Below are 55,780 nucleotides of genomic sequence, written 5' to 3'. Positions count from 1 at the left end.
TGAGAAGGTGCGTCAGGAAACCTGGCAGGTGATCGACAGCATCATCGAGCCCTATCAGATGGGTCTGCAGATCGTGGACGTCAACTTCCTGCCGGCGCGTCCGCCGGAAGAGGTGAAGGATGCGTTTGATGACGCCATCTCCGCCCAGGAAGATGAGCAGCGTTTTATCCGTGAAGCGGAAGCCTATGCCCGTGAAGTGGAGCCCAAGGCTCGTGGCCAGGTCAAACGTCTGGAGCAGGAGGCCGAAGCCTACAAGTCCCAGATCGTGTTGAAGGCCAAGGGTGAAGTCGCTCGCTTCAACGAGCTGCTGCCCCAGTATCAGGCCGCGCCCGAGCTGACCCGTGATCGTATCTACCTGGAAACCATGGAAGAGCTCTATCAGCAGGCCAACAAGGTGGTGGTCGACATGCCGGCTGGCAACAACAGCATGATCTATCTGCCGCTCGACAAGCTCTCTGGCAAGGCGAATGCCGTGCAACCGGCACGTCCTGCGGGCACCCCGGCAGTCGAGGCGGCCCAGCCGTCCAACGAAGGGGCCAACTCCACTCCGACCCCGCTGCGTGGCGGTGATCGTTTCAGCACAGGGAGAAACTGATAGATGAAAAAGCTAGCTATTGGTGTCATCGCTGTGGCCGCCATGGTCTGCTTCTCTTCCATCTTCATCGTCGATGAAGGACAGAAGGGGATCGTGGTGCAGTTTGGCAAGGTGAAACGGGTCGACTCCGGTGAACCGCGCCTGTACGAGCCGGGTCTGCACTTCAAGGTGCCGCTCATCGACCAGGTACGCAAGATGGATGCCCGCATCCAGACCCTGGAAGGCCAGGCGGATCGCTTCGTTACGTCCGAGAAGAAGGACCTCATCATCGACTCCTACGTGAAGTGGAAGATCGAGGACTTCTCCAAGTACTACCTGGCGACCGGTGGTGGCAACAAGATCCAGGCTGAAGACCTGCTCAAGCGCAAGATCAACAACGGCCTGCGTTCCGAGATCGGTAACCGCACCATCAAGGACATCGTCTCCGGCGAGCGCAGTACCGTGATGGAAGATGCCCTGATGAAGATGGCGCGCTCCTCCGAGCTCGGCATCAAGGTGGTGGATGTGCGCATCAAGCAGATCAACCTGCCGGTGGAAGTTTCCAGCTCCATCTATCAGCGGATGCGTGCCGAGCGGACCGCGGTTGCCCGTGAACACCGTTCACAGGGCCGCGAGCAGGCCGAGATCCTGCGTGCCGACATCGACCGCAAGGTGACCGTGATGATCGCCGACGCCGAGAGTAATGCCCGTCAACTGCGTGGTGAAGGGGATGCCGAAGCCGCCAGGATCTATGCCGACAGCTACAAGAAGGACCCGGAGTTCTTCAGTTTCGTGCGCAGCATGGAGGCCTATCGCAAGAGCTTCGCCGGTGGCAACGACCTCATGGTCCTGAAACCGGACAGCGAGTTCTTCCGCTACCTCAAGTCGCCGCACGGCAACAAGCAGTAAACATGTGTTGATATGACCCAAGGGCCTGATGATTCAGGCCCTTTTGTTTGCCGGCCACAGACCGGCAGGGGAACAGGGATAGGGAGAGGTGATGCTGACATCCATGTTGATGGGGCTGGGGTTGCTGCTGCTCTTCGAAGGATTGGGGCCCTTGCTCGCTCCCAGGGCATGGCAGCAGATGCTGCGCCTGCTCGGGGAGTTGCCGCCGGAACAGCTGCGCCGCATCGGCGGCTGTCTGGTGGTGGCAGGTGGCGTCATCTTGTGGGCGTTGGCCTGTTAGAACCTGTGTTGATACGACAGTGGCACGGCGAATTCAGACAATAAAAAAGAGGCCAGAGGGCCTCTTTTTTATTGTCCGCCGGCTGGCATCAGGCGCTGCGCTGCACCGCCATGTGGGCCAGGGTCTCCAGCGCTTGCTTGTGCCGGGAGTCAGGCAGGATGGCGAGGGCGGCGATGGCCTTGTCAGCCTCTTCCCGAGCTCGCTGGCGGGAGTATTCGAGAGCTCCGGTGCGATCCAGGATGCCCAGAATACGCTCCAGATGATCCATACCGTTGCGGTGCTCGATGGCATCGCGCACCAGTTGACGCTCTTCCGGGGTACCCACTTCCATGGCGCGCAACAGCGGCAGGGTCGGCTTGCCTTCGGCCAGATCGTCACCCACGTTCTTGCCCATCTCCTCGCTCTGGGAGCAGTAGTCCATCACGTCGTCGATGATCTGGAACGCGGTACCCAGGTACTTGCCGTAGTCGGTCATGGCCTGCTCGACGGGCTCGGGCTGATGGGTTAGCACGGCGGCGAGTCGGGTCGCGGCTTCAAACAGCTTGGCGGTCTTGCAGTAGATGACCGTCATGTAGCTCTCTTCCGTGGTATCCGGATCGTTGCAGTTCATCAGCTGCAGCACTTCGCCTTCGGCGATGGTGTTGGTGGCATCGGAGAGGATCTCCATCACCTTCAGGTTGGAGAGTTCGCTCATCATCTGGAAGGAGCGGCTATAGAGGTAGTCACCCACCAGAACGCTGGCGGCGTTGCCAAACAGGGCGTTGGCGGTTTCCCGGCCGCGGCGCAGGTCGGATTCGTCGACCACGTCGTCGTGCAGCAGGGTGGAGGTGTGAATGAACTCGATGATGGCGGCCAGTTTCAGGTGATCTTCACCCTCATAGCCCAGTGCGCGTGCGGCCATCACGGTCAGCATGGGGCGCATCCGTTTTCCGCCTGCACTGACAATATAGAAACCCAGCTTGTTGATCAGGCTGACATCGGACTGGAGTCTCGTCAGGATCAGTTCATTGACCGCCGTCATGTCGGCGGCACAGAGCGCACGGATAGTCTGTTGGTCCATAAGTCTCGTAACGTGACGGCAGCATTTACTGCGTTTTTAGCAATGGCGGGGATTCTACACGATTTCACAATGGGTTACAGTTAGGCGTTTATTCACGGGGGCAGATATGCGCACAAAATAAACTTTTTGCTAAATTGGCCTTGCCTCGGCAAATCGTTCTGCGTAGAATGCCCGCCCATTGTTATAGGTTTTTGTGCGTGTCTGGCCTTGAGCAAAAGACACGCCTTTACGGAGTTAATCAAATGTACGCGGTATTCCAAAGCGGCGGAAAACAACACCGTGTGGCCGAAGGTCAAATCGTTCGTCTGGAAAAGCTGAACGTTGAGACTGGCGCTACCATCGACTTCAACGAAGTGCTGATGGTTGCTGCAGGCGACACTTTCAAAGTAGGTGCTCCTTTCGTTGAAGGTGGCAAGGTTGTGGCTGAAGTTGTGGCTCACGGCCGTGGCGAGAAAGTGACTATCGTCAAGTTCCGTCGTCGTAAGCACCACCGTAAGCAAGCGGGCCACCGTCAGTGGTTCACTGAAGTCAAAATCACTGGCATCAGCGCTTAATTAGAGGAGTCCGATAGATGGCACACAAAAAAGCTGGCGGTTCATCCCGCAACGGTCGCGATTCTGAAGCTAAACGCCTGGGCGTGAAGCGTTTCGGTGGCGAAACAGTTCTGGCTGGCAGCATCATCGTTCGTCAGCGCGGCACCAAGTTCCACGCTGGTGAGAACGTTGGTCTGGGCAAGGACCACACTCTGTTCGCTACCGCGAACGGTAAAGTGCAGTTCGAAGTTAAAGGTCCGCAGAATCGTAAGTACGTCAGCATCGTTGCTGAGTAATTACGGACCGCAAGGATCCGAAGCCCCGCCAACCTGGCGGGGCTTTTGTTTTTCTGATGAGTTTGACGAAAAAACGGCACGCGGATGAGCCGGCGCTGACAGCCCTCATCGGCCAGATGCGCCTCGCCCGAAGGGGCCCGTATCACTATAATTGCGTATCGGTTTTTCGAATTAAGGTGACGGTTACCTATGAAGTTTGTTGATGAAGTCCAGATTCGAGTCGATGCCGGTGACGGTGGTAACGGTTGTGTGAGCTTCCGCCGCGAGAAGTACATCCCGAACGGCGGCCCGGACGGCGGTGACGGCGGTGATGGTGGCGACGTGTATCTGGTGGCCGATGAAAACCTGAACACCCTGATCGACTACCGTTTCGAGCGCTTCCACGCCGCCGAGCGTGGCGAGAACGGCCAGAGTGCCAACTGTACCGGTCGTCGCGGCAAGGACAAGATCCTGCGAGTACCGGTCGGCACCCGCGCCACCGATGAAGACACCGGCGAACTGCTGGGGGATTTGACCAGTCACGATCAGAAGCTGCTGGTTGCCAAGGGCGGCTTCCACGGCCTTGGCAACACCCGCTTCAAGAGCTCGGTCAACCGGGCGCCGCGCCAGAAGAGCAACGGCACCCCGGGTGAAGTGCGTACCCTGAGGCTGGAGCTGCTGCTGCTGGCGGATGTCGGCATGCTGGGTCTGCCCAACGCAGGCAAGTCCACCTTCATTCGCGCCGTTTCTGCGGCCCGTCCGAAAGTGGCAGACTACCCCTTCACCACCCTGGTACCGAACCTGGGTGTGGTACGCGGTGAAAACTCCCGCTCCTTCGTCATTGCCGACATTCCCGGCCTCATCGAAGGGGCTGCCGAGGGAGCAGGCCTGGGTATCCGCTTCCTCAAGCACCTGGAGCGTTGCCGCGTCCTGATCCACCTGGTGGACATCTGCCCGGTGGATGGTTCCGATCCTGCCGAGAACGCCGTGACCATCGTCCGGGAGCTGGAAAAATACAGTCCCGAGCTGGCGGGCAAGCCGCGCTGGCTGGTGTTCAACAAGATGGACCTGATCCTGGAAGAAGAGGCTCAGGAAGTGATGGACAGAGTCAAGGCAGCCCTCAACCACGAAGGTCCGGTCTACGCCATTACCGCCATCAGCAAGGAAGGCACCAAGAAGGTGTGCTACGACATCCTGGATCTGCTGGATACCATGCCTCGTCAGTTGGCGGAAGATGCCAGAGACGCCATCGAGAAGGTGGAGTTCAAGTGGGATGACTATCACAAGAACCAGCTGGCCAAGGCGGAAGCCGATGCCCTGGCGGCGTCCAAGGCCTTCGATGATGGCTTGGACGATGACGACTGGGACGATGAGGACGACGACGGCGTCGAAGTCATTTACGTTCGCGATTGAGCATCATGTTCGTGACAAGACCGGAGCCAGACAGGCTCCGGTTTTTTTATGGGAGGATCGACGGGGTCACCCTATAGATATATTTTTCATGTCTCTTATTGCCTGACAGTGGCTGCGGATTATACTGCGCACCTGAATGTAACCTGTATGAAACATTATGCTAACCATTCAAATTGAATCGATATGCATGACTGTTTTGGTTTGTTCTTATGGATGGTTCGCCTGATAAAATATTTATGCTTGAAATGATCAATTAACGGCTTGTTTGTGCAGTTTTTTGGGTTATTCTTGCGCCCGTTTTCCGGGCGAGGGCATGAGTATGCAGGCGGCCCGGCTGAAGGAAAAGTCACATTTAAGGCTGTTTATATGTTGGAAAAGACCCTGGAAGCACCGGCAATCCGTACTCGCCGCAACGTGCTGATGTTTTTGATCCCGTCACTGATCGGGATCCTGCTGTTCATGACCCCGGTCATCTATGACGGCAATGTCACCATTCCCGTCGCCGTGTTGGCGAAGCTGGTTCAAACGGTGTTTGCCGATCATCTGGTGGCCATGGTCAGCGCCATCATCACCACCACCATGCTGATGACCCTGATCGCCTGGCTGTTCAAACCGGCGATCCTGGTAAAACGCCCCTTCCTCAACAGCCTGTTCAACGTCTCCCCCTTCTGGGCGTGCGTGCGGGTGCTGGGCGGGGTCTTCGTGCTGTTGACCTTCTTTGAAGCCGGTCCCGAGGTGCTGCGCTCAGGGGCGACCGGTGGCCTGGTGCTGCATGATCTGCTGCCGGTACTGTTCTCCGTCTTCATCTTTGCGGGCCTGCTGCTGCCCTTGCTGCTGGATTTTGGTCTGCTGGAGTTTGTCGGTACCATGATGACCCGGATCATGCGTCCGGTGTTCCGTCTGCCGGGTCGTTCTGCGGTGGATTGCTTCGCCTCCTGGCTCGGTGATGGCAGCGTCGGGATCCTGCTGACCAGCAAGCAGTATGAAGGCAAGTTCTACACCCAGCGGGAAGCAGCCGTCATCGGTACCACCTTCTCCGCCGTCTCCATCACCTTCTGTCTGGTGGTGATCTCCCAGGTGAAGCTGGAGCATATGTTCGTCCCCTTCTACCTGACCGTCTGCCTGGCCGGTGTGGTGGCCGCCATCGTGGTACCGCGCCTGCCGCCGCTCTCCTGGAAGAAGGATGTCTACAGCGACGGTACTCCCCTGTGCCGCAAGCAGGAGGCCATCCCCCATCAGCACAGCGTGCTGAGCTACGGCTACCATCGTGCCCTGACCAAGGCCGACAGCATGACGGATCTCGGCGCCGTGGCTCGTGAAGGGGTGAAAAACGCCCTGGACATGGTATTTGGCGTGCTGCCGGTGGTGATGGCCGTCGGGACCTGTGCCCTGATGCTGGCGGAGCACACCCCGGTGTTCAACTGGCTGGGGGCGCCCTTCGTGCCTTTGCTCGAGCTGCTGCAACTACCGGAGGCGGAAGCCGCTTCCAAGACCATCATGGTGGGCTTCGCTGACATGTTCATCCCGGCGGTGCTGGCCTCCACCATCGAGAGCGACATCACCCGCTTCGTGATCGCCGCCATGTCGGTCACCCAGCTCATCTACATGTCGGAAGTGGGCGCTCTGTTGCTGGGCAGCAAGATCCCGGTCAAGTTGTGGGAGCTGTTCGTCATCTTCCTGCTGCGCACCCTGGTCACCCTGCCGGTGATTGCCGGTGTGGCGCACCTGCTGTTCTAAGGGACGAAGTGGAACGAAAAACGGTCAACCCGGGTTGACCGTTTTTTTATGGGCGAGTGTCGGCGGAAGGTCAGTGTGATCCTGCCAGCAGGGCCTGGCATTCGACCTCGTCCAGCTGCTCGGGGGCGAGGAAGCGTCTGGCGTAGTCCCGCCAGATGCCGCTCTCGATGAAGAGGGCAAACAGGGCCGGGTCTATGTGCTGTTCCTGCACCATCTTCACCATGATGGCCAGGGACTGGGAGACCGTTTTGCCAGACTTGTAGGGGCGATCGCTCGCCGTCAGCGCCTCGAAGATGTCTGCAATGGCCATGATGCGGGCGGGAATGCTCATCTGCCCCCCTTGCAACTGGCGCGGATAGCCCGTGCCGTCCATCCGCTCGTGATGGCCCCCCGCAATCTCCGGCACCTTGCGCAAATGGCGGGGGAAGGGGAGCTTCTCCAGCATGCGTATGGTCTGGATGATGTGATCGTTGATCTTGTAGCGCTCCTCTTCGGTGAGGGTGCCACGGCCGATGGCGAGGTTGTAGCGTTCCCCCCGGTTGTAGAGGTGGGTGGGCACCCGCACCTTGAAGCCCCATGGGTTGTGTCGGGCGAGATTGTCGTGCTCGGGGCGAGGGATGAGATGGACCGCCTTGTCGGCGAGCAGCGACTCTCGGCAGGGGAGGGGAGAGGGGGCCTCCTGGTGGCGCTTGCGTTCCTCCTGACTGATACCGAGCCGATCGTCCAGAGTGCGCAACCAGGTGCGGCTGGCAATGGCATCCAGCCTGGCTAGCTTCTCCGGCGCCATCCACTCGCCCCCCAGATTGCACTCGGCCACGAAGGCAAACTCCTGATCCAGGGTGTGCCAGAGGGGGAGCAGGGCCTCGAGGGCGGCCTGCTGCCCGGATGGGGGCAGCAGGGCGCAGAGTGCCTCGATGTGGGCATCCCGCTTGAGCACCTCGAAGCGGGTGCGGATCTCGTGGATCCTGCCGTAGATGGTCTCGAGCTTGGTCGCCTTGTCCACCACGAACTCCGGGGTGGTGACCTTGCCGCAGTCGTGCAGCCAGCTCGCAATATGGATGGCCTCCCACTCCTCTTCGTTGAGCCGGAAATCGGCAAAGGGCCCCGTCTGCTGTGAGCAGGCAGCCTGGGTCAGCATCCTGGCCAGTTCCGGCACCCGCTGGCAGTGGCCGCCGGTGTAGGGGCTCTTGGCATCGATGGCACCGGCGATGAGCTCGATGAAGGCTTCCAGCAGTTGCTTCTGCTCCTCCAGCAGGCGCTGGTTTTCGATGGCGGAGGAGGAAGTGCCCGCCAGCGCCTCGATGAGGCTGATGCGCGAGGCCAGTTCGCGGGCCGAGCAGTCTGGCAGGATCAGCAGCAGGCAGCCGATCAGCTCCTGACGGTGGTTGTGAAGGGGCTCGACCAGCAGTTGGCAGGCACCAGGGAAGGGGCCCCAGTCGGTGAGGTAGCGGGCCCACTGTGCCTCGTCGAGGGGCAGGCAGAGGCGCTCCGTGTGGTAGAGACCGCCGAGCAGCGCCGCCTGCCACTGTACCTGTTCGCACGCCAGCGGCTGCCCCTGCCAGATGGCGTGAACGGCCTGCATCTCGCTCTCCTGGGCCAGGAAGAGGCAGCCGCCCTCGGCCTGGGCAGCCGCCACCGTCTCGTGCAGGATACGGCTGAGCAATGAATCGAAGCGATGCTCTGCCGCCAGTGCCCTGCCCATGTTCATGAAATTGCCGAGGGTCAGGCGCATGCTGGACATGGCGCGGGCGAGGTCGTCAATTTCGCGGATTGCCGAATCCGGCCCCGGGCTTTCGCCAAAGTCGAAGTGCTGGATCCGCTCAGCCTCCCCGGTCAATACCAGCAAGGGGGCGGCAGTGCGCCGGGCAGCCAGCCAGATGACGGGCAGCAGGAGCAGCAGACCGGCAAGGGCCCAGGCGAGATTGTGCAGCGCATCCTGGCGCGCCGGGGCGGTGAGCACCTCGGTGGGCACCAGGAGGGCGAGATAAAACGGGGACTCTTCCCCGAGGGAGGAGAGATTGACCAGCCACTCCTGACCCTGAACCGTTGCCAGGGTCAGCTCGGCGGGGTGATGCAGCAGGGCAGGCCGCGCAGCCATCTCCTGTTGCAGCCTGGTGAGAATGGGGTGATTGAGGGCCGACAGCATGGGCAGGCGGCTCAGTTGCTCGAAGCTTGGGAGGCGCTCGGGATCCGTGGCCAGCAGGGTCCCGACCTCGTCAAACAGCACCAGCTGGCTGTGACCGGGCAGGGGCAACTCGCCGATGAGGGAAGAGAGCCCCTCCACGCCCGCATCGAGCCCGATCACCGCCCGGCGATTGTCGCTCTCCACCGCCAGTGTCATACCTGGCTCCCGGGTAGTGAAGAAGAGGTAGGGGTGGGTCACTATGATGCCCGTGCTCCAGCGCGCCTCCTTGTACCAGCCCCGATCTCGCGGATCGAAACGGTAGTCCGGCATGGGGCGCCGCTCCAGCAGCCGCAGCCGCTGGTCGAAATAGAGGAACTCTCCCTGTCCCTGATGCAGGCTCTGGACCAGCAGGCGGCTCTCGGGCGGAGGCGCCTCCAGCGCCCCTCTCGCCCGTTCGGTCAGCTTGCGTACAAGAAAGAAATCGCCGTCCTCGTAACCGGCATAGATGGCGCCGTAACTGGTGCTGTTGGCCAGTACTTCCGCCAGCTGGGGCAGGAAGGCGAGCCGCGTCTCGAGGTCTGTCATGGCGGACAGCTGGCCGCTGCGCAGCAGATTCAGGGTCATGCGGGCCGGTCGCTGGTTCAGCTTGATGGCGAGGGCAAGCTGCTCCCGGTATTGCTGGAAGCTCTGACGTTCGTGCTCCAGCCCCTGCTGCATGCCCTGCTGGAACTGCAGCACGATGAGGGCGCCCCCCAGCAAGGAGAAGAGCAGGATGAAAAGGGTGGCAATGTGTACGTAAAAGGGTCTGCGACTGAGACTTGCGTTTGTCATGGACGGATCCTTGTCCCCTGGCGATCGCCGTATTGGCCACCTAACAGTGTGCTTGCTGGATGACAAAAAGCCTAGGACTCGATCTTGCGCTTTTCGGCCCGAAATCAACAGTCGGCCTTCGTGCTGCCCCCTTGCCCTGTGGTGAGATGATTCGTTCCGATATCTCGTGCTACATTGCTCCCCTGATAAACGCCCTGTGAACCAATGGAGTGTCCCATGTCTGTCGTCCCCTATTCCGTGCTGGATCTGGTGCCCGTTCCCGAAGGTGGTCTACCGGCCGAGTCGTTTCGCCACTCGCTGGATCTGGCTCGCCATGCGGAGCGCTGGGGCTACCACCGCTACTGGCTGGCGGAGCACCACAACATGCCGGGCATTGCCAGCGCCGCCACAGCGGTGCTGATTGGCCACTTGGCCGGGGGCACCACGACGTTGCGGCTCGGGGCTGGCGGCATCATGTTGCCGAACCACTCCCCCCTGGTCATTGCGGAGCAGTTCGGCACGCTGAGTTCCCTCTATCCGGATCGCATCGATCTCGGTCTGGGCCGCGCCCCTGGCAGCGATCAGCGCACCATGCAGGCGCTGCGCCGCCAGCGCAGCGGCGAGGTGGATGACTTCCCGGCGGATGTGCGCGAACTGATGAGTTATTTTGGCGACGAGGTCGGTGCCGTGCAGGCGGTGCCGGGTCAGGGACTCCATGTGCCCATCTGGCTGCTGGGATCCAGCCTCTACAGTGCCCAACTGGCAGCGGCCATGGGGTTGCCGTTCGGCTTTGCTTCCCACTTCGCTCCCGCCATGTTGCTGCAGGCGCTGGAGATCTACCGTACCCAATACCGTCCCTCTGCCCGCTGGCCCAAACCCCATGCGGTGGTGTGCGTCAATCTGATCGCCGCCGACACCGATCGTGAGGCCCGCTTCCTGTTCACCACCCTGCAGCAGCAGTTCCTGCGTCTCTACCGGGGGGATGCCGGCAAGCTGCCACTGCCGGTGCAGACGCTGGGGGATGAGTGGTCTCCCCGCGAATTGATGGCGATGGAGCAGACCCTGGCTCGCTCCCTGGTGGGGGAGCCGGATCGGGTACGCCACGGCCTCAAGGCTCTGCTGGCAGAGACCGGAGCGGACGAGCTGATGTTCAACGGCCCCATCGTCGATCATCAGGCGCGCCTGCGCTCCTTCGAGATTGGTGCCGAGCTGATGCAGGGGTTGTAAGCCCCCGCGACGCCTGGCCGCCAGCGGCACGCCAAGCCTGGTTGCTCGGGGCGCAAGAGCCACGATTGCGTGGTAGTAAGCTTATGATTTTTAAAGGAAGTCAGGTGAGTGTCGGCCATCTGTCGTGTCGCCTCTCATCCCCTTTCCCTATGCTGGCCCTGTCAATCACCACAAGGAGCGCAAGATGATCGTCAGGAAGTTGAGATTGCAACGGGGATGGTCCCAGGAACAGCTGGCGACCCTCACAGGCCTGAGCGTTCGCACCATTCAGCGAATAGAGCAGGGACAACAACCCGGACTGGAATCCCTCAAGGCCCTGGCCGCCGTCTTCGAGCTCGATGTGACCCAACTGCAGGAGAGCGAGATGAAAGGGAATGAGGGCGAAGATCGGGGACGCGTGCAGGTGGCGCGAGATGAGCGGGAGGCGATGAAGTTCGTGGAGGGGCTCAGGGGCTTCTATGGCCACCTCATGAGCTATGTGCTGGTGATAGGGGGGCTGTTTGTGATCAACTACCTGAGCAACCCGGACTATATCTGGGCCTGGTGGCCCATGATGGGCTGGGGGTTGGGGCTGGCTTCTCACGCCATCAACCTGTTCCAGCCCTTCAAGCTGTTTGGCCCGGAATGGGAGCGGCGCCAGGTCGAGAAACGGCTGGGGCGCAGGCTCTGATCCGCTCATCATGAAAAAACGGGCCCGGCATTGCCGGGCCCGTTCTGTTTTCAGCTCCATTTCGCAGGAGAGGGCATTGCTCTCCTCTCAACGGCGGATCATTCCCTTGTTCCGCAAAGAGCCGCTCTACTTGGCATAGGCCGGGCAGGGGGTGGCGATCAGGGCGTCGTCCTCGTAGCGCCACAGGGTGAGGCTGTTGCCCCAGACGCACCCGGTGTCGAGTCCCTTGATATCGGATTTGCCGGTGTTGCCCATCAGGGCCGCCCAGTGGCCGAAGACCAGGATGGGGTCATCCACATGGTGCTCGCGCTGCTCGAACCAGGGGCGCAGGCCCGGGGTCGATTCGGTGGGGCCCTTCTTGCATTTGAAGTCGAGGCGCCCGTCGAAGTAGCAAAAGCGCATCCGGGTGAAGCTGTTGATGATGTAGCGGTAACGTTCTATGCCCAGCAGGTTGTCGTTCCAGCTGTCGGGCTGATCGCCATACATGTTGTGCAGCAGCCAGCTGTACTGATCCCCGCGCAGCAGGCTCTCCACCTCCCGGGCACAACTGCGGGCGGTGTGGGCGTCCCAGGCGGGGGAGAGGCCCGCATGCACCATCATGATGGGCAGGTCGGGGTGTTCTGCCAGCAGGGGACGGTGACGCAGCCACTCCAGCAGCTCGTCCCGATCCGGCGCCTCCATCAGCGCCTGCAGCTTGTCTTTCTTCTTGAGCGGGGCGACTCCGTGGGCCACCGCCAGCAGGTGCAGGTCGTGGTTGCCGAGCACGGTGACGGCCTGCTGCCCCAGTGATTTGACGAAACGCAGGGTGTTGAGGGAGTCCGGCCCCCGGGCGACGAGATCGCCGCACAGCCAGAGCGTGTCGTTATCGAAGTCGAACTCGGCAAGATCCAGCAGACGGCGCAAATCGTCGTAGCAGCCCTGGATATCACCGACGAAACAGTTCGCCATGAAACCTCAGTTGATTATGTTGGGGACGGCCAGCGTGAAGGGGGCGATGGGGGCTTCGAATTGTTGCCCCGATTCATCCTGCAGGATGTAGCTGCCTTCCATCACGCCAAGCGGTGTGGCGAGGGGAACGCCACTCTGGTAGGAAAAGGTCTCGCCGGGGGCGATCAGGGGTTGTTCACCGACCACGCCGGGACCTTCCACTTCCAGCATCTTGCCATTGGCATCCGTAATGAGCCAGCGTCGATGCAGCAGTTGCACCGTGCCCGGACCCAGGTTCTCAATCTCGATGCGATAGAGAAAATGGTAGGGATCTGCGGTTCCCGCCACATAGCTTGGGTGGGGGCGGACCACTATCCGGGCTTGGGTCATGGGATCAGGCCTGTTGCTGGTCGGCCAGCCAGTTGGCGATCGTGACGAACTGCTCGAGGGAGAGATTCTCCGGGCGCAGGTTGCCATCGATGCCAAGCTCGGTCAGCTGGGCGTCGGTGATGAAGTTGGAGAAGCTGTTGCGAATGGTCTTGCGACGCTGGCCGAAGCCTTCGGTGCAGACCCGGTTCAGGCAACGAATGTCTTTCGCGACGATAGTCGGGTTCTTGTGCGGGATCAGACGCACCACGGCGGAATCCACCTTCGGCGCCGGCTTGAAGGCGCCCGGGCCCACTTCCAGCACCGGCACTACCTGACAGTAGTACTGGGTCATCACGCTCAGACGGCCATAGGCCTTGCTGCCCGGGCCGGCGGCCAGACGCAGTACCACTTCCTTTTGCAGCATGAAGTGCATGTCCTCCACCCGGTCGGCAAATTCGCACAGGTGGAAGATGAGCGGGGTGGAGATGTTGTAGGGCAGGTTGCCGAAGATGCGCAGCGGCCCCTTGCCTTCCCCCATCAGGGTGCTGAAGTCAAAGCGCATGGCATCGGCTTCGATGACGGTCAGCTTCTCTTTCAGGGTGGGGTGTTCGCGCAGACGTGCGGCAAGATCCCGGTCCAGCTCGACCACGGTCATCTTGTCCATCTGGGCGGCGACCGGCTCGGTGAGCGCGGCCAGACCCGGGCCAATCTCCACCAGATTCTGACCCGGTTGCGGGTTGATGGCGGCCACTATCTGGTCGATCACATACCGGTCGTGCAAGAAGTTCTGACCGAAACGCTTACGGGCCGTGTGGCCCATGTGCACCTTACTGCTCATATCTTTTTTTCTCTACCATCTGGATGGCGTGGTTGATCGCGGTGGTGAGGCTGCCGGGGTCTGCCAGGTTCTTGCCTGCCAGATCCAGCGCGGTGCCGTGGTCCACCGAGGTACGGATGAAGGGAAGTCCGAGGGTGATGTTGACCGAGTTGCCAAAGCCCTTGTACTTGAGCACGGGCAGCCCCTGATCGTGGTACATGGCGAGTACCGCATCCGCATCCTTGAGGTATTTGTCCTGGAACAGGGTATCGGCCGGCAGCGGGCCGACCAGATCGATCCCTTCCTGGCGCAGGGCGGCCAGGGCGGGTTCGATGACATCGATCTCTTCACGGCCCAGATGACCCCCTTCCCCGGCATGGGGATTGAGGCCGCAGACATAGATCCGGGGGTGTTCGATGCCGAACTTGCGCTTGAGATCCGCATTCAGGATGCGGATTACCTTGCCAAGGCGATCTTCGGTGATGGCCTTGGCCACATAGGCAAGGGGAATATGGGTGGTCGCGAGGGCCACTCTCAGCCCTTCGGTGGCCAGCAGCATCACCACATCGGCGGTGTCGGACTGCTGGGCGAAGAACTCGGTGTGACCGCTGAACGAGACGCCTGCCTGGTTGATGATCCCCTTGTGCACCGGCCCGGTCACCACGGCGGCGAATTCGCCGCTCAGGTTGCCGTCGCAGGCGCGCTGCAAGGTGGCCAGCACATAGGCGCCGTTACCCTCATCCAGCTTGCCTGGCACCACGGGGGCGCCGAGCGGCACGGGGCAGACGGTCAGAGTCCCCGCTCGCTGCGGACGGGTGGGGGCGCTTTCGTCATAGGGTTCAAGCTCGACGGGCAGCCCCAGCAGGGCGGCCCGTTCGCGCAACAGGGCGGGATCGGCGATCACCACCAGCTGATGGGGCCAGGCCCGCTGGGCAATCTGCAGCACCAGATCCGGACCGATCCCGGCCGGTTCACCCGGGGTGATGGCAAGCCGGTGGCAGCTCAGTTGTGCCTCGGCGTGCCCTGGATGCACCTTGTTCATCTGAGTGTCGCCCATCAATTGGGTTCGATCTGGATGTAGGCTTCGTCGCGCAGCTCATCCAGCCAGGCCTGGGACTCTTCGGCGAAGCGGCGGTTGAAGATGAGCTGGTAGGCGCGTTGCTCCTGGGCCTTGCCGGTGGCGTCCTGGCTGCGGCGATCCTCGAGCTGCACGATGTGCCAGCCGTGGCTGGTGCGGAAGGGTTCGCTGATCTGGCCCGGTTGCAGGCGACCCAGCATGTCGCGGAACTCCGGTACATAGACGTTGGGATCAGACCAGCCGAGCTCGCCACCCTGCACCGCAGAGCCCGGATCCTCGGAGTATTTCTCTGCCATGCTGGCAAAGCTGGCCTTGCCGCTCTTGATGTCGTGCAGGATGCCGTCCAGGCTGCCCTTGGCCTTCTCCTCGCTCAGGATGATGGAGGGCTTGATCAGGATGTGGCGCGCCTTGACCTCGGTCTGCATGACCTGTTGCTGGCCCTTGGTGTCGAAGATCTTGATGATGTGCAGACCGGCGCCGGAGCGCAGCGGGCCGACGATGTCACCCTTGCCGGCCCCTTGCACGGCTTCCGCCATCAGGGTGGGCATCTCCTGCGGGCTCAACCAGCCCCAGTCACCCCCTTCCAGCGCCTTGGGACCGTTACTCTCGGCAATGGCCAGCTTGCGGAAGTCGGCACCCTCTTTCAGGGACGCCAGAATGCGCTCGATCTTGGCCTTGGCAGCGTTGAGCTGCTCGGCATTCGGGTTGTCCGGCAGCGCGACCTGGATATGGCCGATATGATATGACGTCTGCTGCTGGCCCTGTTTGCTCAGGGCCTCGACCACCTGCTTGACCTCCTGATCGGAGATGTTGATGCGACGGCGGACCTGGCTGCGGCGCACCTCGTTCATCAGGATTTCGCGGCGCACCTCCTCACGGTACTGGGCGTAGGTCAGGCCTTCCCGCTCCAGCTGGGCGCGCAGTTGCTCCAGGTTCATCTTGTTGTCGGCGGCGATGCTCTGAATGGCCTGTTCCAGCTGGGTGTCACTGATCTTGAGCCCCTGGCGCTCCGCCAGTTGCAGTTGCAGGCTCTCCTGGATCAGGCGATCCAGCGCCTGCTTGCGCAGGGTGACGTCATCGGGCAGGGACTGGCCGCTCTCCTGGGCAGAGGCCTTGACCTTTTGCACCAGGGCCTCCTGCTGACTGGCCAGCACCACATCCTTGTTGACCACGGCCAGCACCTTGTCCATCAGCTCGGGGGCGGCGAGGGCACCCTGGCTCATGACTCCGAACAGGCCTGCGGTCAGCAGGGAAATCAACGTCTTCTTCATATCCATCTCTCAAGGCGTTTGCCAGACCGATTACTGGTCTCGCAGGTTAAACGGACGAATGTAAGGCAGTGCTTCGGTGTCCAGGGAAGTGCCCTTGGAGCCGGTACCCACGCTACCCAATCCTTTCATTTCAAATTGAATGCCGAGGCTGCGCTCGGACGTCGGGGTCAGGTTCACGTTGTCTGGCGTGTTGACCCATTCCAGGTTGAAGTTGATGCTCCAGCAGCAGGAGTCGTATTTCAGACCCACCTTGCGGTCCACTTTGACGTTCTGATTGAGCTCCTGATAGTAGCCGCCATAAAGGTGCCAGCGATCGTCCAGCGGGGTGGTCAGCAGCAGGCCGATCTGGTTGAGATCCGTCACCTGCCCCTTGTGGTCGAGGTCGTAGTTGGCATCCCGCACGAAGCGGTGGTTCAACTGGCTGATCAACTTCTCGTGACGGTACTCCAGGGCGCTGTTGGCAGAGCTTATCTGGCGCTGTTCCATATCATATTGTGCCCCCGCATGGGCATACCACTGCTCGTTGATCTTGGCGTCACCCTCGAACGACAGCGGGGAGCGGGTATTGGTGCTCAGCTCATCGCTGCTGTAAAGCTTGACCCTGGGCGCCACGAAGTCGAAGGCTTGGGCAACGGCCAACCGGATTCGTTCATCCCCGGCCGGATCATAAATGCGGGTGGTGACCCCCAAGGAGAGCCGGTTGGAGTCGCTGATGCGGTCCAGACCGGCGAAGCGGCGATCGCTGAACAGGCTGTAGTAGTCCTGGCGCATGGTGGTGGAGTCATAGACGCCGATGTTGTCCTGATCCTTGTAGGGCACATAGAGGTACTGGAACTCAGGCTCCAAGGTCTGGTTGGCGCCCTCGCCAAACCACTGCTGATCCCGCTCGAAGGTCATGCCGCCCTTGAGACGGAACGAGGGCAGTACCCGTGTGATGGTCCCCTCTTCCAGGGTGACGTCGCCGCCCTCTCTCGGGGTGAAACGATTGGTGAAGGTGCTGCTCATCTGGTCAGGCACCGTCTGGTCGTAACGGGTGTACATCAGCTTGTACTGGCTGTCGAGGAAGTAACCCGCCTCGTCAACGAGGGGGATGGTCAGGGTGGGGGCCGTGTAGACCCGGGGGCCGGTGTAGGCTTCACCCTTGTTCTGCTCGATGGCCTGATCGTTGTTGTAGCCGAAGTTGGTCAGCTCGGTATTCCAGGCCAGATCGTACCAGCTGCCCTGCTGGTAGTAGTTGTGGTTGATGCGCGGCATCAGCTCGTGGGGCTGCTGGGCGCTGGCCAGCAGGATCTGGTAGGTCCGTACCTCGGCATCGAGGTTCCAGTTCTGCTGGTAGTAACCCGCCTTCAGGGATTGCTGCAACTGGTTGTCGACCTGGGTCCCCACCTTGGGGGTGAAGTCGTTGAAGTAGTTGTAGTCCTGGTCCCGTACCTTGGTGTAGTCCACCGACACCCGCATGGCGTTGTCCATGAACATGGAGGTGTGGCGGGCACTGAGCAGGTAACGGTGACCATCAGAGAGATGCTGATTGAGGCTGGCCGTCTCGTCGTACTGCTTGTCGTCCGCCAGGTTCTCGAAGTAGAGGCTCCCCACGTGGGCCGGGTCCGGCATGTAGCGGAACTCGACCTGTTCCATCAGGCCCCGTCTGTCCATGAAGCGGGAGGTGATGGTGGCATCGTAGTTGGGGGCGATGTTCCAGTAGAACGGCTGGGTGATGTCCATACCGTTCTTGGAGCTTTGGGTATAGCCCGGGTAGAGCAGACCGGTCTTGCGCTCATCCTTGATGGGGAAGTTGATATAGGGGAAGTAGAAGACCGGATAGTCATAGAGCCAGAGGCTGGCGTTCCAGGCCTCCCCAAATACCTCGGACTGATCGATGTCGATGCTGCCGGCCTTCAGGGTCCAGGCCTCCTGGCCCGGTGGGCAGGTGGTGTACTGGGCCCCTTCCAGAGTGATGTTCTGGTTGTTGTTGGTCATGGTCACCTTTTCGGCGAAGCCGCGCACCGGTGAGCCATGGACCTGATACTTGCCCTCTTCCAGCTCGGAGTTCTTGGTGTCCAGGTTGGATTTCAGGGTTTTGTCGCTGGTGACCGTGATCTGGCCATCGTTGTAATAGATGTTGCCGATGGCGATGACATCCCGGCTCTTCTGGTCGAGCTGGGCATAGTCGGAGTCGAACTTGCGCACGCCCTGGCGCACCTTGACGTCACCCTCGTAGACGGCGGTACCGCCCTGCTTGGCCTCCAGGCGATCGGCATCCACCTCGACGGGCTGGGCATTGGCGTCCTGGTCCGCACTGGGCTTCTCTATCTTGGGAACATAGTCATAGCAGAGGCTGTCGAGGATCCCGGTAGCGGGTGGCGCATTGAGTGGCGCTGCCTGGGCCATGAGCGGGTTCAGGGCAGGAACAAGGCTGATGGTCAGGGCGATGGGACAGGAGTATCCCAGTGTCCATTTTGTCATGTGAAAGGCTCGCGCAATCCGTAGTAAAAACGGTGGATTCAGGGCATGCATTTTATGTCAGGATCCATCGAGTTGACATTGCATGTCATTGCTTTATGTTAGCCGGCAATGATAAAGCATTATTGCGGCCAGGGCTAACAGCCAAGTGCTGCTTTCCAATTTGGTTCCCGACTCATGCACGATCGCGCTTCCCTGCTTTTGCAATGGGCTCGCCGGATTTCCGGTGACGCCAACCTCTCGTTGACGCTTATTTCCGGTGACGCCAGTTTCCGCCGCTACTTCCGGGGCGGCGGTCTGGTGTGGGTGGATGCTAATCCGAAAACCGAAAAAAATCATGAATTCGTTCGCAATGCGGCCGCCCTGCACGATGCGGGGCTGCTGGCCCCCGAGGTAAAGGGGGTCGACTACGAGCAGGGATTGCTGGCGGTGACGGATCTGGGGGATACCCAGCTTATCGGCTGCCTGAACGAAGCGAGCGTACTGGCCTGGTATGGCAAGGCCATCGCCCTGCTGCCAAGGCTCGGCGCCGTGGCGCTCGAGCTCGAGCCCTTCGATGAGGCCTTCATGGCCCGTGAAAATGCTATCTTCCCCGAGTGGTTGCTGGGACATCACCTGCAACTGACCCTGAGCGATGAAGAGCAGCAGTTGCTGGCGGAGACCTTCGCCTGCCTCACGGCGAGCAACCTGGCCCAGCCACAAGGAGTAATGCACCGGGACTTCCACAGCCGCAACCTGATGGTGTGCGGCGGGATGAACCCGACGGAGAGCGACCTCGCCCTTATCGACTTCCAGGACATGGTCATCGGGCCGCTGAGCTATGACCTGGTTTCCCTGCTCAAAGATTGCTACGTGCGCTGGCCGGACGCGGTGATCGAGCAGGGCATGCGACTTGGCTTCGACACCCTGCAAGGGGCCGGTCTGCTCGGCAATCTGGACTATGCCGCGTTTCGTCGCGCAGCCGATCTCACCGGCATGCAGCGCCACCTCAAGGCGGCGGGGATCTTCACCCGCCTCTATCACCGCGATGGCAAGGCTGGCTACCTCAAGGACATTCCCCGTACCCTGGGCTACGTCGTTGATGTCTGTCGCAGCCATGGCGCTACCTACCCGGCGCTGGCCCGCTTCGGCCAGTGGCTGGAGCAGGTGGTGCTGCCCGGATTGGCGCGCACCGGGGTGACATCATGAAGGCGATGATCCTGGCCGCCGGGCGCGGCGAGCGGATGCGTCCGCTCACCGATCTGCTGCCCAAGCCGCTGCTGGCGGCGGGGGGCAAGCCGCTCATCGTGCACCATATCGAAAAACTCAAGGCAGCCGGCGTGACCACACTTGTCATCAACCACGCCTGGCTCGGACACAAGCTGGTGGCGGCCCTCGGCGATGGCAGTGCACTCGGGGTATCCATCCACTGGTCGGCCGAAGAGAGCGCGCTCGAGACCGCCGGCGGCATCGTGCAGGCGCTGCCCCTGCTGGGCTGCGAACCCTTTCTGGTGATCAACGGCGATACCTGGCTCGACCTGGATTATCGCGCTCTGGTGAACCAGCCGCTTGGGGACGATCTCGCCCACCTCTGGCTGGTGCCCAACCCTCCCCAGCATCCGCAAGGGGACTTCTCCCTGCAAGCGGGTCGGGTGCTGGACACCCCGGCCCTCACCTTCAGCGGCGTCGGCCTCTATCAGCCCGCCGCCTTTGCCGGCTTGCCCTGCGGGGCGCGCAAGCTGGCCCCCCTGCTGCGCGACTGGATGGTGCAGGGACGGGTGGGTGGCAGCCTGCTGGCAGGCGAGTGGCGCGACATCGGCACAGTGGATCGGCTGCGCGAGCTGGACGAGCAACTGCTCGCCGGCACCCATTAACATCACGAGGTCTTGAACCATGCGTATTTGGGGCAAGGTGCTTGGCACCTTCTTCGGTTTTCTGCTCGGCAACATCTTCGGTGCCCTGCTGGGCCTGTGGATCGGCCATCGCTTCGATCGGGGCATGGGGATCCGCGGGGCCTTCCAGCGGGCACCCAGCCAGCAGCAACAGGCCGTCTTTTTCCATGCCACCTTCGCCGTCATGGGCCACATCGCCAAGGCGAGCGGCCAGGTCACCGAGCATGAAATAAGGGTCGCATCCAACCTGATGGACAGGATGCGGCTGGCCGGAGAGCAGCGGGTACGGGCCCAGGAGTCATTCCGCCAGGGCAAGGAGGCGGACTTCCCCCTGCGCGAGACCCTGGCGGAGTTTCGCCAGGCGAGCCTGGGGCAGCGTGACATCCTGCGCTTCTTCCTCGAGGTCCAGCTGCAGGCCGCCTTCGCCGACGGTCAGGTGGAGGCGAACGAGCGGGCCATCCTGCAAACCATCGCCGACGAGCTGGGGTTCAGTCGCATCGAGCTGGCCCGCATTCTGGCCATGGCCGAGGCCCAGATGAACTTCTTCCACCGTCAGCAACAGCAGGGCGGTGGCCAGGGGCAGCAATACCGTCAGGAGCCCCCCTCCCGGGATCGCCTCAAGGATGCCTATCAGTTGCTCGGGGTGAACGAGAGCGACAGCGATCAGGAGATCAAGCGAGCCTATCGCAAGGAGATGAGCAAGCATCACCCTGACAAGCTGGCCGCCAAGGGATTGCCCCCCGAGATGATGGAGATGGCCAAGGAGAAGACCCAGGAGATCCAGCAGGCCTGGGAGTGGATCCGTGAGGCCCGCGGCATACGCTGAGCCCTGTACCCGCCATAAAAAAATGCCCGTCGATGACGGGTATTTTTGTTTTCAGAGTCTGGTTTTTCTTTTCATGGAAGAAAAATCAGTGGGCATCGACCCAGACAAACTTGAGGACGAAGAGCAGGGCCACCACCAGCACGCAGGGGTTGATCTCGCGCCAGCGGCCGGTGCCCGCCTTCATCACGCAGTAGGAGATGAAGCCCACGGCGATCCCTTCGGTGATGGAGAAGCTGAACGGCATCATCACCGCGGTCATGAAGGCCGGCACCGCTTCGGTCAGGTCTTCCCACTTCACCCGGGTCAGCTCGGAGCACATCAGCACGCCCACGTAGATGAGGGCCCCCGCCGCGGCATACGCCGGCACCATGGCGGCAACCGGAGAGAAGAAGATGGCCAGCAGGAAGAGGATGCCCACCACGATGGCGGTCAGGCCGGTGCGACCGCCGACGGCGACGCCGGAGCTGCTCTCGATGTAGGCCGTCACGGACGAGGTCCCCATGAAGGCGCCGCCGACGGAGCTGACGCTGTCCACCACCAGGGCCTGCTTCATGCGCGGGAAGTGCCCCTTGTCATCGGCCAGCTTGGCGCGGTTGGTCACGCCGATCAGGGTGCCGGAAGAGTCGAACAGGTTGACCAGCATGAAGGAGAAGATGATCCCGGCGAGGCTGATGTCCAGCGATCCCATCAGGTCCAGCTGGCCGAAGACCGGTGCAATGCTCGGCGGCACGGAGACGAAGCCCTTGAAGGTGACGTCGCCGAACAGCCAGCCCAGGGTGGTGGTCACCACGATGGCGATGAGCACGGCGGAGTGGACGCCGCGGGCGGAGAAGATGCAGATGAGGAAGAAGCCGAGCAGCCCCAGCAGGCAGGGCAGGGAGGTGAGGTTGCCCACGGTCACCATGGTGGCGGGGCTCGCGACCACGATGCCGGCATTGTGCAGGCCGAGCAGGGCGATGAGCAGACCGATGCCGGCGGTGATGCCGACCCGAAGTGTCAGGGGAATGTTGGCGATGAGCCAGTAGCGTACCCGCAGCAGGGTCAGGATCAGCAGGCCCAGCGCACCCCAGAAGATGGTGCCCATGCCCACTTGCCAGGAGTAGCCCATGCCGGCCACCACCACGAAGGCGAAGAAGGCGTTGAGGCCCATGGCGGGAGCCAGGGCGATGGGCAGGTTGGCCAGCAGACCCATCAGGATGCTGCCGATGCCGGCGATGAGGCAGGTGGTAACGAACACGGCCTGGGTGTCCATGCCTGCCGCAGAGAGGATCTGCGGGTTGACGAAGACGATGTAGACCATGGTCAGGAAGGTGGTGATGCCGGCGATCACCTCGGTGCGGGCCGTGGTGCCATGACCGCGCAGGGCAAACAGGCGCTCGAGCAATCCATGCCCGGCAGCCGGGCTGGCGGTCTGCCCGGTAGCGTGATGTGGTTGATTCATGTTGGATTCCAATGGGTGACGTGAAATAGGCAGCAGGGGGCCCGGCCCATCCATGCGGGGCGACGGACCCTGATTCTGGCGGTGAAGTGACCAGACTCGTCCTGATACCGTGACAGCGCGCACATTTTCACACAGGCGGCCAGGTTTACAAACCCCGGATGTGCGAGGCGGATCAATGAATAGAGTAAAAATTCAAACGTTTTCTCCCGGAGGCAGGAGAAAGGGGACCAATAGAGCCCCGTTTCCACATCGGGATCAACGGTTTTTCTGGTAGCGTTCGATAAGCTGGCTCAGCACGGCATCGCTCTGCTCCAGCAAGGGATCGAGGGTCAACCCCATGCGTTGCAGCAGCAGGGTGGCCTGGGTTTCGCTCAAGGGGCGGCCATCAAGGAAGTAGGCCTGCTCGGCAAGTTGCTTGTCATGGCGGGGCAGCAGCACCCAGTGCACTCGTCGGGGTTCGATGGCGGCGAGGATCCGGTTGGCGGCCGCGCAGAAGGTATCGATGTGCTGCTTGCCATCCGGCCCCAGACAGCCGGGTTCGAGCCGGATCTGGATGGTGAGTCTGGTGGTGGAGGCTTGGGTCATGGGTCGCTATCGCTGGGGTAGAGGTGGAGATTGTAAGTCAGAAGAGGCAAAAAAGGGGAGCCCCGGCTCCCCTTGTGACGTCATACCTGGCGGCGCGGCTGTTGCCTCGCCTTACTTGGCAATGCGCTTGTACTTGGCGCGGCGCGGCTGGATAGCCTCGGCACCGTAAGTCTTCTTCTTCCACTCTTCGTATTCGGTGAAGTTGCCTTCAAAGAATTCGATCTTGCCCTCGTCCTGGTAGTCGAGGATGTGGGTGGCGATGCGGTCGAGGAACCAGCGGTCGTGGGAGATGACCATGGCGCAACCCGGGAACTCCAGCAGGGCGTTCTCGAGGGCGCGCAGGGTTTCGATGTCCAGATCGTTGGTCGGTTCATCCAGCAGCAGCACGTTGCCGCCGGTCTGCAGCAGCTTGGCAAGGTGCAGACGGCCACGTTCACCACCGGAGAGCTCGCCGACCCGCTTCTGCTGGTCGGAACCCTTGAAGTTGAAGCGGCCGATGTAGGCGCGGCTCGGGAACTCGTAGTTGCCGATGCGCAGGATGTCCTGGCCGTCGGCGACTTCCTCGAACACCGTCTTCTTGTCGTTCATGCTGTCGCGGAACTGATCCACGGAGGCCAGCACCACGGTGTCACCCAGGGTGATGGAACCGGAATCCGGCTGCTCCTGACCCGACATCATGCGGAACAGGGTCGATTTACCGGCACCGTTCGGACCGATGATGCCGACGATGGCACCCTTCGGAATGGAGAAGGAGAGATCGTCGATCAGCTGGCGGTCGCCATAGGACTTGCAGAGGTTGGCCACCTCCACCACCTTGTCGCCCAGGCGCGGTCCGGGCGGAATGAACAGCTCGTTGGTCTCGTTGCGCTTCTGGTAGTCGTTGGTGTTGAGCTCTTCGAAGCGAGCCATACGAGCCTTGGATTTGGCCTGACGGCCTTTCGGGTTCTGACGAACCCACTCCAGTTCCTTCTCGATGGACTTGCGACGGGCGGCTTCGGAACTCGCTTCCTGGGCCAGACGGGCATCTTTTTGCTCCAGCCAGGAGGAGTAGTTGCCCTCCCAGGGGATGCCTTCGCCGCGGTCCAGCTCCAGGATCCAGCCCGCCACGTTGTCGAGGAAGTAGCGGTCGTGGGTGATGGCCACGACGGTGCCTTCGTAGTCGTGCAGGAAGCGCTCCAGCCAGGCCACGGATTCCGCATCCAGGTGGTTGGTCGGTTCGTCCAGCAGCAGCATGTCCGGTTTTTCCAGCAGCAGGCGGCACAGGGCCACGCGGCGGCGCTCACCACCGGAGAGGTGCTTGATCTGGGCATCCCAGGCCGGCAGGCGCAGGGCATCGGCCGCGCGCTCCAACTGGTTTTCCATGTTGTGGCCGCCCTGGGCGGCGATGATGGCTTCCAGCTCGCCCTGTTCGCGGGCCAGCTTGTCAAAATCCGCATCCGGGTCGGCGTAGGCTGCATAGACCTCGTCGAGGCGCGCCATGGCGCGTTTGACGTCGCCGACCGCCTCTTCGACCGCTTCGCGTACTGTCTGCTCCGGATCCAGCTTCGGCTCCTGGGGCAGGTAGCCAATCTTGATGCCGGGCTGCGGACGGGCTTCCCCTTCGATCTCGGTGTCGATACCCGCCATGATGCGCAGCAGGGTCGATTTCCCGGCGCCGTTCAGACCCAGCACGCCTATCTTGGCCCCCGGGAAGAAGGAGAGGGAGATGTTCTTGAGAATATGACGCTTGGGCGGCACGACCTTGCCAACCCTGTTCATGGTGTAAATAAATTGAGCCATTGGCTAATTCTCTTCCTTTCAGCAGTTTAATGTCTTGGCATTAACAAACTGATGTCGTGGTGGGGCCGGGTCGACGGGCCGTCAACCCGGTTCCAAAAAACCCGTCGATTGTAAACCAATGGGAGAGGGGCGGCAAAGCCGGGCGCCGCAGGCCGGGACGGCCGACAGGCGCGAGGGAAGAGGAGCAACCGGGCAAGCTCAGCGCGGTGAGCTGCGGCGGGCCGGTTTGTCAGGATCCTGCCCCGAGTAGTAGAGCACCCGCTGCACATACTCCTGGGTTTCCTGATAGGGCGGCACACCGCCGTGGCGCAGCACGGCTTGCTCCCCGGCGTTGTAGGCGGCGCTGATCCTCACCCAGTCCGGACCGAACTGCTTCTCCAGCCACTTCAGGTAGATCATGGCACCACGGATGTTCTGCTGGGCATCGAACGGCCGGGTCACGCCGAAGCGGGCCTGGGTTTCGGGAATGAGCTGCATGACGCCCTGTGCCTGCTTGGGGGAGACGGCGGTGCTGTTCAGATTGGATTCGGCGATGGCGATGGCCAGGGCGAGCTGGGGGTCCACTTTGTGACGCTGGGCGGCCTGGCGGATCATGACGGCCAGCTTTTGCTTGGCCTGTGACTGTCTGGCCAGGTAGCGCTCCTGATCGAAGGGGGTACTGGGGCGCACCCAGGGGGCGCCGCCACCGCCTCCGATGCCGCAGGTACCCAGGGGGGCATTGCCGACCCGCTCGTTGTAGTAACGGGCGGCTTGCTGGTTGCCAAGGCGCATGGCCATGGCCAGGTAGGCGTTGGCGCTGCGGGCATTGCGGATCCCCTGGGGGCCGCGGGCCAGCAGGCGGCCGATGCGGTAATAGGCTTCCGGGTTGCCAAGGTTGGCGGCGGTGCAGTAGTGGGCGATGGCCTGCCGCGGGTTTCCCTGTTCCATGGCTGCACCCTGGCGCAGCGCGCTCATGGCCTTGGGGGCCTGACGAAAGGGATCTGCGTGGGAAGTGGTGGCCAGCAGTATCAGGAGTCCCCACCCCCAGAGTCGTTTTTTCATGGAAACCTCGTCTTTGGTATCCGCAACATATAGGCCCGATCCGGGGAGGGACGCCAGCCAGCAGATGGAACATCTGGTTATGTGGGTGAGCAACAGAGATGAAAACGGTATGGAACTTTTGGTGCAGGGGAGAGGCGGTATGACTCCCGGGTCAGTGACTGCTTTGACAGATTTGTTAATTGAGGTTCAATATGCTGACACAGTTGTTTTCTAACGCCTTGTATTTGCATGATGTCAGCCAGGCCACGATGCAATGTCGTCGGGTCTGCCGGGTGAATCGATAGCGCCTCTGATGAGGGCAGGATGTGCATATGGTCGAATTGGTCGATATCTCTGTCGTGGTGCCTGCCAAGGATGAGCGGGATAATCTGGCCCCGCTTGTCGGCGAAATAGATGCCGCCCTTGGGGGCAGGTTCGAGTACGAACTGATCTATGTGGACGATGGCAGTGTGGACGACAGCCATGTGGTACTGCGCAATTTGCAGACGCGTTTCACCAGGCTGAAGGTGCTACGTCATGTCCATGCCGTGGGCCAGAGCATGGCGGTGCTGAGCGGAGTGCGCCACGGGCGTGGCGACTGGCTGGTGGTACTCGACGGCGATGGTCAGAACGATCCCGCCGACATTCCCGCCATGCTGGAGGAGGCGATGCGCCGCTACCAGAGCGATCCATACCAGGTGGGCCTCATCGGCCACCGGGTCAACCGCCGTGACGACTGGGTCAAGCGCCTCTCTTCAAAGCTGGCCAACGGCTTTCGCGACCTGCTGCTGCGCGACGGTATTCCGGATACCGGCTGCGGGCTCAAGGTAGTGCGTCGTGACTGGTATCTGAAACTGCCCGCCTTCAATCACATGCACCGCTACATCCCCGCGCTGATCCAGGCACAAGGGGGGCGCATGGCGCCCTGGCCGGTCAACCACAGGCCACGCCAGGCGGGCATCTCCAAATACGGGGTCTGGAACCGGCTCTGGGTCGGGCTGGTGGACGTGGTCGGGGTCTGGTGGTTGCAGCGCCGCTCCAAGGTGGTTGAAATCCGGGAGATGCTGGAGTGATGGACGCCTGGCTGTCTGCCCCCATCGACTGGCTGGACTGGACCGGGGTGCATGTCACCGGCTGGAAGCTGATCGGCTACACGGGGGCGCTGATGTTCGGCGGACGCTGGCTGGTGCAGTTTCTGGCGTCCAGGCGGGCGGGACGACCCGTCATTCCGCGCCTGTTCTGGTACATGAGCGTGATCGGCAGCCTGATGACGCTCAGCTACTTCACCTTCTCTCCCAAGCAGGACTCTGTCGGCGTGCTGCAAAACCTCTTCCCCACCTTCACCGCGCTCTACAGCCTCTATCTCGATATCCAGCATCGGGGCTGGCGGCGGGACAAGGCAGTGACCGGGGAGGCCCGTCATGGTGAGTGATCGCACCCTGCTCAATCAGACGTCCCTTGGCTGGTTGCTGCTGATCGCGCTGGTGGTGCTGGGGGCCGGGCTGGGTCTGCGGGACCCCTGGCCGGCGGACGAGCCGCGTTTCGCCCTGATCGCCCGGGAGATGGTGGAGAGTGGCCAGTGGCTCTTCCCCATGCGCGGCGGGGAGCTCTATCCGGACAAGCCGCCGCTGTTTATGTGGGGGATCGCGATCGGTTATGTGTTGACTGGCTCCATCAAGGTGGCCTTTCTGCTGCCCTCCCTGCTGTCTGGCTTGCTGACCATCTTGCTGGTGTGGGATCTGGGGCGCCGCCTGTGGGATCCGGCGACGGGATTTCTGGCGGGCTTGCTGCTGCTCTTTACCGTCCAGTTCACCCTGCAGGCCAAGACGGCGCAGATCGACGGCCTGGTCACCTTCTTCATCACCCTCGGTCTCTATGGTTTTCTGCGCTTCCTCCTCTGCGGTGGCGGGTGGCGCTGGTACTGGCTCGGCTGGTTTGCCGCAGGGCTTGGCGTCATCACCAAGGGGGTGGGAGTACTGGCCCTGCTGGTGCTGCTTCCCGCGCTCTGGACCCACAGGGCACAAATCCGCGCCGCGCCTTTGTCAGCCTGGCTGAAGGCCCTGCTCGGGCCGCTGGCCATGGCCCTGGCGATGGGCCTCTGGCTGGTCCCCATGCTGGAGGCCGTGACCCGAAGCGGGGATCCCCTCCTGCTGGCCTACAGAGACAACATACTGCTGCGCCAGACGGTGACTCGCTATACCAGCGCCTGGCATCACGTCAAACCCTTCTGGTACTACCTTACCTCGGTGATCCCGCCGTTCTGGCTGCCGCTCTCCCTGCTGCTGCCCTGGCTGGTGGTGGCCTGGCGGCGCGCCATTCGGGCGCAGGACAGGCGTATCCTGCTGCTGCTGGGTTATCTGATACTGGTGGTGTTGTTTTTCTCCTGCTCGCCGGGCAAGCGGGGCGTCTACATCACGCCCGGTACGCCCGCCCTGGCGCTCCTGACCGCACCCTTCATCGGCACCCTGCTGGTCCGGGTCTGGCCGGGGCGACTACTGGCCGGGCTCGGCTGGCTGTTGGGAGGGGCAGGGCTGGTGGGGGCTCTGGTGCTGGCATTTAGCGACAGAGTGGCCAGCCGTCTGGGGGAACTGGGGCCGGATCCCTGGCTTCCCCTGCTGGTGCTGGGGGGATCCTTGCTGCTGATCAATGCCTGGTTTCGCCGGGAGCCACTGACCGCTATTCTCAGCTCCCTGGCAGTGGGGTGGTTGATCTACTCCTGCTGGATCAGCGTGCGCCTCAACGAGGTGCGCACCCCTCAGGCAGTGATGGCATTGGCGGCGCAGAAGGTGCCTGTGGGGGATGAACTGCTGCTGGCGGGCTTCAAAGAGCAACATCTGCTGTTTAGCCTGCAACCAGTGAAACATTACCCTTATCTAATGGGGGACGGGGAGCAGGCCAGGGAAGCTGCCGCCTGGATAGGGGCTGCCCCCGGGCGCTGGGTACTGGGGAGCGCCGACCTGATGGTGAGGTGTTTTGACTCCGCGAAGATGGAAAACCTCGGCAACCGTCACCGCACCGACTGGCTGCTGGCAGGCCCGCAGGCCCTCAAACCCGCCTGTCGTGGGCTCTCCCCCACCATGGTGCCCTTCAGCTATACCCCTTCATCCTGAGCGCAGGGTCGCGAGCCAGGGGACCCTGCCACCTCGTTTGGCTCAGACCCGGTAGTAGTCCCGATACCAGCGGACAAAGCTGTCTACCCCTTCCTTGAGCCCGACACGGGGGCGATAGCCCGTTGCGTCGAACAACGAGCGGGTGTCGGCCCAGGTGGCGAGCACGTCGCCGGGCTGCATGGGCAGCATGTTGCGGATGGCCCGTTTGCCGAGGGCCGACTCGATGGCATCCACGAAGTCCAGCAGCCTGACCGGGCTGCCGTTGCCGATGTTGAAGAGGCGATAGGGGGCCGGGCTGGCGTCCGGGGCCCCCTGCCAGTGGGCATCGCCCGCGGGGGGGCTGTCTGAGATGCGCACTATCCCCTCGACGATGTCGTCGACATGGGTGAAATCCCGGCTGAGCTGGCCCTGGTTGTAGAGGTCGATGGGGTCGCCGTTCAGGATGGCGCGCACGAACTTGAACAGGGCCATGTCGGGCCGGCCCCAGGGGCCGTAGACGGTGAAAAAGCGCAGCCCGGTGGTGGGCAGGCCGTAGAGATGGGAGTAGGAGTGGGTCATCAGCTCCCCCGCCTTCTTGCTCGCCGCATAGAGGGAGACGGGATGATCCGCCCCATCGGACGGCTTGAACGGCATCTGTTCGTTCAGCCCGTAGACCGAGCTGGAGGAGGCATAGACCAGATGTTGCACCCGGGTCTGGCGACACCCCTCCAGCACGGTAAGGTGGCCGGTGAGGTTGCTGTCGGCGTAGGCGAAGGGGTTGTCCAGGGAGTAGCGCACCCCGGCCTGGGCCCCCAGATGGATCACCCGGTCAAACTGCTCGTGGGCAAAGAGCGAGGCCATGGCCGCGCGGTCCGCGAGATCGAGGTGTTCGAAGCGAAAGCCGGGTAGAGGCGTGAGCAGGGCGAGGCGCGCCTCCTTGAGACTCACCGCGTAGTAGTCGTTGAGGTTGTCTATCCCCACCACCTGATGGCCGTCGCCACAGAGCCTGCGCGCCACATGAAATCCGATAAACCCGGCGGCGCCGGTGACGAGGTACTTCATCGCTCCTCCTGATGAGCCAGGCTGTCGCCACGGCCGATGGCATAGTAGGTGAAACCGCGCTGGCGTAGACGGGCCGGATCATAGAGGTTGCGGCCGTCGAAGATGATGGCCTGCTTCAGGGTCTGGCGAAGCAGGTCGAAATCCGGTGCGCGGAACTGTTGCCACTCTGTGCAGACGAGCAGGGCATCGGCCCCCTGAAGGGCGGCTTCCTGGGTGTCGCACAGGAGCAAATCTGCCCGCTGGCCATAGAGGCGGGCGGCCTCGGTCATGGCCTCGGGGTCGAACGCCTGCACCTTGCCTCCTGCCGCCCAGATCGCCTCCATCAGCACCCTGCTCGGGGCTTCGCGCATGTCGTCGGTATTGGGTTTGAAGGCGAGTCCCCATAACGCGAAGGTGCGCCCCGACAGACTGGCACCAAAATGGTGGTGCAGCCGGGTCATGAGCCTGTGCTTCTGCGCCTCGTTGACCTGCTCCACCGAGCGCAGCAGGGGGGTCTCGCACCCCGCCTCCTTCGCGGTGTGGATCAGCGCCCTGACATCCTTGGGGAAGCAGGATCCGCCATAACCGCAGCCTGGGTAGATGAAGTGGTGGCCGATGCGCGGATCGGCACCAATGCCCTTGCGCACCTCCTCGATGTCGGCGCCCAGGGCTTCGGCCAGGGTGGCCATCTCGTTCATGAAGGAGATGCGGGTCGCCAGCATGGCGTTGGCGGCGTACTTGGTCAGTTCGGCGCTGCGTGCATCCATCCGCAGGATGCGGTCTCGCTTGCGGTTGAAGGGGGCATAGAGCTCCTCCAGCAGGGAGAAGGCGTGATCGGAGTCGGTGCCGATGATGATGCGATCCGGCCGCAGGCAGTCGGCGACGGCGGCGCCCTCCTTGAGAAATTCGGGGTTGGAGACCACGTCGAACGGAAGGTCGAGACCACGGTCGGCGAGGCGCTCCGCAATGTGTCGCCGTACCCGGCTGGCGGTGCCGACAGGCACAGTGCTCTTGTTGACCACCACCTTGCCCCCTTGCATCAGGCGGCCTATGGTGTCCGCCACCGTCATCACCTGATGGAGGTCGGCGGACCCGTCCTCGTCCGGCGGCGTTCCGACCGCGATGAAGATAAGCTCGGCAAACTCCACCGCCCGGGCCGGGTCTGTGGTGAAGATCAGGCGACCGGCCTGATGGTTGCGCTGCACCAGGGGGGCGAGACCGGGCTCGAAGAGGGGAATGCGCCCCTCTTTCAGGCCCGCGACCTTGTCGGCATCCACATCCACGCAGGCCACCTTGTGACCCATCTCCGCCAGTACGGCGGCCTGAACCAACCCGACATAACCTATTCCGAATACGGTGACTCTCATCCGCTGTTGTTCCGCTGGCAGTGACAAGCGACTCATTCTAGAACGATTCGGGCGCGGGGGCAGCGGCCCGTTTCAGGTTTTTCAGCATCATGCCGGCGGTGAGCGTGGGACATTTTGGTGCAAGGATTGTAACGCCTGGATGACGCGCACCATTTTGGCGCGTGAAGGGCGGGACTTGTGATCCATCTCACTCAAAATGGAGACTGTCGGCAGAACGAAGCCCCGGTTCACGGGGCTCGCTCCGCCCGACGGGCGGCCAATACTCTCTTGCTTCGCGACTGGATACCTGGTTATGGACAACACTTCACGCTCTGCGCACCCGCTCTATGAGGATGTGCTCGCCTTGCTGACCGCAGCAGGCTTCGTTTCCCTCGGCATCTTCCTGTTCCATCAGGTCGGCCTGCTCACCGGTGGCACTGCCGGCCTGGCGTTGCTGCTGCAACAGGTGACCGGCATCAGCTTCGGTCTGCTGTTCTTCGCCATGAACCTGCCTTTCTATGCCCTGGCCTGGCTCAGAATGGGGCCGCGCTTCACCCTCAATACCTTTGCCGCCGTGGCCACCGTCTCCTTCATGACGGATCACCTCAACGCCGTGCTGCAAATCGGCAAGATCGAACCCGTCTATGCGGCGCTGATCGGCGGCACCCTGATCGGTATGGGGCTGCTCATCATGTTCCGCCACAAGGCGAGCCTGGGGGGCTTCAACATCCTGGCGCTCTTCATTCAGGACAGATGGGGTGTGCGGGCAGGCAAGCTGCAAATGGGGCTGGATTGCGCCATCGTCGTCGCCTCTTTCTTCGTGGTCTCCCCCTGGCTGCTGGTGCTTTCCGTGGTGGCCGCCATCATCTGTAATCTGGTGTTGACACTCAATCACAAGCCGGGGCGCTACCAGATAGCCTGATGTGCCCAGGGGATTACCCTGCTGGTCAGCCCAGGGCTGGATACCGCAAAAAGACAGAGCGCCTGATGGCGCTCTGTTGCTATCTGCCCCTGGGTGTCACACCACCATGGGGACGCCACTCTCGGGGTGGTGGATCACCTGTGCGGGGTAGTCGTAGAGGCGCGCGATGAGCGCCGGAGTCAGCACCTCGCCTGCGCTGCCGTCAGCCATCAGCCTGCCCTGCTCCAGCATCACCAGCCTATCGGCGTAGCGGGCTGCCAGATTGAGGTCGTGCAACACCACCAGCACGGCGGTGTTGCGACCGGCCAGCGCCCGGGCCATGGCGAGCAACTGGTGCTGGTATTTGAGATCCAGCGCCGAGGTGGGCTCGTCCAGCAGCAGCAGCCGCGCTTGCTGCGGTTCCTCCGGGGCCTGCCAGATCTGGGCCAGCACCCGGGCGAACTGCACCCGTTGACGCTCCCCGCCGGAGAGGCCGGGATAGAGGCGGTTCGCCAGATGGTCGACCCCGGCGTGGGTCATGGCGGCGCGGACAATCTCGTCGCGCCGGCTGGCAGGCTCGCTGTGGGGCAGCCGGCCCATGGCCACCACCTCTTCGCACAGGAAGGGGAAGCTCAAGGAGGAGCTTTGCGGCAGCACACCGACCCGGTGGGCCAGAGCGTTGTCGGCCCACCCCCTGCGGGTCTGGCCGAACAGGTGGATCTCCCCTTCATGTTCCAGCTCGCCGGTCAGGCACTTGAGCAGCGAGCTTTTGCCCGCCCCGTTGGGACCGAGCAGGGCGGTCAGGCTGCCAGCATGCAGGTCGAGATCCAGGCTGTCCAGGATAAGCCGGTTGCCACGACTGAGGCGAAGACCCCGGCAACTGAGCAGGGGGGAGGGGGATCCGGGCAAAGTGACGATCTCCTGTTACAGGGTTCGGCGGCTCTTGACCAAGAGCCAGATGAAGAAGGGGGCCCCCAGCAGGGCGGTGATGATGCCGACGGGCAGCTCGGCCGGAGCGAGCAGGGTACGCGCCAGCATGTCGGCCCCCAGCAGCAGGCCAGCCCCCAGCAGGGCAGACAGCGGCAACAGGCGGACATGGTTGGGACCGGCCAGCAGCCGTACCAGATGGGGAACCACCAGACCGACAAAGCCGATCATGCCGGCCACGGCCACCGCCACGCCGACACCGGCAGCAGTGAGCAGGATGAGGCGACGCTTCAGCGTCTGCACGTTCACCCCCAGGTGCCGCGCCTCTCCTTCTCCCAGCAGCAGGGCGTTGAGGGGATTGGCATCGTGCATGAACAGCAGCAGCAAAGCGGCCAGGGTCAGCAGCGCCAGCGTCACATCGATCGGCTTGCCTGCCGCCAGGGAGCCCATCTGCCACAGGCTCAGGTTGCGCAGCATCTGATCGTCCGCGAGATAGGTGAGTAGTCCGATGACGGCGCCGGAGAGCGCCGTGATGGCCACCCCGGCCAGCAGCATCACGGTGACCGAGGTGCCCCTTTCCCGGGTACCCAGCAGATAGACGAGGGTGGTGGTGAGGGCTCCGCCGAGAAAGGCGAGCAGGGGCAACAACCCCAGGCCGAGCAGACTCTGCAGGTGCGAGCCCAACGGGGCGAGCAGCACGATGGCCAGGGCCGCGCCGAGTGCCGCCCCACCCGACACCCCTATGATGCCGGGGTCTGCCAGGGGGTTGCGAAACAGTCCCTGCATGACGGCGCCGCAGAGGCCGAGAATGCCCCCCACGGCGATGCAGAGCAGGGTTCGTGGCAGACGGATCTCCTGCACGATCAATAATTTGTGAGCCTCAATCCCGCTCTGTGGTCCGGCAAACAGGGCGCGCAGGCTCTCGCCAAGGGAGAGGGACATGGGGCCGGTCGCGAGGGACCCGACCAGCAGCAACGTCAGCGCGCAGCCGGTCAGGGCGAGCAGCCAGGGCAGAGGCAGGCGCATCAGGAACCCTGCTTGATCCACTGGGCGATCTGGTTCGCCTGTTGCAAGGAACGAAGGCTGAGGCCCCCTTGCAGGGCATGCCCGTCGATGGCGTGGATGGCCTTGTTCTTGCCTGCCGGGGTGGCTGACAGGGCGGGCACCTGGCTCAGAACGGCGTCGGGATCCTGATACTGCTGCCAGTCGCGGCCGCTCACCAGCACCAGATCAGGTTGCAGCTCGATGAGGGATTCGGTGGAAACGGGCTTGTAGTCGTGGAGCTCAGCCACCGGATTGACGCCGCCCGCCAGGGTGACGAGGGCGCTGGCGGTGGTGTTGCCGCCAGCGATGCTGGTGGGCTGACCCTTGTGCAGCAGCAGGAAGGCGACCTTGAGGGGCTTGTTCTGCTTCGCCTGCGCCGCCAGGGTGTCGCTTTGGGCGGCAATTTGCTCCTTGAGCTTGCTCCCTGCCGCCTGGTTACCCAGGAGATGGGCCAGGGTGTCGATACGCTCGTTGAGGTTGGCCAACGTAGGGGCTGTGGCCATGACCTCGACCTTGACGTTGGCACGGCGCAACTGATCAAGCGTGCTGTTCGGGCCCATCTCGTCGCTGCCGACCACCAGGGTCGGAGAGAGGCTCAGTATCCCTTCGGCGGCGAGGGCGCGGTGATAGCCGACCTTGGGCACGCCTCTGGGCTCCGGACTGCTGACATCGGTAGCGACCAGGCTCTGCTCGCCTCCCAGCGCCAGGATGAGTTCCGTGGTGGCCGGGCCTATGCTGACGATACGCTCCACCGCCATGACGGATGGGGAAGAGAGGGAAAGGGCACAGCCGAGCAGGCTGAATGCGAGGGCAAAACGACGGCCCATGCGAACCTCCGAAGGGTGAATGAAATAGGGTTGCCGCCGAGAATATCAAGTCGCCCATCAAAATGCACTGAGAATGAAAGCGATTATCAATTGCGTTGCTTGGGGCGCTTTATTACAGTATCCGCCGCGACACCGAGCACCATCGCCAGATCATCCAGGGAGAACCGATGAGCATTGCACAACGCATTCACGCGCTGCTGGAGCAAGACCCCAGCGCCCACCCGTCCACCCTCGCCACCGAGCTGGCCGTCAGCGAGTGGGAGGTGGTACGCCATCTGCCTGCCGCCCTGATGACGCAAGTGCCGGCCGGGGAGGCCGAAGCCCTGCTGGCGGACCTGGCCAGCTGGGGTCAGGTGACCACCATCGTCGAATCCGATGGCTCCATCTTCGAGGTGAAGGCTCCCTTCCCCAAGGGCAAGAACGCGCGCGGCTACTACAACCTGATGGGGCGGGACGGCGAACTGCACGGTCACCTCAAGCTCGACAACGTGGCGGGCATCGCCCTGGTCAGCAAGCTCTTCATGGGCAAGGAGGGGCACTCCTTCCAGTTCTTCGGCCACAGTGGCCGCTGCATTTTCAAGATCTACCTGGGCCGGGACGAGCAGCGTCAACTGCTGCCTGAGCAGGTGGAGCGTTTCATGGCCCTGCGCCGTCAGTATCAAGAGGAAGTGAAAGCATGAGTGAACGTCAGGAGCGCCTGCAAAACCGCCTGCAACCGGAGATCCGCGAGTTCCGCGACGGTTGCCGTACCCTGCAGCTCGCCACTGTAGATGGCGAAGGCAACCCCAATGCCAGCTATGCCCCCTTCGTGCTGCAGGAAGATGGATACTATGTGCTCATCTCCGAGATAGCTCGCCACGCCCGCAACCTGCAACAGGTGCCCAAGGTATCGCTGATGCTGATCGAGGACGAAACCGGGGCCCGCGAGCTGTTTGCCCGCAAGCGTCTGACCTTCGATGCGGTCGCCGAGGTGGTGGCGCGCGACGACGCACGCTGGGAGAAGGCCGTTGCGGCGCTGGAAGGGCGCTTCGGCGAGATAGTCAAAGGGCTCTCCAACCTCAAGGACTTCGTGCTGTTTCGGCTCAAGCCCGAGCAGGGACTGTTCGTCAAGGGATTCGGTCAGGCATTCCGTGTCTCCGGCGACGAGCTGGTTGACTTCGTTCACCTGGTGGAAGGACACAAACGCATCGACAACGGCGCCGAGCTGACCAGCCCGGCGGATGAACCCGTTTGAGGGGACAGTTAGCGAGATGAGAAACGGGCAGCCTGGGCTGCCCGTTTTGTTGTTATGTCCCGGGTTACTCCTGCCAGCCTGCCTGGTTGGGGAAGGCATCGCGATCGGCCTGGGTGGCGCTTTCGTTGCATTCCCCGCGGATCTTCCAGGAGGTCTGGCTGAGGACGATATAGCCGCTTCGGCAATACTTGCGCGTGGCCAGCATCTGGGTGAGCTGCTCGTCCTGCAGGGCTTCCCGGCGTTCCAGCAGGCTCTTGTCGCGGTGGCTCAGCCGGTTGTCATCTCCCTCCTGCAACCGGGTGGGCAGGACGTCGAGAGGGGCGGCCTCAAAGGTGAAGCGCTTGCTCCCGTCGTCGCTGATATGGGTGTGGAACAGGGGGACCGGGCCATCGGGGGCTGCCCCCGGCAAGCCGGAGCAGGCGGTGAGCGCCGGTAACAGCAGCGTGAGGGCAACGGCAGAGAGTAGACGCACACAAGACTCCAATCGGGTGTTCACATCAGGACGGGCAGCTTAGCACGCCCGCTCGGGTTGAATGGTGGCCAGCAGCTCATCCGTCGTGAGCAGGGTCACGCTTCTGCCTTGAGGCAGGCTCAGATGCCGCCACATGAAGTGGTGGTGCTGGATGATCTGCTCCGCACTCAGGTGCGGCCTGTCCGCCGTGGTATGGGCGTCGGTCACCGCAAAGGCGTCAAAGCCCCTGGCGGCGGCGCTGCGCAACGTGGTATCGACGCAAAAGTCGGTGGCACAGCCGCAGATGAGCAGTCTGTCTACCGACTGCTCTGCCAGCAGGAAGCCGAGCTCGGTGTCGAGGAAGCTGTCACAGGCAGTCTTGCGCACCCGGCTGTCGTGGGGAGACGGGGTCAGATCGGCGTGCAGTTGCCAGCCTGCACTGCCAGGTTCCAGCTCGGAACCCGGTTCGTCGTGTTGCACATAGATGACCCGTCCGTGTTGGCCCCGCACGCGGTCGGCCAGACGATTGATGTTGGCGATGACCTGGGCATCCTGATGGCGGGGGTTATCGAACAACCCCTGTTGCATGTCGATGACGAGTAACACATCCATATGAAATCCTTGGGCTATTTTGAGGGTTGCAACCATTGGCTGCAGTCACGGCTTCGGGATTGATGCAGTGCGCCCATATCTTGCTTCATTTCCTTTGCATTTAGCCAGCGTTCCGGCAGGGGAGCGATGTGGACCCTGACGTCTGCGTCTCTCCCGGGGGCTGTCTCGTCACCGGTTTGCGGCACGATGAGTGCCACCTTGAGTGCCGGATTGCGGCTGGCGATGCGACTGGCGATCCCGAGCCCCCCTTCCACGTGGAAGTTGCCGGCGATATGCATGATGCGCCTGCCGGGATGCTTGCCCAGATAATCCACCATGCTTTCGGCCATGGTGTCGTCCCAGCTGGTCTGGGCGGCGAAGCGACGGGCGTTGCCGTCCGCATCCCCATGGTGCATGGAAGCCATGAACTTCTGGCGGTAGCCGTCATCCCCCAGAGTCAGCTCGCGGGCAAGCTGGCTGCGGCGATTGGCCGGCAGTTTGTCGAGCCAGGCCGATCCCTCCTGACCGACGCAGCTCACCAGAGGTTTGGGGGCATTGGCGGCAATCACTGGCAGGTGCTGCGCCTTGGCGAACTCCACCAGAGGGCGGTAATCACTCTGGTAGTTGGGCCAGGCATGGCCATCTCGAATGAGGGCCGATTCGCCGATGCGTCCGGCCAGGTAGGCATCCAGCAGCGGCTGATCGGCGCGGCTGAACTGCTCCATGGAAAGTACCAGGGCCCGGCCATCTGCCTGCGACGTCTCGTCAAGCCCCGCCAGCAGACGTGCCTGCAACAGATGGATGGCCGGGTGAGTGTGAAGTTCCCCCACCAGCACGATGTCGGCATCCGCCACCCGCGCCACCGCCTGCTCGAAGGTCAGCGCCTGCCCCTGGGCCGTATCGAGCCGTGCGTGATAGAGGGTCTCGGGTGGAGTGTTCTGCGGCGTGGTGGCGCAGGCGGCCAGCAGCAGGGGCAGGGCGAGCAGGGGGAGTCGTCGGTTCATGGTTACTCACTCAAGAAACAGGGGATGGGAAAAGGCTGCACCATGGGATGGCGGCATGGCGAGCAAAAAGTGGCGCCAGTGTAAGGGGGAATGATGACAAAGTGAAATGAGAATGATTCACTTTATTATTGATCTTTGTCTCTGGCGGGGTAATATGCCTTCCGCTTGATAATAATTCTCAATAAGGACTTTGCAGTGGCGCACAACAACACCCCCTCCCTGATAGCCCTCGCCGTGGCGGCCGGGCTGATCTCCCCCGCTTTCGCCGCAGACAAGAAAGCCGATGAAGTCATGGTCGTCAGCGGCTCCCGGATGGAACAGAAGCTGGAAGATGTTTCCGGTCCCATCGCCGTCATTACCTCGGAGCAGATTGAAGAGCAGGTCGTCAGCAACGTCGCCGACCTGTTCCGCTATGAGCCCGGGGTGAGCGTGCAGGGAGGCGCAGGAGATGCCCAGACTTTCACCATTCGCGGCATGAGCGAAAACCGGGTCAAGGTGGTGCAGGACGGTGTGCGCCAGAACGATGCCTACAAGAACGGCGGCGTGGGTCAGACCTACTTCGACACCGACATGATCAAGCAGGTGGAAGTGGCCAAAGGGCCGGCCTCCGCCGCTTACGGTTCCGATGCTCTGGGAGGCGTCATTGCCATCACCACCAAGGATGCTGGCGACTTCCTCAAGGGCCGCGACAGCTATCTGGATGCGACCACGGGTTATGCCTCCAGCAGCCACCAGAGAATGGCCGGCATCACGGGGGCGCTGCGCACCGGGGAAGTCGAGAACCTGCTGCGCTACACCTGGCGCGATGGCGGTGTCACCCAGAATTATGACGGCGACAAGAACGAGTTCGACATCGTCAGCCAGGCCGTGCTGTTCAAGAGCAAGTGGAATCTCTCCGATGATCAGTTCCTGAAACTGACGGTGGATTACTTCACCGAGGGGCAGGATCCGGATGCCATCGATCTGACCAAGGCGGGCTCCGTCTTCAACCAGCCCATTACCGACAAGGAGACCGACAACCTCTCCCTGGTACTGGATCATGGCCTCGCCCTGAACGCCCCCTGGGCGGATCGCGTGGACAGCAAGATCTACTACAGCCGCGCCAAGCAGACCCTGGATCAGTACGCTTCGTCCAAGTATCCGGTCATGCCGGGCAACCCCTATGTGACCAAGAACTCCCTGGATCACAACGGTTTCGAGCAGGAGAGCCTGGGCGCCCAGGTGAAGTTCAACAAGGCGCTCGCCAGCCAGCGTCTGGCCTGGGGCCTGGAATACGAGCACACCGACAACGAGCGCACCCGCTTCAAGGGGCCGACCGTTCCGGGTGACTTCGTCGGCTACAACGAGCTGAGCTTCCCCTCCACCACCAGCGAGCGCAGTGCGCTCTGGGCCTTTGACGAGATCAAGTTCGGCGAGCGTTGGGTGCTGACCCCGGGCGTGCGTTACGACTACTACAAGATGACCCCGGACGAGGATCCCGCCTACACGGGCGAGAACATGAAGAAGATCTCCGAAGGGGAGTTCTCTCCCAAGCTGGGGCTGGTGTTCAAGGCGCACGAGGCAGCGAACCTGTTCGCCCAGTACAGCCACGGCTTCAAGGCGCCCATGTATGACAACGCCTTCTCCACCCTGAACCACCAGGCGTATGGCTATCGCATCGAGCCCAACCCGAACCTCAAGCCAGAGAGCAGCGACGGCATCGATCTGGGGGTGCGCGGCAGCCGTGGCGGGTTCAGCTATGAAGTGGCCACCTTCTACAACAAGTTCGACGACTTCATCGAGCTGACGGCCGTGGGTACCGAAGGCCGTACCGCCCTCTATCAGTACCAGAACCTGGACAAGGCGACCACCAAGGGGGCCGAGGCCAAGGCGGACTACTGGTTGAACGAGCTGGTCAACGTCTGGGGCAACCTGGCCTACATCGAGGGCAAGGATGGCGAGGGCAACTACATCAACAGCCTGAGCCCCCTGAACGGCAGCGTCGGGGTGCGTCTGGAGCAGCCGAACTGGAACATCAACACCGCATTGCGCTTTGCCGACGACATGGACAAGGTGGGCAAGGATGCGCGAGGCAACGACAACATCAAGAGCGCAGGCTGGGGCGTGGTGGATCTCTATGCCCAGTTCAAGCCGGTGCAGGACCTGCAGCTCAACGTGGGGGTATTCAACCTGTTTGACAAGGAGTACGTGAGCTACGAGAGCATCACCGGCCTTGCCGCCACCGCGGATACCAGCAAGCAGACCGAGCCTGGCCGCAACCTCAGTGCACGGGTCAAGTACGTGTTCTGATGGTCGTGGACCAGCATGAAGGAAAAGGGGCCCTCGGGCCCCTTTTGTCATGAAGGTCGGCGTCTGCAAAAAAGAAACCCGCCAGGGGCGGGTGGAAGGATTGCAACACTCATCAGGAAGCGGTGTTACCCAATAGACAGGGGGATGTGACAAAGGTTCAACTTTATTGATATTTATGGTTTTTATCTGTCATGCCGCCTGGGGATCCCCGCCCCGAAATCGGTTATCATTTGTGCCCCTTGTCATGCAGCCCGAGCCTCTATGCCCGCGTTCTCTTGGTTAGCCCTGTTTTTTGGCGCCTTCTACTTCGTTTATGGCGCCTACCTGCCGTTCTGGTCGCTCTGGCTGGAAGGCATCGGGGTGAGTACTGAACAGATAGGGCTGTTGCTGGGGGTGGGCATGGCCATCCGCTTTGCCGGCAACCTGATGGTGATGGGGCGAGTCAAGGGGGCCGGCCAGTTGCTGCCCGTCACCCGGCTGCTCTGTCTGCTGAGTCTGCTGGCCTTCCTCGGTTTCTATCTGGGCCACAGCCTCTGGTGGCTGGTGGTGCTGACCCTCGCGGCCAACTTCATCTACCCGACCCTGATGCCCATGGGAGAGGCGCTTGCCACCCGCATGGTGGTTCAGACCCACCTCGACTACGGCAAGGTGCGGCTGTGCGGCTCCTTTGCCTTTATCGTCGCCTCCACCCTGGTGGGGGCCCTGGTGGGCAACTTTGGCAGCGACTGGGTGCTGCACACCATGGTGGCCGGGCTGCTGATCATGCTGGGGCTCAGCCTGCTGCCGCTGCGACCCGCCCCCCGGGAGCTGCAAGGGGAGCGGGCCAAGGCCTCGCTGCTCGTCACGCTCAGGTCGGCCCCGGTGCGCCGCTTCCTGCTCATCACCGCCCTGCTGCAGGGGAGTCATGCGGCCTACTACGGTTTCAGCGCCATCTACTGGAAGAGCGCCGGCTACAGCGGCACCCTGATCGGGTATCTCTGGGCTCTGGGAGTGGTGGCGGAGATCGCCATGTTCGCCGCGGACAAGCGCTTCCTCCAGCGCTTCGGCGCCCAGATGCTGTTTCTGGTGGGGGCCCTTGGCTGCGTGGTGCGCTGGGTGCTGCTCGGCAGTTCTACCGACCTGGCGGTGCTGGTGCTTGGCCAGCTGCTGCACGGGGTCACCTTCTGCGTCAGCCACCTCGGCGCCATCCGCTTCATGACCCGCCAGTTGCCCGCGGAGCAGCAGATCCCCACCCAGGCGCTCTATGCGGCGCTCGGCCTCGGCATGACGGTGGCGGCCCTGATGGCGATCTGCGGCGTGCTGTTCGAGCCGCTGGGAGGCAGTATCTTCTTTATCATGGTGCTGGTAGTGCTGCCGGTCTTCGTGTTGCGGCTGCGTGAAGAGAGCCCTGAACAGGGCCGATGACACAGGTCTGCCGGTCTCTGGCGCGGCAGGCCTCCGACTTATCTGGAAAAGGGAAGTAGAGAGATGCACCAAGGATGGCTGCTGATCGGGTTGTCGCTCGCCTATCTGGGCTTGCTGTTCCTCATCGCCTATGTGGCGGACAAGAACAAGCGCCGTCGCCCCAAGGGGCAGCCTCTGCTCTACAGCCTGTCGCTGGCGGTCTATTGCACCTCCTGGACCTTCTTCGGCACCGTGGGCCAGGCCAGCGAATCCCCCTGGTCGCCGGTGCCCATCTACCTGGGCCCCATGCTGGTGTTCCTGTTTGGCTGGCGCCTGCTGGCCCGCCTCATCCTGGTGGCCAAGCGCGAGCACATCACCTCCATCGCCGATTTCATTGCCGCTCGTTATGGCAAGTCCCAGCGCCTGGCCATGGTGATCAGCCTCATTGCCGTCATGGGGATACTTCCCTATCTGGTGCTGCAGCTCAAGGCGATCGTCACCGGGCTCGATCTGCTGATGGCCAACAGCACGGGGGTCAGCCCCACCAGCAACATGGCGGAGCTGGCGCTGGGGGTCACCCTGCTGCTGGCCCTATTCAGCATTCTGTTCGGCACCCGCAACCTGGATGCCACCGAGCACCACAGGGGCATGGTGGTGGCCATCGCCTTCGAGTCCGTGGTCAAGCTGCTCGCCTTCATGGCGGTGGGGGGCTTTGCGCTCTGGCTCATCATCGCCAGACCGAGCGAGGCGCGTACCCTGGTGGCGGGCGACTTCCTCGATGCAGTGGTGGCGGTGACGCCGGGCAGTCTGCTGGAGCTCGCCATCTACACCCTGATCGCCATGTGTGCCGTCATCTGCCTGCCGCGCCAGTTTCACGTGACCGTGGTGGAGAACAACCAGGGGCAGGATCTGCACTGGGCCCGCTGGATCTTCCCCCTCTATCTCTTCCTGATGGGGCTCTTCATCTGGCCGCTGGCGCTGGCAGGCAAGCAGTGGGTCGGGGCAGACATGGCATCGGACACCTATGTGATAAGCCTCCCCATGTCCCTCGGATTCGACGGCATGGCGATGCTGGCATTTCTCGGCGGCACCTCGGCAGCCACCGGCATGGTGATCGTCTGCACCATCGCCCTGGCCATCATGGTGAGCAACGATCTGGTGTTGCCGGTCCTGCTGCGCCGGGTCTGGCAACAGGGGCGGGACGAGCGCCTGATGCGGTTGCTGCTGCAGGTGCGTCGGGGCGCCATCTTGCTGATTTTGCTGGCGGCCTGGGCGCTCTATCTCTGGCTCGGGGATCTCACCAGTCTGTCGCGCATCGGCTATCTCTCGTTCGGGGCCGTGGCCCAGTTCGCACCGGCCCTGCTGCTCGGCCTGTACTGGCGTCATGGCAATCGCAAGGGCGTCTATCTCGGACTCACCCTCGGGGTCAGCCTCTGGTTCGTGACCCTGCTGGCGGAGAGCGGACTGCTGGCTGGCTCCCCTCTCGAAGCCCTGCTGGCGCCCCCAGACTGGCCGGCGGTGCGGGATCTGAGTCTGGGGGCCTGGTGCCTCTTCCTGAGTCTTCTGCTCAACCTCGCCGGCTATGTGGCGGGCTCCCTGCTGTCACGGGCGGCGGTGAGCGAGCGGCTGCAGGCCGCCAACTTCGTCGGCAAGACGAGCCGGGACACCTCAGCGCTCTATCATGCGCGGGTCTCGGTGAAGGAGCTGGAGATGCTGGCGGCCCGCTTCGTCGGTTCCAGCCGCGTCAAGCGGGCCTTCGGTCGCTTCGCCGGCGAGCGGGGAGGCACCCTGGCGCCCCAGATGCAGGCCTCCGCCGAGCTCATCGCCCACACGGAGCGACTGCTGGCGGGGGTATTCGGCACCTCGTCCGCCCGCCTGGTGCTGGCCTCCGCCTTGCAGGGACGCAACATGCAGCTCGAGGAGATCGCCACCATAGTGGACGAGGCCTCCGACATGTTCCGCTTCAACCGCGGCCTGTTGCAGGGGGCAATCGAACACATGGGGCAGGGGATCTCCGTGGTGGACAGGGAGCTCAGGCTGGTGGCCTGGAACCGACGCTACATCGAGCTGTTCTCCTATCCCCCCGGTCTCATTCAGGTGGGCCGTTCCATCGAGGAGATCATCCGCTACAACGCTGGGCAGGGGCTGTGCGGCGCGGGGGACGTGGAGGCCCAGGTGGCGCGTCGGGTCGCCTTCATGAAGCGCGGCAGCCCCCACATCTCGGCCCGGGAGCGCCCGGATGGCCGGGTGATCGAGATGCAGGGCAACCCCATGCCTGCGGGGGGCTTTGTCATGACCTTCACCGATATCACCCCGTTCAGGGCGGCGGAGCGGGTGCTGCGGGAAGCGAACGAGCACCTGGAGGCGCGGGTGGCCGAGCGCACCCACGAGCTCTCCGAACTCAACCGCCAACTGCTGCTGGTAAACCAGCAGGTGGAGCGGGCCAACCAGTCCAAGAGCCGGTTCCTTGCGGCGGTGAGCCACGACCTGACCCAGCCGCTGAACGCGGCCAAGCTCTTCACCTCCTCCTTGCTGGAGATGCTGCCCCCGGAGGACGAACCGGCCCGCATCGCTCGCCACATCGACGACGCCCTGGGGGCGACCGAGGATCTCATCACGGATCTGCTGGACATCTCGCGCCTCGAGGCGGGCAAGTTCAAGGCGAAGAAGCTCGATTTCGCCCTGAGCGATGTGCTGGACAATCTCAAGGCGGAATTCGGCGTGCTGGCCCAGGCCGGTGGGATCCAGTTCTCCGTGGTGGAGAGCCGCCTTGCGGTCTACAGCGATGTGCGCTTGCTGCGGCGGGTGTTGCAGAACTTCCTCACCAACGCATTTCGCTACAACCCCGGCGGTCGGGTGCTGCTCGGCTGTCGCCGCATGGGGGAGAAGGTGCGCATCGAGGTGTGGGACAACGGCCCCGGCATCCCGGAGGGCAAGCAGGAGGCGATCTTCGACGAGTTTTCCCGCCTCGATCACTCCCGCACCGCCAGGGAGCAGGGGCTTGGCCTCGGGCTCGCCATCGCCCGCGGCATCTCGCTGGTGCTGGGTCATCAGCTCTCCCTGCGCAGCTGGCCCGGAGCGGGGTCCGTCTTTGCCATCACCCTGAACCTCGCGACCCGGCCCGTCATCCCCAGCCAGGTGACGACCCCGGCCCTGCGAGACAGTCAGCTGGAAGGGGTCAGGATCCTCTGCATCGACAACGAGGAGGATATCCTCATCGCCATGGCCTCGCTGTTGGGACGCTGGGGCTGCGAGGTGCGCTGTGTCCAGAGCCTGGAGCAGGCGGAAGAGATCATCGACGGCGGCTTCCTGCCTGCGCTGGTGCTGTCGGATTATCACCTGGATGACGGCAAGACCGGGTTGCAGGCGCTGCACATGATCAGGCTGGCCCACGGCAACGGTATCGGCGGCATCATCATCAGTGCGGATCGCAAGAGCGAGTTGCAGGCACAGATCCGTGAGCACGGCTTCGGCTACGTGAGCAAACCGGTCAAACCTCTCAAGCTGCGCGCCCTGATGAACAGCCTGCTGATGCCGGTTCAGTGACTGGTCTCACAGAATCGAGCATTGGCTGAACATTTTCTGGATGCCATCCAGGTGCCATGATCGCCGATGATGGCGCCTCTTTCGTCGCCATTTTTCGTGATTGGTGATAATTGAGTCTTGCTGGGTGTCACTTTTGGCAGGTGGCACCCGGGCGACTCTCCTCTATAGTCATTCGGCGATTATTTTTGTCGCAAATCAAGTTGTGCAAAAAGGCAAACCGGATGAAAGTCCGGGACGCAAAGCTTCCGGTCTAAGGGTCTGCGTACCTAGGATAGCGGGGCCACCACAGGTTGTATCGTCCATGGGCCAAGCCATGGTTGCGATGTTGTCTGCGTTACCTGGCAGGTTGCGTTGCCTTTTTCGTTGTTAATTCCAATAACGAAATAAGGAAGTTCAAATATGTTAAGTCCAAAACTTTCCCTGCTGGCGCTTCTGGTCGGGGGGCTTTGCACTACCTCCGCCTTCGCCGCTGCCCCGGGCAAACCCACCATTGGATCCGGCCCCACCAAGTTTGCCATCGTTGAAGTCAATCAGGCCGCTTCGGCCTACAACCAGCTGGTGACCGTCCACAAGGATGGCGCTCCCGTGAGCGTGACCTGGAACCTCTGGTCCGGTGACGTCGGACAGACCGCCAAGGTACTGCTCGATGGCAAGGAGGTGTGGTCAGGCCCGGCCTCCGCCGCGGGTACCGCCAACTTCAAGGTCACCAAGGGGGGGCGTTACCAGATGCAGGTGGCCCTGTGCAACGCCGACGGCTGCACCCTCTCCGACAAGAAGGAGCTGATGGTCGCCGATACCGACGGCAGCCACCTGGCGCCGCTCAATGCGCCCCTCAAGGAGAACAACAAGCCCTACGCCAACAAGTCCGGCAAGGTGGTGGGGGCCTACTACGTGGAGTGGGGAGTCTATGGTCGCAAGTTCACCGTGGACAAGATCCCGGCCCAGAACCTGACCCATATCCTCTACGGCTTCACCCCCATCTGCGGTGGCAATGGCATCAACGACAGCCTCAAAGAGATCTCCGGCAGCTTCGAGGCGTTGCAGCGATCCTGTGCCGGCCGCGAAGACTTCAAGGTCTCCATCCATGATCCCTGGGCGGCGATCCAGATGTCCCAGGGCAACCTCAGCGCCTGGGATGAGCCCTACAAGGGCAACTTCGGCAACCTGATGGCCCTCAAACAGGCCCATCCGGACCTCAAGATCCTGCCGTCTGTCGGTGGATGGACCCTCTCCGATCCCTTCTATTTCCTGGGTGACAAGACCAAGCGCGATACCTTCGTCGCCTCGGTCAAAGAGTTCCTGCAGACCTAGAAATTCTTCGACGGCGTGGACATCGACTGGGAGTTCCCGGGCGGACAGGGGGCCAACCCCAGCCTGGGCGGCCCGAATGACGGCGCCACCTATGTGGTGCTGATGAAGGAGTTGCGAGCCATGCTCGATGAACTGGAAGCCGAGACCGGCCGCCAGTATGAGCTGACCTCGGCCATCAGCGCCGGAGGCGACAAGATCGCCAAGGTGGATTATCAGGCGGCCCAGCAGTACATGGACCACATCTTCCTGATGAGCTACGACTTCAGCGGCGCCTTCGACCTGACGAGTCTGGCCCACCAGACCAACCTCTTTGCCTCCAGCTGGGATCCGGCCACCAAGTACACCACCGACAAGGGCGTCAAGGCGCTGCTGGGTCAGGGGGTGACACCGGGCAAGATAGTGGTGGGGGCGGCCATGTATGGCCGTGGCTGGACCGGAGTGAAGAACTACCAGGCCGGCAACCCCTTCACCGGCACCGCCACCGGACCGGTGAGCGGTACCTGGGAAAATGGCGTGGTGGATTACCGCGACATCGTCAACAACCGCATGGGCGCAGGCTGGGAGCAGGGCTATGACGAGTCGGCCGAGGCCCCCTATGTCTTCAAGGCCAGCAGTGGTGACCTCATTACCTTCGACAACGACCGCTCGGTCAAGGCCAAGGGGCAGTACGTGCTGGCGAACCAGCTCGGCGGTCTGTTCGCCTGGGAAATTGATGCGGACAACGGCGACATCCTCAACGCCATGCACGAGGGGCTGGGCCACGGCGAGGGTACGCTGCCGCCGGTCAACAAGCCGCCGGTTGCCAATGCCGGCAGCGATCTGAGTGCCACCGGCCCGGCCGAGGTGACCCTCAACGGCAGTGCCTCCCATGATCCGGAAAACGGGGCGCTGACCTACAGCTGGAAACAGGTCTCCGGACCCCAGGCCAGCCTGCTGGATGCCACACAGGCCAAGGCCCGTGTGGTACTGGATGCCGTCAGCAGCGACATCAATCTGGTGTTCGAGCTGACCGTGACCGACGATCAGGGGCTCTCGGCCAAGGATCAGGTGGTGGTCACCAACAAGGCGCCGCAGCCGAACCTGCCCCCCGTGGTCAGCGTACCGGCCAGTGCGACCGTCGAGGCCGGCGAGCAGGTGAGCATCAAGGCCACCGCTTCCGACCCTAATGGTGATGCCTTGAGCTATCAGTGGACAGTGCCGGCCGGTCTTAGCTCCACCGGTCTGGACAGCGCGACCCTGGTGGTCACGGGCTCGAACGTGACCAGTGACACGGCCTACGATCTGACCCTGGTGGTCACCGACGGGGCGCTGGATGCCACAGCCGTTACCCGCCTGACCGTCAAGCCGGCCAGTACAGGTGGTGGCTGCGAGGCCAGCGATCCGGATGCGGCCAACCATCCTGCCTGGAGTGCAGGTACCGTCTACAACACCAATGACAAGGTGAGCCACAAGCAACTGGTGTGGCAGGCCAAGTATTGGACCCAGGGCAACGAGCCGAGCCGCACCGCCGATCAGTGGAAACTGGTGAGCCAGGTGCAACTGGGTTGGGATGCCGGAGTGGTCTACAACGGCGGTGATGTCACCAGCCACAACGGCCGCAAGTGGAAGGCCCAGTACTGGACCAAGGGCGATGAGCCCGGCAAGGCCGCTGTCTGGGTCGATCAGGGCGCGGCGAGCTGCAACTGATCTGCCGTGATGAAAAATGGGGCCGAGGGCCCCATTTTTGTCTTGCTGCGTGGTCGGATGTCTCTTCCCTGTCAGGGGAAAGGCGCACTCGCTTTGTCAAAAAGGCCCGTCAGGGCCTTTTTTCATGGTATGTCACCGGTTCACAGCGGTTTTTGCCACAGGCTGAGCAGCAGATCCTGCTCGAGGGCGTCGGGCCCCTGATGGGTGAAGGCGTGACGCTGCTCGCCGCTGGCACGCCAGCCGAGGCGACTGGTCTCCAGAATGTGCTCGCGCAGGCCCTGATCCAGCGCCGTACTGAACTGGGCGCGTTGCTGGGCAACATTGACGAGCCCGGTGAGGGCGGGCCAACTCAGGGGATGTTCCATGCTCACCGGATTGAGGCTGACGCGCAATTGCCACTGATGGCGAGGGCCGGGCTGCACGTGGAGCAGATAGCCGCCCGGCGCCAGCCAGCTGACCAGGAGTTCCGTCTTAACCTTGAGGTCGTTGACCAGCAGCACCTGGGTCGTGCCAGGCAGCAGCGGGGCGCGCGCCGGGTCGGCGATGACGAACTGGCCTTCCGGTTGCGCCTTGTTGGCGGCGAAGATGGCATTCTTGGCCAGATCGAAACCGCCGACCTGCCAGCCGGGCAGCCGCTCAGCCAGGGCGCGGCAGTAGTACCCCTCGCCGCAGCCGAGGTGGACAAGTTCGCGCTCGCCAAGAGGAGCGAGCAGGTTCGCCATGGCGTCCACCAGAGGCAGTTGGTGGCCTTGTTCCAGGAAGCGGCGCTTGGCGCGCAGCAGGGCCCGGCTGTCGCTGTCCTTGGGGTTCTTCTTGCCGGGGATGAGGTCCAGATAGCCTTCCGGTGCGGGATCGAAATGGTGCTTGTTGTCGCAATAGACCCCGCGGGAGGCGGCATGAAGGTGCAGGGGGCTGCGGCAAAGGGGGCATTGAAGGTGCATAGGAGTTCTCTTGGCGAAGGCCATGACGGCGGGGCGTTCGGGATTATAGGGGAGAGGATCGGAAAAGGCTGCCATGGGCAGCCTTTTTATCCAACGGCGCTGTGCGGGCGCCGTCGGCGGAACCCGGTCAGCGGGTACCAAACACCACTATGGTCTTGCCGTGGGCGGAGATGAGCTCCTGCTCTTCCAGCATCTTGAGGATGCGGCCGACGGTTTCACGGGAGCAGCCGACGATCTGGCCGATCTCCTGGCGGGTGATCTTGATCTGCATGCCATCCGGGTGGGTCATGGCATCCGGCTGTTTGGCCAGGTTGAGCAGGGTCTGGGCAATGCGGCCGGTCACGTCCAGGAAGGCGAGGTTGCCGACCTTCTGGCTGGTGTGTTGCAGGCGCTTGGCCATTTGACCGGATAGACGCATCAGGATGTCCGGGTTGACCTGGATCAGCTGGCGGAACTTCTTGTAGGAGATCTCGGCGACTTCACAGGCGCCTTTGGCACGCACCCAGGCGGAACGCTCCGGATTCTCGTTCTCTTCGAACATCCCCATCTCGCCCAGGAAATCCCCCTGATTCAGGTAGGAGAGGATCATCTCCTTGCCTTCGTCATCCTTGATCAGGACGGCGACGGTGCCCTTGACGATGTAGTAGAGGGTTTCCGCTTTTTCACCGGCGTGGATCAGGGTGCTCTTGGCGGGATACTTATGAATGTGGCAATGCGACAAGAACCACTCAAGGGTGGGATCGCTTTGCGGTTTGCCAATGATCATGAGACTTCCTCTGTAGTGTCATTTTTATGGACTGTGCGTCCAGGCAAGTTGCCAAGCTTGCCATTCCTTACTCTTTGGTCGCAGTAGAATAAGAGCCTTTGCCTGTGCTGACAAGGCTTTGGGGTTTTGCCGTCCACCGGTGAGCCGCCATCTGCTGCGTCGTCCGGGGCATTCTAGGCAAGAAGAGGAGTTCGGATGTTGATTTCGATCTATTTCCCTTTGGGTCGTCGCCCGTTTCGCAGGAGAGGCTTGTTGCCCCAAACGGGGCTTTATCGTCGGGAACGGGCAAGATCCTGGCGCATGTGCCACTCGACCCCGGCTTGAGGTATGCTATGGGCGTTAGAACCGTCGTCATTGAGAGGAAAGTGAGAGATGAAAGCCAAGGTCAGCTGGGTGGAAGGCATGAAGTTTGTGGGGGAGAGCGAGTCCGGTCATCAGGTGACCCTGGATGGCGCCAACCCGGGTGAAGGTGCCAGCCCGATGGAGATGATCCTGCTGGCTGTCGGCGGTTGCAGCTCCATCGATGTGGTCTCCATCCTGGAGAAGGCCCGTCAATCCGTGACCGCCTGCCATGTCGAACTGGAAGGGACCCGCGCCGATACCGTTCCCCGGGTATTTGAGCAGATCCACCTCAAGTTCGTGGTGACCGGCAAGGGTCTGGCGGAGAAGCAGGTCGCCCGTGCGGTGGATCTGTCCATGGAAAAATATTGTTCAGTTTCCCTGATGTTGGAAAAAGCGGTAGAAATTACCCATAGTTATCAAATCCTTGAGGGTTGACCGCTATAGTTTGTCCCGTCGATAACGCCATGACATAAGGAAAGTGCGATGAAAAAAATGATGATGTTGCTTCCCCTGTTCGGTCTGGCCGCCTGCAGCATGCCGCAGCCGACCCAGTATCAATACAGCCAGTATCAGTGCGGGGAAGAGTTGCTGGCCATCACCTATGATGCCCAGGCCGACATGGTGCAGTTCCCTTATGCCGGTGTCTATCACAAGCTGGGGCGCATCGAGTCGCCCAAAGAGACTGCCAGCTATTCCGACGGGGTGACTACCTTCTCCCGTCAGGACAAGCAGGCTACCCTGGTCAAGAGCGGTGTGACCCAGCTGACCTGCGAGTTGAAGTGACCCTGATGCCGTCACGGCGTGCATGGAAAACGGCCTGCGTGAAGCAGGCCGTTTTTGTTGAAAGAGACATCAGTCTGACGGTAGCGAGCCCAGCAACTGGGCGGCCAGTTGCTGGCTAAGCTGGCCACGGGCCTCCTCTGCGACAGGCACGTCGCTGGCGAGCTGGATGGCGCTGCTCCACACCGCTTTCTGGCTATGCCCGTCGAGCAGCACGACGGCCAGGGTCCCCTTGCGGGCATTGGCGGCGGCGTTCAGGCCCGGTGTCATGCCGAGGCGGGAGAAGATCTCGCCATCGCTCATGTCCTGGCTGCCAGCTACCCCGATGGCGACCCAGACGTCGGCCTCATCCAGGGGAACGCTGCGCCAGCCTTTGCCGTCCAGCTGCCGGATGACGGCCTGCTGTACCGGCTCGAGCCAGGGCGCGGCGCTGTTGCCCGCATACTGGAATTGTTCGGCCAGCGCATAGCGTGGTGTCGCCCCGTAGGTCCAATGCTCCGCCGGGCGAACCACCATGGTGCCCGTTTCGACCGTGGGTGCGGCGGGGCCGGAGCTGCAACCCCCCAGCAGGGTTGCCAGCATGAATGAGAGAAGTGCAGCGCGCATCGTTAAGCTCCTTGGCTCAGGTGATCTTGCCCGTTTCGATCAGTTGCTGGATCAGGGGGCGCAGGATCAGTTCCATTGCGAAGCCCATCTTGCCACCCGGCACGACGATGGTGTTCATCCTGGACATGAAGGCGCCGTCAATCATCGACAGCAGGTAGGGGAAGTCCACCTGCTTGATGCCCCGAAACCTGATCACCAGCATACTCTCGTCCAGGCTGGGTATCACCTTGGCGCTGAAGGGGTTGGAAGTATCGACGGTCGGCACCCGCTGGAAGTTGATGTGGGTGCGGGAGAACTGCGGCGTGATGAAGTTGATGTAGTCATCCATGGAACGCACGATGGAGTCGGTCACCGCCTCGCGGGAGTGGCCGCGTTCCGAGGTGTCGCGAATGAGCTTCTGGATCCACTCCAGGTTGACGATGGGCACCACGCCGATGAGAAAGTCCACGTGCCGCGCCACGTTGTGCTCCCCCGTGACCACGCCGCCATGCAGTCCTTCGTAGAACAGCAGATCCGTCTCGCCGGGCAGATCCTGCCAGGGGGTGAAGGTGCCAGGCATCTGGTTGAAAGGCACTGCCTCGTCGAAGCTGTGCAGATAGCGCCGGTACTGGCCTGTGCCGCTCTGGCCATACTCCTGGAAAAAGGACTCCAGCAGACCGAAATCGTTGGCCTCCGGGCCGAAGTAGCTGATATGCCGCCCCTGCTCCCGGGCCTTGCGGATCGCCACGTCCATCTCGGGCCTGGTGTAGCGGTGAAAACTGTCCCCCTCGACCACGGCCGCCTTGTATCCAAGCTGGTGGAACATGGAGCGGAAGGCGTTGGTGGAGGTGGAAGTACCGGCACCGGACGAACCGGTGACCGCGATGATGGGATGCTTGGCGGACATAGAATTCTCTCTTCCTTGGGAGTTCCGTTATAAGGGGTGGCCCAAAGTGCGGTCAAGTGCGCCGTCATCCTCCTGCAGCCACCACGCTTCCCGGCAATAGCGGTGAACGAGGGCTGCCCTGTGCTCTGGGTACGTTGGAATAGGTGCTTCTGGATGGCGAACTGGCCATGCGGCCTGATGGTGCGAGTTGGATAGGGGGAGGGCGGGGTGAGCCGCCCGATAAGCCGTGACCGCGCTACGCTTGGGGGAAGTCGTCAGTGGGTGACTTGCTTAAATGAGTCTTTGGGACGACATTGACACTTTCGTGCAGCTCGCTGTAGACAAGCACGGCGCTACCTTGTAGCAATTGTTGCCTGACTGCTTCGACCTTGTCGGTCAGGCTGACATCCTGTTCACCGTATTCGGTGCCTTCTTGCAGCACAAAGTGTTCGAGCAGGTTGGTGAGGGTGTCCGGCTCCAGTTCTTGCCAGGGGATAATCATGATTTCATCTTCACTCAGTGGGTTGCGGATATTGTCGGTGTCTGGTCGGCAAGCGCAAGGGATTTGTCTCGTTTTGGACGAGGGGTGCCATGCAATCCATTGACGCACGCCGACCCTCCAGTCAATTCGAACAGCACCTGTTCGATGCCCGCCGCCGCGCCCTGAGCGCCGGTTTGCGCTGGTACTGGGTCATCAATCTCATCGCCCTCGTATTTCTGCTGACCCGCTTCTACATCTATCGGGATGCACACCTGGTACTGGTCGGCAACCTGCCCTGGTCCTACAAATGGCAGCTCTTTGCCATGATAGGTGTTGGCCTGCTGCTGCCGCTCGGGTGGGGCTGGCTCTCCCGTCAATCCCATGCCATCTGGCTGGTGTCCCTGTGCGTCTGTGCCCTGGCCTGGGGGCTGGCCTGGGCCATGGTGGGTTACACCATCTCGATCGTCGACTTGAAGGGGGGCTTCAGTTTCATTTTCAACATGGTCAGTCTGTTGCTGCTGACCGGTCTCGTCGCCGCGTATTGCGATGTGCGGCTGTTTTACGCACTGGTTTCTGTCCCCCTGCTGTTCTTGCTGATGAGAGCCTCCTGGAGTCCTGAGCCCTTTGTTCTGGTCAATACCATCGTGGTCGGGGTCTTGCTGGTAGTGCTGGAGACGGGGCGGCGCATGCTCAACGGCTGGTTCGAGCTTGCGGTGTCAAGGGAACACGACAACCTGATGCTGGCAAACAAGATGAATGCCATGGCCAACCGGGATCCCCTGACCGGCATAGCCAACCGTCGCCACTTCGATCAGGCGTGCAAGCGTGCCATTGCGCAAGGCACCACCCAGGATGTACCGCTCACCGTGATCCTGCTCGATGTGGATTTCTTCAAGCGCTACAACGATCGCTATGGTCATCAGGCGGGGGATGAGTGCCTGATCCTGGTGGCCGAGTGCCTGGAGGAGAGTGTGCGGGAGCCCGGCGATCTGGTGGCGCGCTACGGGGGAGAGGAGTTCGTGGTGTTGCTGCAGGAGACGACGCTGGCCGGTGGCCAGGAGGTGGCGGAGCGCATTCGCGCCACTCTGGCGGCCAGGGCTCTGCCCCATGAGGATTCCGACGTTTCCCCCCACCTCACCCTGAGCCAGGGGATAGCCCAGTGGCGAACCGGGGAGAGCCTCGTCATGTTGCTCGAGCGAGTCGATAGTGCCCTCTATCAGGCCAAGGAAGAGGGGCGCAACGGTTATCGGCTCGCACCCTGAGTCTGCTCCCGCAACCACTGGCTGATGCGCTCATCCAGCCAGAAGCGGGGGCGCCAGGGGGAGCCGTGCAGGAAGCCCACGTGGCCGCCCTGTCTGCTCAGCTCGTAGCGCACCAGAGGGGAGAGCTGCTCCGCCGCCGGAATGACGGCATCGGTCATGAAGGGATCGTCGGCGGCGTGAATGACGAGGGTCGGGATGGGAATGCGGGCCAGCAGGCCCAGGCCGGAGCAAGTCTGGTAGTAGTGATCGGCGCTTTCGAAACCATGGAGCGGTGCCGTCACCAGCTCGTCGAACTCCCTCAGTGTGGCGATGCGGGTGATCTGGGCCGGCTGCCAGCGCGCCCGTGCCGCGCTCTGGCGCCGGATCTTGCTTTGCAGGTTGGTTCGCATGGTGCGCAGCAGGTAGTTCTGATAGACCCGTGAGAAGCCCTGATTGACCCGATCGGCACAGCTTGCCAGTTGCAGCGGGGCCGACACTACTACCGCCGCCTTCAATGGTGCCGGGCAGGCCCGCGCCAGCAGATTGACCAGCATGTTGCCCCCCAGGGAATAGCCGATGGCGACCAGGGGACGGCCAGGAAAACGCCGCCCCAGCTCGGCAATCACCGCTTGGGCGTCCTCGATGGCGCCTGAGTGATAGGCCTGCAGCAGCCGATTCGGCTCGCCACTGCACCCCCGAAAGTGCATCAGCACCGCCTCGTTCCCTTGCCGCTGCAGGTGGTCAAAGAGCCCCTTGGCATAGTGGGAGTGAATGCTCCCCTCCAGTCCGTGGAACACCACCACCAGGGGTTGTTCATCCTGGCCGGGTTCGCCGCTCCAGGCCAGATCAACGAAATCGCCGTCCGGAAGTTCGAAGCGCTCCTGGATGAAGCGGGCAGGCGAGCGGCGCAGCCACTTGGGCAAAATGGTTTGCAGATGGGGGTTGCGGGCCCACCAGGGGGCGTGAAAGTGGCTTTCTGTCAACATGCAACGACTCGGAAGAGCAGGGAGGAAAAGGGGGCGGCGAGCCCT

At 62.4% G+C, this 55,780-nt stretch carries 50 protein-coding genes, 1 pseudogene and 1 riboswitch (1 of these 52 running past the window's edge); of the genes and pseudogenes, 25 read left to right on the top strand and 26 right to left on the bottom strand.

The genetic code is table 11. The features are described 5' to 3' along the window. The 3 genes from hflK to AB5Y70_RS10830 all read left to right on the top strand — a co-directional run. A protein-coding gene (gene hflK, locus AB5Y70_RS10840) for an FtsH protease activity modulator HflK (RefSeq protein WP_279988814.1) crosses the window boundary here: on the top strand, positions 1-595 show its 3' portion. 557 nt of this gene lie to the left of the window's left edge; only the last 595 of its 1,152 coding nucleotides appear in the window; the start codon falls outside the window, past its left edge; the stop codon is at positions 593-595. A 3-nt stretch (positions 596-598) separates the two neighbouring features. Further along, a complete protein-coding gene (hflC, locus tag AB5Y70_RS10835; protein WP_010673196.1) occupies positions 599-1,483 on the top strand; it encodes a protease modulator HflC in 885 nt (294 codons plus the stop codon). A 91-nt stretch (positions 1,484-1,574) separates the two neighbouring features. Further along, complete coding sequence (locus AB5Y70_RS10830; RefSeq protein WP_119197355.1) at positions 1,575-1,763, top strand: DUF2065 family protein; 189 nt, start codon at positions 1,575-1,577, stop codon at positions 1,761-1,763. A gap of 88 nt (positions 1,764-1,851) precedes the next feature. Here AB5Y70_RS10830 and ispB read toward each other — a convergent pair whose 3' ends face one another. Further along, positions 1,852-2,823 (bottom strand): octaprenyl diphosphate synthase, encoded by a 972-nt coding sequence (gene ispB, locus AB5Y70_RS10825; RefSeq protein ID WP_119197356.1) that lies wholly within the window; start codon positions 2,821-2,823, stop codon positions 1,852-1,854. 242 nt (positions 2,824-3,065) lie between these two features. On the opposite strand from ispB, the gene rplU reads away from it, so the two are divergent. The 4 genes from rplU to AB5Y70_RS10805 all read left to right on the top strand — a co-directional run bounded on the left by rplU (position 3,066) and on the right by AB5Y70_RS10805 (position 6,781). After that, positions 3,066-3,377, top strand: coding sequence for a 50S ribosomal protein L21 (gene rplU / locus AB5Y70_RS10820; protein ID WP_005304210.1), 312 nt, complete (start codon positions 3,066-3,068; stop codon positions 3,375-3,377). A gap of 17 nt (positions 3,378-3,394) precedes the next feature. Then, the gene (gene rpmA / locus AB5Y70_RS10815) at positions 3,395-3,652 is read left to right on the top strand and encodes a 50S ribosomal protein L27 (RefSeq protein WP_010673199.1); all 258 of its coding nucleotides are present in this window, start codon (positions 3,395-3,397) and stop codon (positions 3,650-3,652) included. A 189-nt stretch (positions 3,653-3,841) separates the two neighbouring features. Then, entirely contained in the window at positions 3,842-5,044 is a 1,203-nt protein-coding gene (gene cgtA, locus AB5Y70_RS10810) for an Obg family GTPase CgtA (RefSeq protein ID WP_010673200.1), read from the top strand. Positions 5,045-5,410: 366 nt separating this feature from the next. After that, positions 5,411-6,781, top strand: a complete 1,371-nt coding sequence (locus AB5Y70_RS10805; protein ID WP_010673201.1) for a YjiH family protein — start codon at positions 5,411-5,413, stop codon at positions 6,779-6,781. A 70-nt stretch (positions 6,782-6,851) separates the two neighbouring features. Here the strand turns inward: AB5Y70_RS10805 and AB5Y70_RS10800 are convergent, their stop codons facing one another. Continuing rightward, complete coding sequence (locus AB5Y70_RS10800) at positions 6,852-9,737, bottom strand: HD domain-containing phosphohydrolase (RefSeq protein WP_319872542.1); 2,886 nt, start codon at positions 9,735-9,737, stop codon at positions 6,852-6,854. 216 nt (positions 9,738-9,953) lie between these two features. On the opposite strand from AB5Y70_RS10800, the gene AB5Y70_RS10795 reads away from it, so the two are divergent. Together AB5Y70_RS10795 and AB5Y70_RS10790 are read left to right on the top strand one after the other, a co-directional pair. Then, positions 9,954-10,943 (top strand): luciferase-like monooxygenase, encoded by a 990-nt coding sequence (locus AB5Y70_RS10795; protein ID WP_010673203.1) that lies wholly within the window; start codon positions 9,954-9,956, stop codon positions 10,941-10,943. A 184-nt stretch (positions 10,944-11,127) separates the two neighbouring features. Then, positions 11,128-11,613, top strand: coding sequence for a 2TM domain-containing protein (locus AB5Y70_RS10790; protein WP_279988817.1), 486 nt, complete (start codon positions 11,128-11,130; stop codon positions 11,611-11,613). A 126-nt stretch (positions 11,614-11,739) separates the two neighbouring features. Here the strand turns inward: AB5Y70_RS10790 and AB5Y70_RS10785 are convergent, their stop codons facing one another. Genes AB5Y70_RS10785 through lptD form a run of 6 tightly spaced genes read right to left on the bottom strand, consistent with a single transcriptional unit; the run spans position 11,740 to position 18,538 of the window. After that, a complete protein-coding gene (locus AB5Y70_RS10785; RefSeq protein WP_039040022.1) occupies positions 11,740-12,561 on the bottom strand; it encodes a symmetrical bis(5'-nucleosyl)-tetraphosphatase in 822 nt (273 codons plus the stop codon). 6 nt (positions 12,562-12,567) lie between these two features. Further along, entirely contained in the window at positions 12,568-12,930 is a 363-nt protein-coding gene (gene apaG / locus AB5Y70_RS10780; protein WP_010673206.1) for a Co2+/Mg2+ efflux protein ApaG, read from the bottom strand. Between the two features lie 4 nt (positions 12,931-12,934). After that, the gene (gene rsmA, locus AB5Y70_RS10775) at positions 12,935-13,747 is read right to left on the bottom strand and encodes a 16S rRNA (adenine(1518)-N(6)/adenine(1519)-N(6))-dimethyltransferase RsmA (protein WP_010673207.1); all 813 of its coding nucleotides are present in this window, start codon (positions 13,745-13,747) and stop codon (positions 12,935-12,937) included. Continuing rightward, on the bottom strand, positions 13,737-14,732 hold the full coding sequence (gene pdxA / locus AB5Y70_RS10770) for a 4-hydroxythreonine-4-phosphate dehydrogenase PdxA (RefSeq protein WP_082189191.1): 996 nt from the start codon (positions 14,730-14,732) through the stop codon (positions 13,737-13,739). Before pdxA ends, rsmA begins: the two co-directional genes overlap by 11 nt. A gap of 50 nt (positions 14,733-14,782) precedes the next feature. Then, complete coding sequence (surA, locus tag AB5Y70_RS10765) at positions 14,783-16,075, bottom strand: peptidylprolyl isomerase SurA (RefSeq protein WP_279988819.1); 1,293 nt, start codon at positions 16,073-16,075, stop codon at positions 14,783-14,785. A gap of 30 nt (positions 16,076-16,105) precedes the next feature. Next, a complete protein-coding gene (gene lptD / locus AB5Y70_RS10760) occupies positions 16,106-18,538 on the bottom strand; it encodes an LPS assembly protein LptD (protein ID WP_279988820.1) in 2,433 nt (810 codons plus the stop codon). Between the two features lie 174 nt (positions 18,539-18,712). Between lptD and AB5Y70_RS10755 the strand changes: the two genes are divergently transcribed. Genes AB5Y70_RS10755 through djlA form a run of 3 tightly spaced genes read left to right on the top strand, consistent with a single transcriptional unit; the run spans position 18,713 to position 21,232 of the window. After that, positions 18,713-19,723: an aminoglycoside phosphotransferase family protein gene (locus AB5Y70_RS10755; protein ID WP_279988822.1), complete on the top strand. Its 1,011-nt coding sequence runs from the start codon at positions 18,713-18,715 to the stop codon at positions 19,721-19,723. After that, positions 19,720-20,388, top strand: coding sequence for an N-acetylmuramate alpha-1-phosphate uridylyltransferase MurU (gene murU / locus AB5Y70_RS10750; protein ID WP_226043813.1), 669 nt, complete (start codon positions 19,720-19,722; stop codon positions 20,386-20,388). Before AB5Y70_RS10755 ends, murU begins: the two co-directional genes overlap by 4 nt. Positions 20,389-20,407: 19 nt before the next feature. Next, the gene (gene djlA, locus AB5Y70_RS10745) at positions 20,408-21,232 is read left to right on the top strand and encodes a co-chaperone DjlA (RefSeq protein ID WP_125117508.1); all 825 of its coding nucleotides are present in this window, start codon (positions 20,408-20,410) and stop codon (positions 21,230-21,232) included. 85 nt (positions 21,233-21,317) lie between these two features. Here djlA and AB5Y70_RS10740 read toward each other — a convergent pair whose 3' ends face one another. The 4 genes from AB5Y70_RS10740 to AB5Y70_RS10725 form a co-directional block, all read right to left on the bottom strand. Next, positions 21,318-22,673: an NCS2 family permease gene (locus tag AB5Y70_RS10740; RefSeq protein ID WP_103244310.1), complete on the bottom strand. Its 1,356-nt coding sequence runs from the start codon at positions 22,671-22,673 to the stop codon at positions 21,318-21,320. Between the two features lie 255 nt (positions 22,674-22,928). Continuing rightward, positions 22,929-23,258 (bottom strand): hypothetical protein, encoded by a 330-nt coding sequence (locus AB5Y70_RS10735; protein ID WP_045523765.1) that lies wholly within the window; start codon positions 23,256-23,258, stop codon positions 22,929-22,931. Between the two features lie 111 nt (positions 23,259-23,369). Continuing rightward, a complete protein-coding gene (gene ettA, locus AB5Y70_RS10730) occupies positions 23,370-25,037 on the bottom strand; it encodes an energy-dependent translational throttle protein EttA (RefSeq protein WP_010673216.1) in 1,668 nt (555 codons plus the stop codon). A 198-nt stretch (positions 25,038-25,235) separates the two neighbouring features. Then, complete coding sequence (locus AB5Y70_RS10725; protein WP_010673217.1) at positions 25,236-26,078, bottom strand: lytic transglycosylase domain-containing protein; 843 nt, start codon at positions 26,076-26,078, stop codon at positions 25,236-25,238. 311 nt (positions 26,079-26,389) lie between these two features. Here AB5Y70_RS10725 and AB5Y70_RS10720 point away from each other — a divergent pair, with 311 nt between their 5' ends. Genes AB5Y70_RS10720 through AB5Y70_RS10710 form a run of 3 tightly spaced genes read left to right on the top strand, consistent with a single transcriptional unit; the run spans position 26,390 to position 29,167 of the window. After that, entirely contained in the window at positions 26,390-27,130 is a 741-nt protein-coding gene (locus AB5Y70_RS10720) for a glycosyltransferase family 2 protein (protein ID WP_069784554.1), read from the top strand. Next, positions 27,130-27,489 carry a lipid-A-disaccharide synthase N-terminal domain-containing protein gene (locus AB5Y70_RS10715; RefSeq protein ID WP_039040033.1) on the top strand — a complete coding sequence of 120 codons (360 nt, stop codon included), beginning with the start codon at positions 27,130-27,132 and terminating at the stop codon, positions 27,487-27,489. Before AB5Y70_RS10720 ends, AB5Y70_RS10715 begins: the two co-directional genes overlap by 1 nt. Beyond that, positions 27,479-29,167, top strand: a complete 1,689-nt coding sequence (locus tag AB5Y70_RS10710) for a glycosyltransferase family 39 protein (protein ID WP_279988825.1) — start codon at positions 27,479-27,481, stop codon at positions 29,165-29,167. The genes AB5Y70_RS10715 and AB5Y70_RS10710 overlap by 11 nt, the downstream gene beginning before the upstream one ends. Positions 29,168-29,209: 42 nt before the next feature. Here the strand turns inward: AB5Y70_RS10710 and AB5Y70_RS10705 are convergent, their stop codons facing one another. Both AB5Y70_RS10705 and AB5Y70_RS10700 read right to left on the bottom strand, forming a co-directional pair. Beyond that, positions 29,210-30,208, bottom strand: a complete 999-nt coding sequence (locus AB5Y70_RS10705) for an NAD-dependent epimerase (protein ID WP_048208284.1) — start codon at positions 30,206-30,208, stop codon at positions 29,210-29,212. Beyond that, on the bottom strand, positions 30,205-31,554 hold the full coding sequence (locus AB5Y70_RS10700) for a UDP-glucose/GDP-mannose dehydrogenase family protein (RefSeq protein ID WP_279988828.1): 1,350 nt from the start codon (positions 31,552-31,554) through the stop codon (positions 30,205-30,207). The genes AB5Y70_RS10705 and AB5Y70_RS10700 overlap by 4 nt, the downstream gene beginning before the upstream one ends. Before the next feature lie 292 nt (positions 31,555-31,846). On the opposite strand from AB5Y70_RS10700, the gene AB5Y70_RS10695 reads away from it, so the two are divergent. Beyond that, complete coding sequence (locus tag AB5Y70_RS10695) at positions 31,847-32,455, top strand: YitT family protein (protein WP_010673223.1); 609 nt, start codon at positions 31,847-31,849, stop codon at positions 32,453-32,455. Positions 32,456-32,551: 96 nt separating this feature from the next. On the opposite strand, the gene AB5Y70_RS10690 is transcribed toward AB5Y70_RS10695, so the two are convergent. Genes AB5Y70_RS10690 through AB5Y70_RS10680 form a run of 3 tightly spaced genes read right to left on the bottom strand, consistent with a single transcriptional unit; the run spans position 32,552 to position 35,232 of the window. Next, positions 32,552-33,343, bottom strand: coding sequence for a heme ABC transporter ATP-binding protein (locus AB5Y70_RS10690; protein WP_042016790.1), 792 nt, complete (start codon positions 33,341-33,343; stop codon positions 32,552-32,554). 15 nt (positions 33,344-33,358) lie between these two features. Further along, a complete protein-coding gene (locus tag AB5Y70_RS10685; RefSeq protein WP_279990443.1) occupies positions 33,359-34,390 on the bottom strand; it encodes an iron ABC transporter permease in 1,032 nt (343 codons plus the stop codon). Then, on the bottom strand, positions 34,387-35,232 hold the full coding sequence (locus tag AB5Y70_RS10680; protein WP_279988829.1) for a hemin ABC transporter substrate-binding protein: 846 nt from the start codon (positions 35,230-35,232) through the stop codon (positions 34,387-34,389). The genes AB5Y70_RS10685 and AB5Y70_RS10680 overlap by 4 nt, the downstream gene beginning before the upstream one ends. A 167-nt stretch (positions 35,233-35,399) precedes the next feature. On the opposite strand from AB5Y70_RS10680, the gene hutX reads away from it, so the two are divergent. After that, positions 35,400-35,912 carry a heme utilization cystosolic carrier protein HutX gene (gene hutX / locus AB5Y70_RS10675; RefSeq protein ID WP_041214612.1) on the top strand — a complete coding sequence of 171 codons (513 nt, stop codon included), beginning with the start codon at positions 35,400-35,402 and terminating at the stop codon, positions 35,910-35,912. Next, positions 35,909-36,466 carry a heme utilization protein HutZ gene (gene hutZ / locus AB5Y70_RS10670; protein WP_010673228.1) on the top strand — a complete coding sequence of 186 codons (558 nt, stop codon included), beginning with the start codon at positions 35,909-35,911 and terminating at the stop codon, positions 36,464-36,466. Before hutX ends, hutZ begins: the two co-directional genes overlap by 4 nt. A gap of 64 nt (positions 36,467-36,530) precedes the next feature. Here the strand turns inward: hutZ and AB5Y70_RS10665 are convergent, their stop codons facing one another. From AB5Y70_RS10665 to AB5Y70_RS10655, 3 genes are read right to left on the bottom strand one after another with little or no spacing between them, the layout of a single operon-like run. Next, on the bottom strand, positions 36,531-36,938 hold the full coding sequence (locus AB5Y70_RS10665) for a hypothetical protein (protein WP_279988831.1): 408 nt from the start codon (positions 36,936-36,938) through the stop codon (positions 36,531-36,533). A 39-nt stretch (positions 36,939-36,977) separates the two neighbouring features. After that, complete coding sequence (locus AB5Y70_RS10660) at positions 36,978-37,529, bottom strand: cysteine hydrolase family protein (RefSeq protein ID WP_010673230.1); 552 nt, start codon at positions 37,527-37,529, stop codon at positions 36,978-36,980. Positions 37,530-37,543: 14 nt separating this feature from the next. Further along, positions 37,544-38,512, bottom strand: a complete 969-nt coding sequence (locus AB5Y70_RS10655; protein ID WP_279988833.1) for a ChaN family lipoprotein — start codon at positions 38,510-38,512, stop codon at positions 37,544-37,546. Between the two features lie 195 nt (positions 38,513-38,707). Here AB5Y70_RS10655 and AB5Y70_RS10650 point away from each other — a divergent pair, with 195 nt between their 5' ends. From AB5Y70_RS10650 to AB5Y70_RS10635, 4 genes and pseudogenes are all read left to right on the top strand, one after another. Continuing rightward, positions 38,708-40,801, top strand: coding sequence for a TonB-dependent hemoglobin/transferrin/lactoferrin family receptor (locus AB5Y70_RS10650; protein ID WP_042881282.1), 2,094 nt, complete (start codon positions 38,708-38,710; stop codon positions 40,799-40,801). Between the two features lie 261 nt (positions 40,802-41,062). Then, complete coding sequence (locus tag AB5Y70_RS10645) at positions 41,063-42,205, top strand: 3-phenylpropionate MFS transporter (RefSeq protein ID WP_279988835.1); 1,143 nt, start codon at positions 41,063-41,065, stop codon at positions 42,203-42,205. Between the two features lie 63 nt (positions 42,206-42,268). Further along, entirely contained in the window at positions 42,269-45,730 is a 3,462-nt protein-coding gene (locus AB5Y70_RS10640; protein ID WP_279988837.1) for a PAS domain-containing hybrid sensor histidine kinase/response regulator, read from the top strand. A gap of 201 nt (positions 45,731-45,931) precedes the next feature. Further along, a riboswitch (cyclic di-GMP riboswitch) is annotated at positions 45,932-46,018 on the top strand. A 111-nt stretch (positions 46,019-46,129) separates the two neighbouring features. Next, positions 46,130-48,727: pseudogene (locus AB5Y70_RS10635) on the top strand (glycosyl hydrolase family 18 protein). Between the two features lie 140 nt (positions 48,728-48,867). On the opposite strand, the gene AB5Y70_RS10630 reads toward AB5Y70_RS10635, so the two are convergent. Beyond that, on the bottom strand, positions 48,868-49,668 hold the full coding sequence (locus AB5Y70_RS10630; protein WP_279988841.1) for a putative RNA methyltransferase: 801 nt from the start codon (positions 49,666-49,668) through the stop codon (positions 48,868-48,870). A gap of 127 nt (positions 49,669-49,795) precedes the next feature. Then, complete coding sequence (gene crp, locus AB5Y70_RS10625) at positions 49,796-50,434, bottom strand: cAMP-activated global transcriptional regulator CRP (RefSeq protein WP_010673237.1); 639 nt, start codon at positions 50,432-50,434, stop codon at positions 49,796-49,798. Positions 50,435-50,806: 372 nt separating this feature from the next. Here crp and AB5Y70_RS10620 point away from each other — a divergent pair, with 372 nt between their 5' ends. Together AB5Y70_RS10620 and AB5Y70_RS10615 are read left to right on the top strand one after the other, a co-directional pair. Further along, positions 50,807-51,211 carry an OsmC family protein gene (locus tag AB5Y70_RS10620; protein WP_010673238.1) on the top strand — a complete coding sequence of 135 codons (405 nt, stop codon included), beginning with the start codon at positions 50,807-50,809 and terminating at the stop codon, positions 51,209-51,211. A gap of 48 nt (positions 51,212-51,259) precedes the next feature. Further along, on the top strand, positions 51,260-51,559 hold the full coding sequence (locus AB5Y70_RS10615; protein WP_010673239.1) for a hypothetical protein: 300 nt from the start codon (positions 51,260-51,262) through the stop codon (positions 51,557-51,559). Positions 51,560-51,628: 69 nt separating this feature from the next. Here AB5Y70_RS10615 and AB5Y70_RS10610 read toward each other — a convergent pair whose 3' ends face one another. The 3 genes from AB5Y70_RS10610 to AB5Y70_RS10600 all read right to left on the bottom strand — a co-directional run bounded on the left by AB5Y70_RS10610 (position 51,629) and on the right by AB5Y70_RS10600 (position 53,529). Then, on the bottom strand, positions 51,629-52,162 hold the full coding sequence (locus tag AB5Y70_RS10610) for a lipoprotein (protein ID WP_048208269.1): 534 nt from the start codon (positions 52,160-52,162) through the stop codon (positions 51,629-51,631). A 16-nt stretch (positions 52,163-52,178) separates the two neighbouring features. After that, positions 52,179-53,048, bottom strand: a complete 870-nt coding sequence (locus AB5Y70_RS10605) for a phosphoribulokinase (RefSeq protein WP_010673241.1) — start codon at positions 53,046-53,048, stop codon at positions 52,179-52,181. 235 nt (positions 53,049-53,283) lie between these two features. After that, positions 53,284-53,529, bottom strand: a complete 246-nt coding sequence (locus AB5Y70_RS10600) for a YheU family protein (RefSeq protein ID WP_010673242.1) — start codon at positions 53,527-53,529, stop codon at positions 53,284-53,286. An 89-nt stretch (positions 53,530-53,618) separates the two neighbouring features. On the opposite strand from AB5Y70_RS10600, the gene AB5Y70_RS10595 reads away from it, so the two are divergent. After that, the gene (locus AB5Y70_RS10595; RefSeq protein WP_182935863.1) at positions 53,619-54,770 is read left to right on the top strand and encodes a GGDEF domain-containing protein; all 1,152 of its coding nucleotides are present in this window, start codon (positions 53,619-53,621) and stop codon (positions 54,768-54,770) included. Here the strand turns inward: AB5Y70_RS10595 and AB5Y70_RS10590 are convergent. After that, a complete protein-coding gene (locus tag AB5Y70_RS10590; RefSeq protein ID WP_279988845.1) occupies positions 54,752-55,735 on the bottom strand; it encodes a hydrolase in 984 nt (327 codons plus the stop codon). The genes AB5Y70_RS10595 and AB5Y70_RS10590 overlap by 19 nt on opposite strands. Positions 55,736-55,780 lie beyond the last annotated feature (45 nt).

Source organism: Aeromonas sp. s1(2024), assembly GCF_040908005.1.
GTDB lineage: Bacteria > Pseudomonadota > Gammaproteobacteria > Enterobacterales > Aeromonadaceae > Aeromonas > Aeromonas caviae.
This window is presented reverse-complemented; position numbering and strand designations above follow the sequence as displayed.

What these genes read in the sequence shown, in the direction of transcription:
- hflC (WP_010673196.1), top strand. Translation starts at nt 599, where the DNA reads ATGAAAAAGCTAGCTATTGGTGTCATCGCTGTGGCCGCCATGGTCTGC.
- AB5Y70_RS10830 (WP_119197355.1), top strand. Translation starts at nt 1,575, where the DNA reads ATGCTGACATCCATGTTGATGGGGCTGGGGTTGCTGCTGCTCTTCGAA.
- ispB (WP_119197356.1), bottom strand. Translation starts at nt 2,823, where the DNA reads ATGGACCAACAGACTATCCGTGCGCTCTGTGCCGCCGACATGACGGCG.
- rplU (WP_005304210.1), top strand. Translation starts at nt 3,066, where the DNA reads ATGTACGCGGTATTCCAAAGCGGCGGAAAACAACACCGTGTGGCCGAA.
- rpmA (WP_010673199.1), top strand. Translation starts at nt 3,395, where the DNA reads ATGGCACACAAAAAAGCTGGCGGTTCATCCCGCAACGGTCGCGATTCT.
- cgtA (WP_010673200.1), top strand. Translation starts at nt 3,842, where the DNA reads ATGAAGTTTGTTGATGAAGTCCAGATTCGAGTCGATGCCGGTGACGGT.
- AB5Y70_RS10805 (WP_010673201.1), top strand. Translation starts at nt 5,411, where the DNA reads ATGTTGGAAAAGACCCTGGAAGCACCGGCAATCCGTACTCGCCGCAAC.
- AB5Y70_RS10800 (WP_319872542.1), bottom strand. Translation starts at nt 9,737, where the DNA reads ATGACAAACGCAAGTCTCAGTCGCAGACCCTTTTACGTACACATTGCC.
- AB5Y70_RS10795 (WP_010673203.1), top strand. Translation starts at nt 9,954, where the DNA reads ATGTCTGTCGTCCCCTATTCCGTGCTGGATCTGGTGCCCGTTCCCGAA.
- AB5Y70_RS10790 (WP_279988817.1), top strand. Translation starts at nt 11,128, where the DNA reads ATGATCGTCAGGAAGTTGAGATTGCAACGGGGATGGTCCCAGGAACAG.
- AB5Y70_RS10785 (WP_039040022.1), bottom strand. Translation starts at nt 12,561, where the DNA reads ATGGCGAACTGTTTCGTCGGTGATATCCAGGGCTGCTACGACGATTTG.
- apaG (WP_010673206.1), bottom strand. Translation starts at nt 12,930, where the DNA reads ATGACCCAAGCCCGGATAGTGGTCCGCCCCCACCCAAGCTATGTGGCG.
- rsmA (WP_010673207.1), bottom strand. Translation starts at nt 13,747, where the DNA reads ATGAGCAGTAAGGTGCACATGGGCCACACGGCCCGTAAGCGTTTCGGT.
- surA (WP_279988819.1), bottom strand. Translation starts at nt 16,075, where the DNA reads ATGAAGAAGACGTTGATTTCCCTGCTGACCGCAGGCCTGTTCGGAGTC.
- lptD (WP_279988820.1), bottom strand. Translation starts at nt 18,538, where the DNA reads ATGACAAAATGGACACTGGGATACTCCTGTCCCATCGCCCTGACCATC.
- AB5Y70_RS10755 (WP_279988822.1), top strand. Translation starts at nt 18,713, where the DNA reads ATGCACGATCGCGCTTCCCTGCTTTTGCAATGGGCTCGCCGGATTTCC.
- murU (WP_226043813.1), top strand. Translation starts at nt 19,720, where the DNA reads ATGAAGGCGATGATCCTGGCCGCCGGGCGCGGCGAGCGGATGCGTCCG.
- djlA (WP_125117508.1), top strand. Translation starts at nt 20,408, where the DNA reads ATGCGTATTTGGGGCAAGGTGCTTGGCACCTTCTTCGGTTTTCTGCTC.
- AB5Y70_RS10740 (WP_103244310.1), bottom strand. Translation starts at nt 22,673, where the DNA reads ATGAATCAACCACATCACGCTACCGGGCAGACCGCCAGCCCGGCTGCC.
- AB5Y70_RS10735 (WP_045523765.1), bottom strand. Translation starts at nt 23,258, where the DNA reads ATGACCCAAGCCTCCACCACCAGACTCACCATCCAGATCCGGCTCGAA.
- ettA (WP_010673216.1), bottom strand. Translation starts at nt 25,037, where the DNA reads ATGGCTCAATTTATTTACACCATGAACAGGGTTGGCAAGGTCGTGCCG.
- AB5Y70_RS10725 (WP_010673217.1), bottom strand. Translation starts at nt 26,078, where the DNA reads ATGAAAAAACGACTCTGGGGGTGGGGACTCCTGATACTGCTGGCCACC.
- AB5Y70_RS10720 (WP_069784554.1), top strand. Translation starts at nt 26,390, where the DNA reads ATGGTCGAATTGGTCGATATCTCTGTCGTGGTGCCTGCCAAGGATGAG.
- AB5Y70_RS10715 (WP_039040033.1), top strand. Translation starts at nt 27,130, where the DNA reads ATGGACGCCTGGCTGTCTGCCCCCATCGACTGGCTGGACTGGACCGGG.
- AB5Y70_RS10710 (WP_279988825.1), top strand. Translation starts at nt 27,479, where the DNA reads ATGGTGAGTGATCGCACCCTGCTCAATCAGACGTCCCTTGGCTGGTTG.
- AB5Y70_RS10705 (WP_048208284.1), bottom strand. Translation starts at nt 30,208, where the DNA reads ATGAAGTACCTCGTCACCGGCGCCGCCGGGTTTATCGGATTTCATGTG.
- AB5Y70_RS10700 (WP_279988828.1), bottom strand. Translation starts at nt 31,554, where the DNA reads ATGAGAGTCACCGTATTCGGAATAGGTTATGTCGGGTTGGTTCAGGCC.
- AB5Y70_RS10695 (WP_010673223.1), top strand. Translation starts at nt 31,847, where the DNA reads ATGGACAACACTTCACGCTCTGCGCACCCGCTCTATGAGGATGTGCTC.
- AB5Y70_RS10680 (WP_279988829.1), bottom strand. Translation starts at nt 35,232, where the DNA reads ATGGGCCGTCGTTTTGCCCTCGCATTCAGCCTGCTCGGCTGTGCCCTT.
- hutX (WP_041214612.1), top strand. Translation starts at nt 35,400, where the DNA reads ATGAGCATTGCACAACGCATTCACGCGCTGCTGGAGCAAGACCCCAGC.
- hutZ (WP_010673228.1), top strand. Translation starts at nt 35,909, where the DNA reads ATGAGTGAACGTCAGGAGCGCCTGCAAAACCGCCTGCAACCGGAGATC.
- AB5Y70_RS10660 (WP_010673230.1), bottom strand. Translation starts at nt 37,529, where the DNA reads ATGGATGTGTTACTCGTCATCGACATGCAACAGGGGTTGTTCGATAAC.
- AB5Y70_RS10655 (WP_279988833.1), bottom strand. Translation starts at nt 38,512, where the DNA reads ATGAACCGACGACTCCCCCTGCTCGCCCTGCCCCTGCTGCTGGCCGCC.
- AB5Y70_RS10645 (WP_279988835.1), top strand. Translation starts at nt 41,063, where the DNA reads ATGCCCGCGTTCTCTTGGTTAGCCCTGTTTTTTGGCGCCTTCTACTTC.
- AB5Y70_RS10640 (WP_279988837.1), top strand. Translation starts at nt 42,269, where the DNA reads ATGCACCAAGGATGGCTGCTGATCGGGTTGTCGCTCGCCTATCTGGGC.
- AB5Y70_RS10630 (WP_279988841.1), bottom strand. Translation starts at nt 49,668, where the DNA reads ATGCACCTTCAATGCCCCCTTTGCCGCAGCCCCCTGCACCTTCATGCC.
- crp (WP_010673237.1), bottom strand. Translation starts at nt 50,434, where the DNA reads ATGATCATTGGCAAACCGCAAAGCGATCCCACCCTTGAGTGGTTCTTG.
- AB5Y70_RS10620 (WP_010673238.1), top strand. Translation starts at nt 50,807, where the DNA reads ATGAAAGCCAAGGTCAGCTGGGTGGAAGGCATGAAGTTTGTGGGGGAG.
- AB5Y70_RS10615 (WP_010673239.1), top strand. Translation starts at nt 51,260, where the DNA reads ATGAAAAAAATGATGATGTTGCTTCCCCTGTTCGGTCTGGCCGCCTGC.
- AB5Y70_RS10610 (WP_048208269.1), bottom strand. Translation starts at nt 52,162, where the DNA reads ATGCGCGCTGCACTTCTCTCATTCATGCTGGCAACCCTGCTGGGGGGT.
- AB5Y70_RS10605 (WP_010673241.1), bottom strand. Translation starts at nt 53,048, where the DNA reads ATGTCCGCCAAGCATCCCATCATCGCGGTCACCGGTTCGTCCGGTGCC.
- AB5Y70_RS10600 (WP_010673242.1), bottom strand. Translation starts at nt 53,529, where the DNA reads ATGATTATCCCCTGGCAAGAACTGGAGCCGGACACCCTCACCAACCTG.
- AB5Y70_RS10595 (WP_182935863.1), top strand. Translation starts at nt 53,619, where the DNA reads ATGCAATCCATTGACGCACGCCGACCCTCCAGTCAATTCGAACAGCAC.
- AB5Y70_RS10590 (WP_279988845.1), bottom strand. Translation starts at nt 55,735, where the DNA reads ATGTTGACAGAAAGCCACTTTCACGCCCCCTGGTGGGCCCGCAACCCC.